Below are 57,671 nucleotides of genomic sequence, written 5' to 3'. Positions count from 1 at the left end.
AGTAGGAATTAATGTGCTGGAAGGTAATGGAGAGGCGATTTGTGATATGGTGCTGACGGTAAGCTGTGCATCTGAAGAAGACCTGAACGTGTATGCCGAGCATCCGGATCATCAGAAAGTGGTTTCTTTCATCAAAAAAGTGGTGAGTGAGCGACGTGTAGTGGATTATATTCAGTAAGCAGTAAGCAGTAAGCAGTAAGCAGTAAGCAGAAAAATTATGTCTGAACCGGAACCGATTGAAATTCCTATTGATGGTGTGTTGGATCTTCACTTATTCAATCCTAAAGAATTGGGAGATCTGATCCCTGATTATATTGAAGCTTGCCTGGAGAAAGAGATCTATTCCATACGCATCATTCACGGAAAGGGGAAGGGCGTATTGCGGAGAACGGTGCATAGTTTGTTGGATCGTAACCGGCATGTGGAATCGTATTCTCTGGCCAGCGATCGGAGCGGCTGGGGAGCTACGGTGGTAGAGTTGGTTAAACAATAAATGAAATTGCTTTTTGACTGTCCTCCCTGATAGATTAGTGAACTGACCTATCGGTCCCTCCGGAGGGACACAGGTTCTTGCTACTAAACACCATCGTTCTCTAAGCTAGAATTCTAAATATCGGCAGGAACCTATCTCTCTTTGGAGAGAGACCGATTTCAGCTTCGCTGGAAATCAGAGAGAGGACAGTGTTGATTTAATAAATTTATGGAGTCACTTTAGCAACGCTTCCATCCTTCAATTCATATTTTTCTTTCGACTCTGGACAAACCGCAACTCCATCCTTATCAAACTCCAGGCGGTGACCATATTCACTCACCCAGCCAATTTGCTTAGCGGGATTACCAACCATTAATGCATACGGTTTCACCGGTTTGGTGATGACAGCTCCGGCTCCGATCAGGCAGTATTTTCCCAATTCATTTCCACAAATAATGGTGGCATTCGCTCCGATCGAAGCTCCTTTTCGCACAAACGTATCCACATATTCATCGCGACGAACAATGGCACTTCTTGGGTTGATGATATTCGTGAACACCATGGAAGGGCCAAGGAACACATCATCCTCACAAATCACCCCGGTGTAGATGGAGACGTTGTTCTGCACTTTCACATTTCGGCCTAATTTCACTTTGGGAGAAATAACTACATTCTGACCTAAATTACAGTATTCTCCAATCTCAGAATCCGGCATCACATGTGTAAAGTGCCAGATCTTTGTACCCTTTCCAATTTTTGCCCCTTCGTCAATAACCGCCGTTTCGTGTGCGAAATAGTCCATAAAGTCGTTAGATTTGATTTGCAGGATATTACTGAAAGACAGGAAGACAGTAAACAGGAATATCAGTGTACAGTTATCAGTGATCAGTAAACAGAAGAGTTGACAGTGTTAGTTGAATTTAGGAACCACTGCTAACTGCTAACTGCTAACTGCTAACTGTCAACTGTCAACTGTCAACTGTCAACTGAATAATGAAATGCCTATTCTTGAAGTCTGAAATTTTCAACAGCATTATTCATGAATTTATCAAAGCAGATTTTAAAGAAACAGTTTAAGGATCAGACAGAACGTTTAGGAGAGATGATCCAAAAGATGGGAAAGGTGAGTACCCAATTTTCATACATTCGCGGGGGATATTTTGTGGTTTCCATTCTGGTTCTTTACCTCATTGCGCAAACCGGCAGCGACGGTATTTTCTTTACGTCTCTGTTGGCTTTGACTGGAGGATTCATTTACCTGATTGCCCGCCATAAACGAATTACCGATCACAAAGACCGATTGTCTTTTTTGAAAGAGATCAAAGAGCAACACATCGCTCGGATGGAGCTGGATTGGGAGAAACTTCCTGATTACCAGTTTTCGGATGACCTGAAATCTCATCCTTTTGCCGATGATCTCCATATTGTAGGAGATTATTCGCTGCATCATCTCATGGACACTTCCATTTATCCTAAAAGTTCGGAGCGATTATCGTCCTGGTTGTTGAATGAAGCACCGGATCAAAAAGAGATCGAAAACCGCCAAAAACTGATCGCTGATCTGATCCCGTTATCGGGATTTAGGGATCGTATTCAAGTGCAGGCGTTCATGACACAGAAGGAAATCTCTGATAAAGACTGGAGCATGGATAAGCTTTTACGATGGATGAAAAATCCCAAAGAAGTAAACTTTCTGATCCCGCTTCTGATCCTTTCAACGCTTTCGATTGCTAACATTGTCTTGCTGATCACGGCGATCGGAGGATTAACGGGGCCGTGGGTGTTGATCACATTCCTGACGTATCTGGGCTACTACAACTTCAACAGTGACAAGATCGCAGAGTTGTTTGAAGCCGGGTATCAGATCGACAAACAGATGAGTAGGTTTGGTAAGATTCTGGTATATATCGAACAGTTTTCATTTCCGGCGAATTCTTCGTTGAAGGATTTCTTTACTTCTTTGAAAGATCAGCAAGTGTCACCATCTGCGTATTTGAAAAGGGCTTCACGATTGGCGGGAGCAGCATCACTTCAGGCCAATCAGGTGCTGTGGCCGCTGGTGAATATGGTGATTCCCTGGGACTTGTTTTTCTCAATGAAGATGGAGAAGCTGAAAAAAGAGCTGGCTCCCAAACTGGAGGAATGGCTGGATGATTTCTACGAACTGGAAGCTCTGAACTCCATCGCCAACTTTGCCTATCTGAATCCCGATAGCACATTTCCGGAGATCACCAATAACGATGAGATCTTATTTAAAGCTGAAAAACTTGGTCATCCGCTGATCAAAGATGAGGAGCGGGTTTCTAACGATTTTATCATCAAAGAAGACAAAGATCTGTTCCTTATCACCGGTTCTAACATGGCGGGAAAAAGTACTTTTTTAAGAACGGTTGGGATCAATTTAGCGATGGCGTTTTCTGGAGCTCCGGTTCAAGCCAAGTCCTTGAATACTAATTTGTTTCGGTTATTCACCAGTATTAACGTGAAGGATTCGCTTGAGGGCGGTTTGTCACATTTTTATGCGGAAGTGCGAAGATTGCGGCGCCTGTTGAATGAATTGGATTCGAATCACAAGATCCCGCTTTTCTTTTTTGTGGATGAGATCTTCAAGGGCACCAACAACCGAGAGCGATTTCAGGGCAGTACTGCTTTTCTAAAACACGTGGCCGGAAAGAATGGAATCGGGATGGTTTCCACACATGATCTGGAACTTGCTTCATTAGAAAAAGAGATCCCTCAACTAAGCAACTGGCATTTTTCGGAGACCATTGAAGGCGGAAAAATGAGCTTTTCCTATAAGATCAAATCCGGGCCTTGTCCTACCACAAATGCACTTAAGATCATGGAGCTGGAAGGTTTGCCGGTGGAGTGATTTTGATTTGATGGTGAATCCTTGAAATCCATTCGTCAGTTCGATAAAAGGAAAAGTGTTTTCTACGATAAGTGGTCATTTCGCGGCAAATGCCCGAAATCTTATTGCTTTATAGGAATCAATAGCTGGATTGTATGGATATATTTAGATTCCCGTCTGCACGGGAATGACTCTTCAGGTAGAGCTGAGCTTTAAATCAAACTCAATTGCAGCGTTCGGGCCACGAAGGCAGAAAGTCAAAAAGGTTCACCAAGAATTTGTAAATGCAAAATAGCCTTCGTGTTCCTTTATTGCATTTTGACTGTTGATCGTAATCTCTATTCAAAAAATTCTGTAACCTTTTCTGTCATCATCAGTGTATAAGGTTGAAAAACACAACCGCGGGAAATTTTTACGGTGAATTCAACCTCAGATAAAGCATTGATGATGAAAGTGAAGAATGGAGATCTGGATAAACTGGGTCTTTTGTTCGAGCGCTATAATCGTCCGTTGTACCGATTCTTTTATCGAATGTGCAAGGATGGTCAGGTTAGCGAAGATCTGGTTCAATCCGTTTTTGAGCGTCTTCTGAAATATCGTGAATCCTATTCCGGAAATGGTCAATTTAGTACCTGGCTTTTCAGTGTGGCACGCAACGCGCACATTGATCATTATCGAAAAGAGCAGCGGAATGGAGATTCCATCGAGATAGATGAAGAGCGATTGGAAGTGGATTCCGATGATCCGGTAGCGGTTCATAATAAAGAGGCAAAACAACATTTGTTGGAACTGGCGCTCGACCGTTTGGATGAAGATAAAAGAGAGATTGTGATTTTGAGTCGGTTTGAAGGACTGAAATACAAAGAAATTGCAGAGATCTTGGACACAACGGAAGGAGCGATCAAAGTAAAAATGTTTAGGGCAATGAAAGAGTTAAGAGATTTGGTGAACCATTTAAAAGACGAATGCAGCTATGAATGAAAAACACGAACAACTGATTGCAGATTATCTGTCCGGCGAGCTGGATGATGTCGGAAAAACCCGCTTAGAGGAACTTATTGCCAGTGGGGAAATTGACTTTATGGAATTCCTTGAGGTAGAGAAATTATACGAGGAACTGGGTGCTATACCGACACAAAAGCCTTCAGAAAAACTCAGTAACCGTTTTTATTTGATGCTGGAAGAGGAGAAGAAAAGTATCAAACCGGGTTGGTGGAAAGTCTTCATAGATAAGGTATTGCTTGAGGTTTCAAATTTGACGGCTCCTAAATTGGCGTACGCTTTAGTTCTTTTGGTGATAGGCGGATTCATCGGTTCACAAATAAATAATGATCAATCTGAGATTGAGCAGCTCAGTCAGGAAATGCAGTCTATGAAAGAAATGATGCTGGTGAATATGCTGGAAGGGAGTTCGGCTGCTGACCGTTTGAAGGCAGTGAATATTAGTTCTGAATTTTCTACTGTTGACCTCGATGCCATTCATGCTTTGCTTTTTACTTTGAATAACGATCCAAGTGTGAATGTACGAATCCAGGCTGTGGAGGCTCTTAAGCGCTGGGGAGATGACGAACGTGTTCGGCGTGGTTTGGTGCGATCTATTTCTACGCAAGAATCACCTATTGTGATAACGGAACTGGCGGATACAATGATTGAGCTGGAGTTGAAAGCCTCTGCACCTGAATTTCAAAAACTGTTGGAGGAACGTGAACTGGATTATTCGGTTCAGCAAAAGTTGGAAAGCAGCATCGCGGTGTTGATGTGAAAATAATGTAGAACCTGCGAATGTCTAACGAAGTTAATTTAGATGTCATAAAGGTAACAACCTCGTAGCGTCCTAAAGACCTACGAGCGTTGTGGCCCGAACGCTGCGAGGTCTTTTGACGCTCGCAGGTTCTCCAAATCAATGAAAATAGGATCATGAAAATATCGAAAATAAATACGCTTAAAATTGGTTTGGCAGGGTTGTTTGCTGTGATAGCGTCCACTCAGGTTTTGGCCCAAAAGCCCGTTTACACTCAGCGAATGAATGAGGAAGTTGAGATGGTCATTCCTGCCTCTGAATTTAATGCAGGTACGATCTTTCATATGGAAAACATTAATGGCGATCTAAATGTGGAAGGTTATGATGGAGATGAGATCATCATCACCGGAAATAAAATTGTGAAAGGAGCAGTTGGGAGTTCAGATGACTTTCACCCTGAAGAAATTTACCTGGATCGGCTGAGCGGAACCAATAGTATATTCGTTTTTATTCGGCACCCCCACGCTGAAGTTGAAATAGAGGGAGATGAATTAAACTATAATTTCAACAGTAAGAATCGGGATCGTAAGGGGAGATGGTACGATGAAAACCAAATGGAATTCGAGTTTAACCTGCAGATCAAAATTCCACATCGGTTAGAGGCTGAAATATCCACTATAAACGGCGGAGAGGTGGTTGTTTCAGGAATGAGCAATCGGCTTCAAGCCTCTAACATCAATGGAAGTGTAATTGTGGTAGACAACGCGGGTCCTGTGAACGCAAATACAGTAAATGGGAATATCAAAGTGGAATTAACTACTGTTCCGTCTGAAGATCTTGATTTCAACACCGTAAACGGGAATATAGAACTGATTGCACCTGAAAATTTGAATGTAGTTGTAACTTTCAAAAGTTTGCACGGTGAACTATATACCAACTTCGACCAAGTTAAACATGTGCGAGACCGGGTTCATAAAAGTAAGGATGGGATGTCCCGGTTTAGTATAGGATCCAGATCAAGAGTTCAGTTTGGTGAAGGCGGTCCCGAGATCCGGTTCCAATTGTTAAATGGAGACGGATACATCAAAAAGAAAACATCCTAAATAAAGAAATATCATGAAGAAAACGATTATTTATACTATCAACCTGTTTGTACTTTCGCTGCTAACGCTGCCGTTACTGGCTCAAAGTAATATTGAGGTACCCTTGACGAATCCGGGTCAACCGGGGAAGTTGATCATCAACGCCAATTTTTCGGATGAAGTAGAAGTACGGGTTCACGATCAGCAAAATGTAGTGGTGAATCACGATGGCCGCGATCGGGATGATAATGACAATCAAGCGATGAAAAACGGAATGCGACGAATTTCTACCGGTGGCAGTGGCGTTGAAGTGACTGAAGATGATAACGAAGTGGTCATTAAATCCGGGCCCATGCCAAATGATGACCTTGACTTAGTAGTCTACGTGCCCCGTAATTTTTCTTTGAAGCTAAATACCATACAAGGAGATGTAGTCGTATCCGGGCTTTCCGGTGAGATCGAGATCAGTGCGGTAAATGGGGATATCGAAATGTCTGATATTAGTGGAACCGTGTTGGTAAATAGTGTGAATGGGGATATGGAAATAGACTTCACAGAAGTCAATCCCGATGCCCCAATGTCGTTCACCGGGGTGAATGGAGATATCGAGCTGGCTTTTCCTGCAAACGCCAAATTCACTGCAAAAATGAAAACCGAGTGGGGCGATGTGTATACCAATTTTGACATGGATGTGGAACAAAGTAATAATCGTTCGGAGTCAGAGGATGAGGATGGAACATATCGCGTTTCCATAAGCAAATGGATTGTGGGGACCGTAAATGGAGGTGGCCCGGAGTATCTCATAAAAACGCTCCATGGAGATATTTCAATTCGTAAAAAGTAAACTTTTTTGAAACCATATTGTAGCTCGTTCGTCTAACGATTAAATTAATAATGGAGCTGTAAACAATTGTATAGCATTTGTTTACGGGGAATAGGACTCCGCCTAATCTAACCAAAAAGCTATGAGATTACTAACTACTATGATGGCATTGCTATGCCTTTCTGCAGGTGCCAAAGCACAGAATTCAATTCAAAAAAGAAGTTCCATTTTAGAAATTGTTGGGGATGATATCAGATCCGGAAGGGTAGCAAATCCTACGCTGGAAGCTGTAAAGGTGAATGGAAACTCTTTGCCTACTCTGGATGGGATTCTGGATGAAAAGATTTGGCAAACCGTGCCGGTTGCGGCCCATTTTACCCAAAGGGAACCTAAAGATGGGGTTCCGGCCACACAAAAAACACGAGCAAAAATACTTTATACCGATTCCCATGTTTATGTCGGAATCATTGCGTTTGACACAGCCCCAGATTCTATTGTAGCTCCTCTTTTTAGAAGGGATGGCGATGAATCGAGCGACTGGGTTCATGTCGCCTTCGATAGTTACAACGACAAACGAACCGCTTTTGTATTTGGAGTGAATCCCAGAGGAGTTCAAAGAGATCTCATGATCTACAATAATAACAATGAAGATAATAGTTGGGATGCTGTATGGGAAACGAAAGCACGAATCACGGATTTCGGTTGGACTGCCGAATTAAAGATCCCATTATCACAATTGCGATTTGATTCTAATAACTCAGAGCAACAATGGAGAGTTAATTTCAATCGATCTGTGGCAAGAACCGGCGAGGAATCTTTTTGGAGACCAACCCCACAAACCTCAACCGGAATGGTTTCTAATTTTGGAGAACTGACCGGTATTCATGATCTGGATGAACCTCGTAGATTGGAAGTGATGCCGTATGTTTCAGCAGATCTTACAAGAGTTCCACCACAAAATTCAGCCAATCCGTATTACAGCAGAAACGATCTTAGCGGACAGATTGGAGCCGATCTAAAGTATGGTATAACTTCAGATCTAACGCTTTCTGCAACGTTGAATCCTGACTTTGGTCAGGTAGAAGCAGACCCGGCTGTCATCAATTTGACTGCCAATGAAAATTTCTTTGAAGAACGCCGCCCATTCTTTTTGGAAGGACGGGACATTTTTCAGTTTGGCCGGTCGAAAACTTTTATTAGATACAATGCTCCTACTCAATTTTATAGCCGTCGTATCGGGCGTTCCCCTCAGGGGAGTGCAAGCCGGGCCGGGATAGATGCTGAGTATGTTGACATGCCGGATTACACCACCATAGCCGGCGCTGCAAAAGTGAGCGGTAAGACAAAGAATGGTTGGTCTGTGGGTTTCCTTGATGCTTACACTACTAAAGAAACGGCTCAATTTACGTCAACAACTGGACAAGAAGATCAATTTATGGTTGAGCCGGCGACCAACTATCTGGTCAGCAGATTAAAGAAAGATTTTAATCAGGGGCAATCTTATGTAGGAGGTTTTGCCAGTGCGGTAAACCGCTCCATTGATGGCACTTATTTTTCTGACTACTTACGCTCATCAGCGTACGTTGGGGGAGTAGATTATGAGCATCAGTTTGGAAACGAGCAGTGGATAGCAAGTGGTGCAGCTTCTTATAGCAGTATTCATGGTAGTAAGGATGCCATTCGCTTAGCTCAATTTTCATCGGTACGACATTATGACCGCGTTGATTCTGATTATCTATCTGTTGATGAGAATGCAACTTCTCTTCAGGGGTTTTCCACTGAGTTGAGTGTGCAGAAAAGAGGGGGAGATAACTGGCTGGGTTCGGTTACCTACTCCGAGACCTCTCCGGGCTATGAAGTGAATGACATTGGGTTCCAAACGCGGTCAGATCTTCGTTGGGCAGGCGCAGTAGCTATTTATCGTGAGACATCTCCAAAATATGTTCAATATTATGAGACATTTATTGGTTATGATCGGGGTTGGAATTATGATGGCGACAGGATCAGAAACAGTGTTATGAATGGTGGGGCAGTAATGTTCAAAAACCAATGGATGTTCAGTTATAATCTCGGGTATAATTTTAAGCAGTACACGGACCGGATAAGTCGTGGTGGTCCTGTTATGGAACGACCGGAAGATTGGAATTTTATAGCCAATGTAAATACAGACAGAAGTAAGATGGTCAGTTTTAACTTGGGAGGGAATCTGCGAAGAGAAGTAGCCGGAGAATATGATAATGCTATCTGGGCTGGAGTGAATGTTCGCCCTGCCACTTTTATGCAAATTAGCTTCAATCCGGAATTTGTGCATCAGGTAGATGTGGATCAGTATATTACAGCAGTCAATGATGCAAATGCTACTCATACCTATGGTAGTCGTTACGTATTCTCTGACATTGAACAGGCGGTTGTAAGTGCAAGTTTACGTTTAAACTGGACCTTTACGCCAACGATGAGTATTCAAACCTATGTGCGACCATTTATAGCAACAGGTAGATTTTCAAACTTCAAGGAAGTCGCAAGGCCGTACAGTTATGAGTATGATGTTTATGGTAAGGATATAGGAACGGTGAGTCAAAATGGTGAAACCTACGTCATAGACCCGGATGGGAATGGAAATTCAGAAGCATTTAGTTTTCGTAACCCGGATTTCAATTTTAGATCGGTACAGGGCAATGCTGTTTTCAGGTGGGAGTACCTGCCCGGATCAACCCTGTTTTTAGTATGGCAGCAACAAAGAGATGCGCAACTGGGTTACGGTGATTTCAATTTTGGCCGTGATTTTAACGGACTTTTCAACGCTAAGCCAACTAATGTGTTTTTAGTAAAACTCAGCTATTGGTTTGGAACGTAAGTAGCTTAAGAAGAGCAATAACAAGGCACATGAATCGCTTCATGTGCCTTTTTTTATAAAATACTTGTCCGTTAATTTGCAGTCGTTTTGCAGGTGCTTAGCCCAAAAGGGGCATAAAGTGGACAAAAACTAACCATACTGGTAAGTACAAACACGCCGGCCAATACTAAAAGGACAACGCCCCAGGTTCCGGTTACGGTTCCGGTAAAGTAAAGTGCCACAAAAATGGCAGCTAAAATAAACCGGATGATCTTGTCGACAGATCCCATATTTTTTTTCATAATCGCCTCAATTTTTTGTTAAAAAATCCATTCAAATAAAAAAACCAAACCTGTAATAATCACTACACAGAGTAAACAAACCACTATCATTTTTAGTACTTTATCCATGCAATAAAACAGGTAAAATCATTGTTACACACCATTGATGTAACAGTTCAAAATGAAATTTAATTTATAATCATAAAGAATTAATGAATACGCAACAATTAACTGCTGAGCAGATAAAATCAATACAGATCAGTTTTATCAATAAAGTATATGGCTGGATGGCGCTTGCATTAGCCATTACTGGATTTATTGCTCTAAGAACAGCTAATTCCGGGCTAATAGATATCATTGCCGGAAATCAGATTCTTTTCTTTGGGATTCTTTTAGGTGAACTTGGACTCGTATTTTGGCTATCGAGCTCCATCAGTAGTATGAACGCAACTCGTGCAATCACACTTTTCTTACTTTATTCTGCTCTGAACGGCCTCACGTTCTCGGTGCTCTTTTTGGTATTTACAGCAGGCTCAATCGCCTCCACATTTTTTATTACTGCAGGTACCTTTGGCATCATGAGTGCCTACGGCTATTTCACCAAAACCGATTTAACCAGCATTGGTAATATCGCCTTTATGGGATTGATCGGAATTATTCTTGCCAGTATCGTTAATATTTTTTGGCACAATGAAACACTGTACTGGGGAATCACTATCATCGGGGTGTTGGTTTTTGTAGGATTGACGGCCTATGATACTCAAAAGATCAAGAAAATGAGTCTTGAAGTAGATATTGAATCAGAAGAAGGAAGCAAAGGAGCTATTATGGGGGCATTGGCTCTGTACCTCGATTTCATTAATATGTTTATCTTTCTATTGAGGATTTTTGGTCAGCGTAAGTAATGTTGCCACTCAATCTCAAAAAAACTAAAATTTATTTTAAAGCCTGTGATTTAGATCACAGGCTTTTTTATTCAAATTGAATCAGGGTTTTAGTGCTTTAGTTAAAAAAATGATGGATTGATATAACTGCGGTTTTTGTATTCATCCTAAAAAAGAAATTATGGCAAATTTCGATCACCTATCAAAAGCAGATAAAAGCCGAATTATTGAAATGGCTTGGGAAGACCGGACTCCTTTTGGAGCTATCGAATATCAGTTTGGGCTAAGTGAAAAGGAAACCATTGAACTAATGCGCTCCGAGCTGAAAAGATCCAGCTTTAAGATGTGGCGAAAACGAGTATCCGGGCGCAAGACCAAGCATCGCCAGAAAAGAAGAGCTTTTGTAACACGTTTTGTAAGCCCAAACCAGAAGTGATATTTGCATTCAACTTTCCAGCAATTCAGCTACTTTAAGCGCACAGCCCCAACTCAGGGTGACTCCAGCTCCACCGTGGCCATAATTGTGAATGAATTTCTTTCCAAACTTCTCTTCGGCTTCAAGTCGTAGCCCATTATCTTTTTTTCGGATAAAACGATATCCCATTTTTGCTTTTCGTTTCAGGTAATTCCGGGTTTTAATTCCAAAACTATGTTCTATGATACCTTCGTTTAGGGATAAAATTTTTGCCGGAATTAGTACATCCCCAACCTTTATTTTATCACTCATTGCTTGATCCCCTTGCCAAACATCATTTCGAATGTTCCCCATTTGCCGGCTTCCTCCAAAAACCCATCCGTCTTGTCTGGAGTAGCAGTAAACATCCTGAGGAATATCATTTTGGGTTGAATAATGCTGTTTACCGGGCGAAAAATTGAACGAGACTAACTCGCCAGTGGGGGAGGTAAGTTTTGGGGCATCTTGTATTGAAAGTAAATGGCCCCGATATAATAATGCTGCATGATCATCAAAAAGTTGAGCGCCTGACAAGCCGCCACAGTTTATAACGACATCATATGAAAGCAAAGGAAGGTCATCTTTATTTAAATGCTGAAGGTTAAGTTCAGCTCCCATTTCCATCACTTTTTGGAATAATGCGGGAAGATAGATTCCCCAGTCTGCAAAATAACAGTTGAACCGCCAACCCGAGGAAACCGGAATACTTGGATGCCTTGGGTAGAAGTGTTTCTTAAAGTCATCAAAAGCCACAAAATTTCTCATCAGATTTTTATACCAGGGGAGCTCTTTGATGTCGTTGAAAAGCTCATAATGTTGAAATACGGAAAGTCCGGGAAATTCCTGGTCATATAATTCCTCAAAAAAGGATTGGCTCATTTTAAACAATTCGGGAATATTTTCTCCAAATACGGAGTGTGGAATTATGGAGGCTGCAGGATATAGACTGGCAAATTTTGGGTCGGGACCAGAATGTAAAGGGTGATGCTGACTTACCAGCGTAACATTGAAGTCCCTTTCAAGTAATACATATGCGACACTTAATCCACTAATGCCACATCCAATAATCCCGATATTCTTGTTTTTTTCCATTAAAAGAATTGGAAGATATTAATGCTATTGAAGGTTAGTTTAGTTTCAATGTAAAGCCATTTTTCTTTAATTTAATATATCATCTAAATGGCTTTTTGACGTGCATAAAATAATTCTTTTTAGCTTTTTTGGGGCTTTGAGTATAGCGGGTATCGCATGTAACCTGCTTACAGCGGAAAACCCTTCTTTAGATTACCCTACAGCTTATCCTGTACTTGAACTTTCTGAGGTTCAACAGATGAATGAAGAATATCAGTCAGCCAATAATAATCATATCTGTTCAACACTCGACAAGTATGGATTCACCGGGTTCAGCGAATTATTTTTTGAAGATGGACAAAGTCCTTGTGCAAACCGGGTTATTACACGGACTGAAATGAACAATTCCGATACCCTCATTTCTACTGCCAAAGCTTCGTTATCTCGTAATGCGGAATACACCGGCGTTCAGGATAGTGCAAAATTAGAAGTTAAGGAGTTAGTTCCTTTATATGGATGTACCATTTGTGAGGGCCCCGATGTAAATAATGTTCCTATTGAGTGGAAAGTAACATTTGAGAACCAAAAAGTTGATACCATTGAAATAAAGGGAACAGAAATCGCCGTGTTTATAGATGCGAAAGGTGTGAACAGAATTTGGGGTAATTGGTACCCGGATATAACTATTCCGGACATTATTACCTACGGCTATTTAGATGTGCAGGAAGGAATGGCCGGCTGGCAAATTGATATGCGTCCTTATACCGGAGAAGAAGAAATCTATACCGTAAAAGCTGGAGATATATCTGGAATACCCAGGAAGGTATTGTACGCAACAGAAAATGAAGATCAGCAGCAACTTGAAATACGTTATTGTTGGGAACTCCGGATTGAATATGAAGGTCAAAATTTTGACGGATGGCGGGCATACGTCGATATTGAGGAAGGTTTATTAATTGATCTCGTAAGTCAATAGCTTTTAACCTAAATTAAATACATTAAAAAGAATAGTTTTGTAACATTGAGGAGCATTACAACTCCTGTTTTTGCAAAAACCTATAATAAAGTTTTATAACATTTTGACAGAATCACCCAAAAAAATTCTCATCGTTGAAGATGATATGATAATCTCATTAGTGGTAGAGAATATGATCAAAAAGCTTGGCCACAGTTTAGTAGGAAAATCAGCTTCCGGAGAGGAAGCCATTAACCTGGCACTTGAACATAATCCTGATATCATCCTGATGGATATTCGCCTAAAAGGTGAAATGGACGGAATTGAGGCTGTTACTAAAATTAAAGAACAAATCGAAACCGATGTAATTTATCTTACGGGTAACTCTGACAAAGTTAATTACGACCGGGCCCATGCAACAAAATGTGTCGATTTGATCTCAAAACCTTTTACCATTGGCGAATTGACCCGTTCTCTTGAGAAGGTCGGGTGAATCTTTTTGGGTGCAACAACGTACTTTATCGTCGAATTTAAAAAGCTGACATTATGAGTACGAAATTCAAAAACCTGAAAAATGATCTGAAGGATCTGGAACAAGAAGGTCACCTCGGATCAAGTTCACAACTCTCCTCTTCATCTGGAAAATCAGGATCATCTTTAGCGAACTATGTATTACTTTTTGCCTTTCTGGCAACTTTGATATTCTATACCGGTTCCAAAATTAATTTTTCGGAAATACAGGTTAATCCAATCGAAAACTTTGTGCAGGAGTTAAATCAACCTGATGAAGATCTACTGAACCGAATGGGAGCTTGGATGACAGAAATGGGTTATGGTGAATTAACACACGAAGAATTGATCGCACTCAGGGAAGAAGGGGTTACGGCAACTTATACTTCTCAAATTCGGGAGGTGGGTTATACCGATGTCACCTTAGATGAACTTGTTGCACTCCAAAATGCCGATGTAAGTGCTACATTTGCCCGTATGATGAAAGAACTTGGCTATGAGCTCTCCATACAAGATCTTATCGACCTTCGTGAAAATGATGTAACCGCCTATTTTACCAGTAATATGATGGATCTGGGGTACACGATAGAGGATCTTACAAAAGAAAATTTGATGAGAATGAGAAGTATAGGGGTTACTCATCAACTGGCAGAAGAGCTGTTAAATGAAAATGGCGTCAGGGCTACTGTTGATGAACTGATTCGGCATAGAATAAGCAATCAGTAAGTCATTCTTAGAAAAAGGAACAATTATATCTGCTATTTGTTACAAGTAGTGAATCATAACAAAACTACTTGTAATGAAAAGACTTATACTTTTTTGTACAATATTTTTATTTGCGGGTTTTTTAACCTCAGCTGTAGCCCAAAACTTTATGATCGAAAATTCAGCCGGCTTGGGAGCCAAGGTTGGATACTATAAAGCTCCTGATGCTGATGATGGAACATTGTTCTTAGGAGGGCAGTTGCGCACCAAAGGAAAATATCTGGGTGGAGAGTTTTCAGTAGAATATCGTGGAGAGCAAACGTATACCACAACAGGTGGAGAATTGACAGTAAGTCAGATACCTGTAACAGGTTCATTGATGGTCTTTGCTCCACTAACCCAAAACTTTGCACCTTATGGATTGGCGGGTCTGGGAGGTTACTACACGGTCTATGATTATGATGGAGGCTTTGTGAATCCCGGTGATGATACAGAAGTAAAAGTAGGTTACCATCTGGGATTCGGTGCCGATCTGGCCATCAACAAAAATGCTGCTTTTAATGTTGATTACAGATACTTGTTTCTTGATGGAAACGATGATATCACGGAAAAACAATTCAGCGGTAATGTACTATCAGTAGGACTTACATTTTATTTCTAAGTAAAAAATATCCTATTTTAAAAGTCCCGCGCTTAACAAGTGCGGGATTTTTTTTGTTTAAATCAGTCATAAACATCACTCACTCTTACGCAAATCCAGAAATATGTCGGAAATAGTACTACCTGAAGTTGAACTCAATATCTATTCACCCAAAGAACCAACCGAGATCACAGTGGTTGAAAATTATGTTTGCACGAAAGAAAGCAGCCCAAATTTTGTACGGCATGTTACTTTTGATGTATCCGGAACCGAACTTGAAGGACGAGTGCGGATTGGACAATCGATCGGCATTTTGCCTCCGGGAGAAGATGAGCGGGGACGTCCCCATAAACTTCGGTTATACTCTGTTTCTTCGCCCACGAATGGTGAAGGCGGAAAGTCTAACCTGGTCTCTACAACGGTAAAACGCACCATTGAAGAACTGGACGGCAAGCTTTACACCGGCGTTTGTTCTAACTATTTAGCAGATCTAAAGCCGGGCGACAAAGTGAAAGCAACCGGGCCAAGCGGAAAGAGATTTTTGTTGCCTGAGAATCCCAGAAATTTTAATTATGTCTTTTTTGCCACTGGAACCGGAATAGCTCCTTTTCGTGGAATGATCATGGAGTTGCTGGAGTCTGATTACGATGGACACATTGCGCTTGTTTTTGGAGCAGCCTACAGAACCGACCTGATCTATCCTGATTATTTTATGGAAACAGAAAAGGAAAATGAGAATTTCCATTACATCGCGAAGATATCCCGTGAAGATCGCCGGCCTGACGGATCCAAACATTACGTACAAACGGCAATTGATGATAATAAAGAACAGTTGCATCCTATTCTGGAGCAGGAAAATACGCTTATCTATATTTGTGGGTTGAAAGGAATGGAAAAAGGGATCTATCAAAATCTTGCAAAGAACGGATTCCCCGAATACCTGGTATTAAAAGGCGATTTTGAGAATATTGATCCTGCAGAATGGGATTGGGATGAAATGACCCGGAATGTGAAGCCCGGTGATCGCACCTTTGAGGAAGTCTACTAAGGCGGCACGATCGGTTTTTATAGCTTAGGTTATCGTTGTTTTGTCATTTATACTTTTGGATGGATCTTGGTAACCCCTCCTGAAACTACAAATCGCATAAAATCGGTGGCATCGGTTTTGATGGGCGTGACTTTATCGCGCGGAACGATGTAAAGGTTTCCGGATACATTATAGGAATGAGGGCAATACACGGCTACTTCATCCATCAAACCGAGGTGTTTTAGAGAATCTTCGGTGATAAAACCGAAGCGTTTCATGCCCATGGGTTCACTGAACTCGATATAAACCGGTTTATTGAATTTCTTTTTTTCTCCCACAAAAGCTTCCGTCAGGTCTTTCAGAGAATTGTATACAATATTGATGAGTGGTGTTTTACTGATCAATTTCTCAAAAAGGAAAACGACCGGCCGGGCAAAAGTCCGTGACATCAGGTAGCCAAAAATGCTGATGAGAATAAATCCGGTAATGATGCCAAGTCCCGGGATCTCAATATCAAACCAACTGAACAGTAAAAAATTAAACACATCATTCATCCATACCAGTGTAACGTAGGTTAGATAGGCTGTTGCTACTACCGGTAAGATGATGAGCATACCGCGAAAGAAATAATTCAATATCGTTTTCATGTTGTGAAGCTAAATTCAGGTTCATCCCAAATCTAAAATTAAATATGGACACTTATAAGAGAGGAAATTCAGCAGTGGATCATTTGTGCCCCTCAATCACAATAATCAATCGGTAACCGCCTAATGGATGCTTAAAGTTCAGGTTACCGGAGAATTGTACTCCAATGCCCATTTCCTTGACAGGGGTAAAGAAGAGCTGGGCGTCGCCCACAATACCGGCTGAATAAAAGTTTATTTTTTTCTGTTGTTTATGATCATTCTCTCTACCCCAAATAAAAGCGGGTCCGCCCGCAGCCGATACTCTAAACCATCGGTTAACAGACGAAATACCCCGGCCGGCATGTATGGCACTAAAATGAGTAGTACCTAAGATCTCACTATTGGCACTGTAACCTGCTTGCCAAAATTTATTTCTTCCCCAATTGATCGTTAAGGAACCTGCCAATCTTCCATTGATCTCTTTATTGGTGCTGAAATCTTGCCCCAGTCCAAAACTAAACCAGCCTCTGTCAAATTGAGGAGATGAGGGTTGGGCTGTTACAGTTCTACAGCAAGCTAAAATGATCAGAAAAGGAAAGAGGATATAGATATATAGCTTTTTCATTTAAAAGCCATTTATGGTAAATGAGATCCGGTTCAAAGAAGTGCCATTCAAAGGGTGAGATTGATCTTCTGTATGGTAGGAAGCCCAGGAGTATGTAACATCAAAATGGTTCCTGAAATAAGTAAAAATTGGATGCTTCAACGAGGAAAGAAAGACTTTTGAGATGGATTGTAGGCTTAGAGAAACTCCCCGGGTACTAATTGGTTCAGGAAACCCGGGACCATAGAACTTGCCAAAACTAACGGTTGCAGATTCCATGATATGTAAACGTAAACCATGTTTTACCAGTGTTTCATCGTTACTACGGGTAGTGAGGAGGTTATCGAGCACAGGTAAGATTTCCAATTGTGACGAATAACTCGTTGATGTTCCATTCCAGTCAATAAGAAGATTTTCAGCCTCAACGCTCCAGTCAACACTCGCAATTTTTAAATAATTATCTCTAAAAACAGTTTGATAACCCAGGGATATAGCATAACCGACTACGGATTTCTTGGGGAGAGGATCAGGCCTTAATTCAGGCGCATATTGTATGAAATCTCCGGAATTTAACAGAGAATACCCGATCGATAGCTCTCCGAATAGATTATTATAAGTAAAAGGATATCCGGCTTGCACCCCAAAATCATAGGCATCTGCTTCAGCCTGATACATACCCAGATCAGAATTAATATCTTTATATGAAAAACCTGCATTTATGCGAATTCCAAAATCGTATCGAACTCCTATGGAGTACATATCATATTCTTCTTTTCCGGTATAATTTTCCTGAGTGATGGTATTATATGATGTTCCAAGATCGAGTTGATGATTTGAAAAGGCCATCCCAAAGGATAGGGGGATTTTTCTAAAATTATAGCCTGCGGCTATCGAAGTGTTAAATAGGGTAAGGTCACTGCTTCCCAAGTTTGTTAACCAATTCGTTCTACCCGGGTCAGTTTGAAAAGACAAGTTGTTGTATTTGCCAAAGTTGCCAAGCTGTGCCGGATTGTATACAAATGCATTGATATCGTCACTTTCCAATGCAGTGAAGACTCCTCCGTTGGCTGTAGTATGCGCATCCGGACGCATTTCTAAGAAGGGAACAGCCGTTAGTGCAATCTGGGCAAAAGCACTTGTTGCCAACATAGAAAAGAATAATAATGCAAAGCAGATCTTAGACATAAGCGTTATAGTTTGTTGATATATTATTATAACGCATTTAAAAATTAAAAGCCCAATGTATTTGTTTTGTCAGTACTTGTTTAGAAATTCATCAGTGTTTCCCGATCATGGTTTTTATCGTCTCAGTAAAAGAATGGGGATCATCCGGGGTTACCACAATCAGGCCATCATTTTTTGTGGTGATCAAAACCGTTTTTTTGCGGTGCGTTGCATAGGCTTTATAGCTTCCCAATATTTGATTGGAAAAGTAACCGAGATAGCTAAATAAGCCACCAATTCCCCATTTTCGGAGGGAACCCACCATGGCATCAGGCTTAACTTCCACTTTGCTAATATCTGAAAGGTTGATGTCTTTGGACCAACCCAATCTCAATATTCTTAATTTTCCATCCTGAAGGCTGTAGCCGTAAACCCCAAATACGGCGGATCCTAAAATAATACTCCAGCTTATGACCATTGATATCCAGGAATCGGTGAACGAATCCAAACCGATCAGCAGTATTACAATCACCGTTGTAATTGTGATGAGCATGCCATCCCATGGAGCTCTAAATTGAGTTTTCATAAGTCTTTTTTATAGTTGAATTGATCGGACTTCAGCTTTATTTGTGAATAAGATGCCTATTAAAAAAACGTATCAATAATTGTATTCAAATAAAAAAGCCACAGACCATTAAGCCTGTGGCTGAAGTTATTTAGAAGGGTAAACTATCCCAAAAAGTCTACACCTTTCTCCGGTACCAGAACTTCGGTATCTGTGATGCCTTCCAGAATCTCCTTGAATTCCTCGGGGTCACTGTCAATGGGTGGCCATGTTCCATAATGAATCGGAACAGCAACCTCACAGCCTATCAGTTCTACCGCATAGGCCGCTTCCTCAGGCCCCATAGTAAAATGATCTCCGATCGGAGCAAAAACCACATGGGGCCGGTAAAGCTCACCGTATAATTCAAGATCTGCAAAAATATTGGTATCACCCATATGATAGATACAAATATCATCTTCAAAAGAAATAACAAGTCCTCCGGGATCGCCGGCGTATTTACCCTTGTATGAGGAACTGTGGTTGGCGGATACGAGGGTTACTGAAAAATCATCGAAATGAACAGTGCCGCCTTTATTGAAACCGATGGCCTGATCTTCAGGAAGGCCCTCTTCCTGCAAAATTCCTATCAATTCCAGGATACCTACCACTTTTGCACCGGTTTTTTTGGCTATTTCAACGGTGTCTCCCACATGATCGTCATGACCATGAGTTAACAGTATATAATCTGCTTTTTCCACTTCTTTGAACTCATCGGGAGTGGATGGATTGTCTTTAAGGAAAGGATCTACATATATAATTTTACCGCTCTGGCTTTCCAACTTAAATGCGGAATGTCCCAGCCAGTGGGCTTTCACTTGTGTATTCATCAATACTCCTTTTTTGGTTAAGTCGATTTTGTTATCTGTTTAAGTAAATGTATTTCAGGAAAAAATGATTCAATGGAATTTCGGTTCATTCAGTAACCTGTAATGGATTTATATTTATAAGAAATCTTCTATCCATTATATTTATTTATAACAAAATCCGGAAAAATGTTTGATGGGATTAAAAATATCTTCGGTTCTGACTCACAGGAGGACAAAGTAATGAACTGGAATTCTATTGACTGGAATCAGTTCAATGCCATACTGCTATCCTCCAACCGAAGGCTTCAGGTTATTTATAAACACAGTACCCGATGTGCTACCAGTTATTTTGCCCTGAAAAATATTCAGATGCTTTCTGAAGAAGACATCGGGAAGGCAGATTTTTATTTGGTAAATGTGATCGGAGATCGGGAATTGTCACAAAAGATCGCCCGGGAATTGGGAGTAAGGCACGAATCTCCACAGGTCATTATTTTGAAAGGAGGGGAGGTTCAATGGCATGGTTCACATCAGCAGGTGCAAGCAGAAATTATATCAAGCCACTTATGATTCTAATTGCAGATAATTAGTTATTAGTATATTTTAATGATTGTAAATTTATTAAATGCGCTTTTGAGGTTTTTTGAATATCTAAGCAGTTATAATCAAAAATTGGAGTAAGTATATGGGGGAATCCCGCAAAACGGAAGTACTTTCATATCAACCGCTAACGATGGATTACGCCTTAGCCAAGTTTGGTTTGGGTAGTATGAAATTTTTAGGGTTGTTGGCCCTTTGGATCGGAATTATTGGGTTAAGTATTTCTTCGGTATTTATTGTAGAACATTTGTTTGGTTTTTCAGACATCCTGAACCAAGAGCGGATAGGGCAGGTTTTTTTGATACAAGTGCCCATGCTTATTGGAATGCTACTTGTTTTCTGGATTGGTTTTGAATGGGGCTTTATTCCAGTATTCGTGTCTACCTTTGTGCTTGCTTTTACCGCTTCTATGACCTGGTATTGGTCTCTTCTATACTCAATGTCGTTTACCCTGGGTTTAGCGATTTATGCATTGTCATATTACTGCGTTTCGTTTGATGTGAGTTTAAGTTCGCTAAAGAGCTTTACCTACTACATTGTAGTGTCCTTGTTTGCGGCACTTGCTTGTTCTTTAGGGGCATTTGTTTGGAGCCGTTTTTATAATCTTCCGTTGTTTGAAACCCTTATAATCTGGAAAAGCTGGTGGGTGAGTCTTTTTCTACAGGCTTTCCTGGTAGGCGGGCCGCTGCTTTACTTTGGTACTCCCAAGATCTATGAATGGAGAAACAGGAAATTTGATATCCCTGCAAAGGATGAAGTTTCCTTGAAATGGATCTATTCAACTATTTCGGTGCTTGTAACCGTGCTTGGAATGTTTATTATCTCTGCAAAACTGTTAGGATCTCAGTCTATTGAAAAGGAAATAGCAGGTTCCGGAATGTCGGATCAGGTTTTTCTTAGTATGATGAGTGTAAATGAATCCTTTGAGATTGTTACCTGGATCTCTATATCGCTTGTATTTTTTATTGGGATCGGAAGTATATATTTGGTAGGAAGCTGGAATAAGAATTTGAAAGAGGAGGTCGACGATCAGACTCATGAATTGAGAGAAAAGGAATTGAAACTTAGTACAGCGCTGAATGAAAGAAATCAGTTATTGAATGAAATCCATGATCGGGTTCGTTCAAATCTCACCATGGTACTTGCTATTCTGGAGCTACAACTGAAAAGTGATATTGGTAAATCGAATGAGCAGATCTTAAAAGAATCTCATTCTCTGATCCGATCCTTGACTATCGTTCATGAATCTATGGCACAAACCGGGCGGGCCAATCAGGTGGATCTGAAAAACTATGCCATCAAGTTGAGCAATCGCATTGAACAAGCTTTAAGGAAAGAGCATAAAAAAATACAGATCAGGGTTCATGCAGAAGAACATGTTGAGTTGGATATGGATCGCGCCATTCCTTTTGCTCTCATTATTAATGAGTTGGTTATGAATGCCTGCACCCATGGTTTCAGGTCAGAAGAAGAGGGATTAGTGGTAATTGAGATCTTCGAAGGCATGGGGAAACTTTCTGTTAAAGTGACAGATAACGGGTCCGGTCTTCCTGCAGATTTCGAAGCAATTTCAAAGCGGGGAATTGGGATGCGTATTGTAAAAGCTTTTAGCAAACAGTTGAATGCAGAGCTTCAGGTCGCATCTTCAGATACAACATCTTTTAAAGTCGAAGTTCCGTTGGAGGCTGCATGAGATCATTTTTAATCTGGTTACTAAGCGTGCTTTTGGGTGGCCTGGCCGGATATGGCACAAGTTACCTGGTAAACTTTAATCTATATCTTTTGATAGCATTTGGGGTGATCATTGGCAGTTCGATAGGTATTACTCTGAATATCCACAGGGAGCGGGAAGAGGAAATAGAGCTATTGGATCTTGAGGCAGAAAAGGAAAATGATAACACTCGCCCCTCCGGAGATCCGATCAGTCAAAAAGAGCTTTGATATTCTTTTTGAAATCAGGCTCTATAAGTCCGTTCTCCGTTATAAATCCCGTTATATACTCATGAGGAGTAACATCAAAAGCTGGGTTGTAGGCGTCTGTTTTTTTCGGGGTGATCTGAGTCTTTGCCAGAAAGGTTACTTCTTCAGGATCCCGCTCTTCAATTTCTATGTCATCTCCCTTTTCGGTGGATAAATCGAACGTAGAAACAGGTAAAGCTACATAAAAGGGGATCTCATTCTCTTTAGCTAAAACTGCCAGTGGATAAGTACCGATCTTATTTGCTGTATCTCCGTTTGCGGTTACACGATCAGCTCCCACAATTATTAAATCGACTTTGCCCGATTGCATCAAAGAGCCTGCAGCAGAATCCGGTATTAGGTGAAAGGGGATCTCAGCATTTTGAAGTTCCCATGTTGTCAGTCTGGCGCCTTGTAATAAAGGACGTGTTTCATCAACCCAAACATGGATGTCTTTGCCGGAGTCATTTGCGTGCCAGATTACTGAAAAGGCTGTTCCGAAAGCGCCGGTTGCTAAACCTCCGGTATTACAGTGGGTAAGAATATGCGAGCCCTTTTTTACTAATTCAGCTCCATTATGACCAATTTTTTTACACACCCTTTTGTCTTCATCATGGATGGTTTTTGCCGTTTCCAGTATGATCTCTTTAATCTCATCCAGCTCCTTATCCTTATTGGCATATACCGTTTGGCTGATCCGATCCAATGCCCAGCTTAAATTCACAGCCGTGGGCCGGGAAGTTTTCAGATATTCGATCCACCGATTCAGCTCTACATTGAAACTGGTAAAGTTTTTTGAATCAAGCTCTCTCACTCCCAAATACAATCCATAAGCACCTGCAATTCCAATGGCCGGGGCACCCCGGACCTTCAATTTTTTGATGGCATCCCAGACCTGTCCTATGGTATGAACTTCAGAATAGATCTCACGCAATGGAAGCTGTGTTTGATCTAAAATTACGAGGTGATCATCTTGCCAGGAAATAGATTCGTAGGATTGTTCCATGGTTTATTTTGATTCTATAAATAGAGTATGAGTTGTCACTCTGAGCGCTTTAAATATTAATATACGTTTCTCCTGTTGATCGCGAAGAGTCTCAAATTTTAAATATGGCAAAAATTAAACTTTGAGATCCTTCGCGTTTAACCTAATGGACAATTGAAGATACTGTGACGCTCAGGATGACAACTAAAGATACCCTTGTTAATGTTTCGCTTAAAACATTCTGAATAACGGGAACTTGACTTAAAATTGCGAATCCGAATGCAGAGAATGGTTTTTTTACTGAATCAATATCCGGCGGCAAAGCCATCGCCCCGGGGATCTACGCCACCGGTAAGCAGTCCGTCCGGTTCAACGAAAATATTATGTGCCCGGCCTATTGCAGGATATGGGAATAAACGATGCCCTTTAGCCTCCAGAAGCTCTTGCGTATCCGGACTCAATCCAAAATCATCAAAAAGTAAAACATCCGGGAGCCATTGATGATGAAATCTCGGAGCAGAGGTAGCCTGTTGAGCTCTCATATCAAAAACCGCACGGTTCAAAAAGCTTTGCAAGGTAGAGGTGATGATCCGAGGACCTCCGGCTGCACCAAGCACCATATTTATTTTTCCATTCTTGGTTACGATTGTGGGAGACATGCTGCTCAGCATTCTTTTGCCCGGTTCTATAGCATTTGCTTCTGCACCGATCAAACCATAGGCATTGGGCTCACCTGGCTGTGCCGAAAAATCATCCATTTCATTGTTCAGTAAAAAGCCAGCTCCCGACACAGACACATGGCTTCCGAACGAACCATTTAAAGTGGTTGTGACGGCCACAGCATTTCCATCTTTATCAACAATAGAGAAATGTGTGGTTTCAGTAGATTCTACATATCCGGCGATCTCTCCATGCGAAAGGGAAGTGGAAGCGGTTGCCGAATCCATCGAAAAACTTCCCATCCTCACATCATTATAATATTCACTTGTGAGTTCATCCATAGGAATATCCACAAAATCAGGATCACCCAAATAGTAAGACCGGTCAGCGAAAGCCCGCCTCATTGCCTCAGCAACGGTATGAACATAATTCGCTGAGTTGTGGCCCATTTCTTTCAAATTGTAATCATTTATCATTTTTAGGATCTGGGCGATAGCCACACTTCCACTGCTGGGTGGGGGCATGATGTGGAGCGTATAATCTTCATAATCAACTGCAACCGGATCACGCCACACACTTTCATAGTTGCGCAGATCTCGATGTGAGATAAGACCTCGATACCGTTTCATTTCGTTAACGATGGCATCCGCAGTTGGCCCGGCATAAAAACCCTCCCGACCAAATCGGGCAATGCGCTCCAGGGTTGTAGCCAGATCTTTTTGCACAAAAAGGTCGCCTTCCTCAAAACCTGTAGAGTCCTCCAATGTAAAATAATTTGCAGAAGCCTGATATTTAATAAAAGTGTCTTTATGATTATTCAGGTCTTCAGCATGAGAATAGGAAAGTTCATAGCCATCCCGGGCCAGACGAATGGCGGGCTGCATCACCATATCCAGGGGCAAGCGGCCATAGCGCTCCAGGGCTTTTATCATACCGTCTACGGTTCCCGGTACACCAACGGCCAGAATACCTTCCCAACTCAGATCTCCATCAAATTCCCCATTACGGACATACATATTTCGGGAAGCTTGCTCCGGAGCTTTTTCCCGGAAATCGAGTGCGGCCGTTTCCCCATTTTCAAGGCGAATAACCATGAACCCTCCGCCACCAATATTGCCGGCACGGGGCAGGGTAACGGCCAGCGCAAACTGAACAGCAACGGCAGCATCAACGGCATTGCCGCCTTTTTGAAGGATCTCTTTTCCAACTTCAGATGCGTACCGGTCGGCGGTGACCACAAGCCCGTTTTTGTAGGATTTTGAATTTAAAACCTGGGCAGAAAGGGAATTTGCTGTAAATACAAAGGTGAGCAATAAGAGAATAAAACGCATTATATCGGGTTTCGGTTTTTAAATTCTTAGCTAAAATAATGGTTTATAAATTGAATGCTGAACGAAAGATGTAAATAAAAATTCTTCAGGCCCTGGGGTGAAATTCTTTATGCACCTGATGTAAGAAAGAGCGGTCGATGTGGGTATATATTTCAGTGGTAAGAATGGAAGAATGTCCCAGCATTTCCTGTACAGCTCGGAGGTCGGCACCACCTTCCAGCAAATGGGTAGCAAAGGAATGTCGGAAAATATGAGGATACACGTTTTTGTCGATTTCCGCTTTTTCAGCTGCTTTCTGCACGATATTCCAGATGCTCATGCGGGACAATGCACTTCCGCGCATGCTCAAAAAGACTTTGTTCTTGGCTTTGTGTGCTTTTTCAGGATTAAAAAACCGAGGGCGTACGGCTTCAGTGTAATGTGAGATAGCATCCTGTGCAATTTCACCCACAGGAACCAGCCGCTCCTTGTTTCCCTTTCCGATCACGCGGATAAATCCGATCTCGAAAATAAGGCGGTCTTGTTCGAGCCCCGTAAGCTCGCTGACTCGCATTCCGGTTCCATATAAAGTTTCCAGAATGGCTTTGTCGCGGATGCCGGTGTCGGTGGTTAAGTCGGGGGTGGAGAGGATGGCTTCAATTTCCTCACGGTCCAATACTTCGGGCAGTTTGGATGCTTTCTTGGGTAGTTCCACCAATTCAGCCGGATTTGCTTTGGTGATACCTTCCACTACCGCAAATTCATGAAATCCACGAATACTGCTAATATTACGGGCTAAAGAACTGGCTGACAGCAATTCCTCATCCACCAAATAATTCAGAAAATCTTCGATATGATTGAGCGTAACTCCTGCCAGGTCCTTGATCTTTTTCTCGGTAGTAAGAAAGAGGAAATAACGCTCCAGATCATTTTTATAGGATACCACCGAATTTTCGGTCAATCCTTTTTCGAGCTTTATAAACTGAAGGTAAAGATCCAGTTCCTGTTTAAAAGCCACGGCTAATTGTTTTTCTCTTCTTGTTGAACCGTTTCACTGCCGTTTTCTGAAAGGGTTTCTTCTGAGATATCCTCTGTGTGTTCCTTTTCTTTTTTTGCCGATCCTTTCGCTTTTTCTTCGGCTTCGCGCTCCTTATCCTCAGGATATTCAACACGGCTGTGATACACACCTACCAAAATGTTCAGGAAGGTTTCTTTAATAACTTGCAGATGACGGAATGTAAGCGGACAATGGCTGAGTTGGCCTTCGGCTACCCGATCATCAACCATGCGATTCACGAGGTTCTCCAATTTACTGTAGGTTGGATTTTTCATGGCTCGTGAAGCCGCTTCAATACCATCAGCCAACAAGAGTATACCGGTTTCCTTGGTGGAAGGGAGAGGGCCTTCGTATCGGAACTGATCTTCCTGAAGCATACTTTTTAGGTTTTCATCTTCCTTGGCTTTTTCAAAGAAATATCGGATTACCGAGGTTCCATGGTGTGTTTTGATGAAATCGATAATGATCTCGGGAAGGTCGGCTTTTTCTGCCATTTTTACGCCTTCGCTGACGTGTGCTTTTATGACCATAGCGCTCATTTGGGGTTTGAGCTTGTCATGTTCATTCCCGCCCTTGCTTTGATTCTCCACAAAATATTCCGGTTTTACCATCTTACCGATATCATGATATAAGGCACCGACACGACAAAGCAGAGCATTTGCGCCGATTGCAGAAGCAGCCGCTTCCGACAAGTTAGCCACCTGTAAACTGTGGTGAAATGTTCCGGGTGCTTTATTCATCAACTCTTTGAGCAGGGGCTGGTTGGTATCACCTAATTCGATCAGCGTGAAATCAGTCGTTACACCAAAAACCTTTTCAAAAAGCAAGATCATCGGGTAGGTAAACAGAATAAAAACACTGCTGATCAAAACGTACAAAATTTCCGAACCGAACTGTTCCCATCCCTTGAGCGCCGTGATGCTAAAAGAGCCTAATATCAGCATGTAGGTCAATAATACGATACCGGGTGTGGTAAAGAAAAATTGGGAGCGATCCCTGATATCCCTCACAGAAAACACACCAAGGCTGCATGCCGCAAAAGTTGCTATCACGAATTCAAAACTATTTCCGTTTACAAGTCCCAAAAGGCTGGCTAACATTATAGAGGAAACCAGTCCTACGCGGGAGTCAAAAATAATAGTAAGGATGATAGGAGCTATTGCAACGGGTATTATGTAGGGATTTGCTATATCAAAATAGTTAATTAAGCCTGCTGCTAACGAAACCAATCCTAAGGTCAAAAATACCAGGAAGAACAGGGCATTGTCGGATGTAATATTTCGCCGGTAAAGGTAGATGTACATGAAGAAAACAAAAGTCACCGCAATGATAATGATCAACTGCCCCCCAAAGCGAATCCAGCGCTCAATCTGAGTGGCATTTTGTGAACGAGCTTCAGCAAGACTTTCAAGGATATTGGCTTTTTCCGAAGTCACCATATCGCCACGGCGAATGATCACCTGACCTTGAGCGATAGCACCGGTAGTTTCTGAGATTCGGGACAGTTCTTCCTGTAACCTGCTTTGGGTGTCTTCTTCGTTATACTTGTAATTCGGACTAATGACTTTATTATATAACTCCAAAGCCAAGCGAACCCGTTGCTCATCAAGTCCTTGGTTCAGCCTGAATTGCATAAATTCATTGGCTTCTCGAAGATCTCTCACCCTTGATAAATCAATGGATTGCTCTGTACTCTCACTTGTGTTTCGCAAAGTGATCTTGTCGATATTCAACGTACTTTTATTGCGATTGATAATACCTTGATTCATCAGTTGGTCAATAAGCGATTCCAGCTGTTGCTTTACCTGAATTCCTTCAAACTGATTTGGTGAAAGATTCTGTTGTTGTACCTGATGATAGCTTTCTAATAAAATTTCCCAGGACGCATCTGTAAGATCGATGTTTGATTCTTCCAAAGAACGGTAAAACTGTAAGCTGTCATCAGGAGCCAATCCCCGATCGTTCTTTGAAGACTGCCATACATGATAATTTTCGAGTACCGGCTGAATTTCACGATACAAAGAATCCAATCTAGTCTGAATGGTGATGGGTACGTTATTGTCTACCCTGAAAATAGGAGGCGTGGTTTCACGAATTTCGCGGCGTTCCTCTTCCAGCTCAGTCGCCGTTTTTTTGATAGCAAAATCAAAAGGGGCGGTCAGATCCGAGTTTCTCCAGGGTTGACCGGTAGTATAATTCAAACCGGAATTGACCGGATTATGAGGTAAAGAAAAAGCACTGATACCGATGAAAAAGACAACAATAGCAAACCGAATGTAAGGATTGCGTTTAAGAGAGTATTTTTCCTGTTCTTTTTTCTTTTTTTCGCCAATGAGAGGAGAAAGCTCTTTCTTTTTTTGGCCTAAGCCTAATTTTTCGAGAAAACTCATTAAAGTGATTCTGTTGAAATTTTTTGAAAGGTTGTTAACCCACGTATAATTTACAAATCTTTTTGCAGTAGTCTGACTACGTTATCCGTAATCATACAAGCATAAATAATGCCTAAATAGATTTGATTGTTGAATATTAGCTGACGATGTTTGCTAACTGCTAACTGCTAACTGCTAACTGCTAACTGCTAACTGCTAACTGCTAACTGCTATATATGTCCTTCAAAACTAAAAAAAGTCTGGGCCAACATTTTCTAACCGATAAGATGGTCCTCTTTCAAATTTTAGATACCATCGATGCGGATGAAAATACCCGGGTCATTGAAATTGGTCCCGGTACCGGAGCATTAACGAAGTGGCTGGCTGAAAAGTTTACGGATTTGCATGCCATTGAATTGGATCAGCGTGCAGTAGAGGTGCTGAAGAAGGAACTACCTGATATTACGATTCATGAGGAAGATGTACTTAAAGTGAATTGGGAAGAACTGGTAGATCCAGATAAGAAGAATATTGTTGTTGGAAATCTGCCTTATTATATCACCTCGCCTATATTATTTGATCTGATGGAAAATCGGAAGTTATTTACGGAAGCCATTTTGATGATGCAGAAAGAAGTAGCAGAACGGCTGGTGGCAGAAGCATCATCCAAAGAATATGGTATTTTAAGTGTGCAGACACAGCTTTTCAGTACCCCGGAAATTCTTTTTGATGTCCATCCTCATTCCTTTAATCCGCCTCCCAAAGTGATGAGTTCAGTCATAAAACTTCATTTCGATAAACCTGATTTACCGGTTTCAGATGATATGATTAAAAAAGTAGTGCGTACAGCTTTTAACCAACGGCGAAAAAAACTAAGCAATTCTCTAAAGCCGGTGTTGGGTGATGATCTGCCCGAAGGATTTAATTTTGATGACAGAGCGGAACACTGGGCGCCCAATATTTATGCAAAGTTGGCAGAGCATTTGGAGCAGTCTGACAGCCTTTCCTGATTACGTCAGATTTCCTTTTAAAAATACACGCTAAATGCCTTTAAAAAGGGAATGATAAAATCCTGATTTGGTTTGGTACGGAAGTTGCATAATGCAGTGCGAAACACTAAAAGGGCATAAGCCCAAGAATTTAAAACCTAAACCAAAATAACAGGAGTCATACAAATGGCTAAGATTCAACCTTTAGGCGACCGCGTGTTGGTACAGGCTGAGCCTGCTGAAGAGAAAACCAGCTCCGGAATTATCATTCCAGATACGGCTAAAGAAAAACCGCAACAAGGTACAGTGGTAGCGGTTGGTGCCGGTAAAGTAGAAAACGGCAACAAGATTGAAATGAGCGTGAAAGAAGGAGACAAAGTGCTCTATGGAAAATATGCAGGTACAGAAGTAACTCTTGATGGAGAAGAATACCTGATCATGCGCGAATCTGATATTATGGGAATCATTTCCTGATCCCGTTTTTTCAAAGAAATTAAATCATAAATAAAAAACGATAAATAATTATGTCTGCTAAGTTAGTTCATTATGACGTTGAAGCGCGCGATGCCTTAAAAAAAGGTGTCGATAAGCTGGCTAATGCGGTAAAAGTTACCCTCGGCCCACGTGGACGCAATGTTGTTATTGAAAAATCATTTGGTGCACCGCTTGTAACAAAAGACGGTGTGACCGTTGCAAAAGAAATTGAATTATCTGACAAGCTCCAGAACATGGGTGCTCAGATGGTTAAAGAAGTGGCTTCTAAAACCAGCGATAATGCCGGTGACGGTACAACCACAGCTACCGTACTTGCTCAAGCCATTTTGAGCGAAGGCCTTAAGAATGTTACGGCCGGAGCTAATCCAATGGATCTTAAATCAGGAATCGAGAAAGCAGTAAATGCTATTATCGAAGACCTGAAGAAAATGAGCCGCGATATCGACGATCGCAAAGAAATTGCACAGATCGGAACCATTTCTGCCAACAACGACGAAACCATTGGTAATTTAATTGCCGATGCCATGGAAAAAGTGGGTAAAGATGGTGTAATCACTGTTGAAGAAGCCAAAGGAACCGAAACATACCTCGAAACCGTAGAAGGTATGCAGTTCGACCGCGGATACCTTTCTCCATATTTTGTGACCGATTCAGAGAAAATGGTTACCGAAATGGAAGATCCTTACATCCTGATCTTTGATAAGAAGATCTCAAGTATGAAGGATCTGCTCCCAATTCTTGAGAAAGTTGTTCAAAGTGGAAACCCACTGTTGATCATCGCTGAAGATATTGAAGGCGAAGCACTTGCTACATTGGTAGTTAACAAATTACGTGGTTCTCTGAAGATCGCTGCTGTTAAAGCTCCGGGCTTTGGTGACCGAAGAAAAGCCATGTTGGAAGACATTGCCATTCTAACCGGTGGTACAGTGATCTCAGAAGAGCGTGGTTACAAACTGGAAAATGCTACCCTCGATTTCCTTGGAAAAGCTTCCCGCGTAACTATCGACAAAGACAACACCACCATTGTAGATGGAGCCGGAGCTGATGATGATATTCAGGCTCGCGTGAACCAGATCAAGTCTCAGATCGAAAGTACGACTTCTGATTACGACCGTGAGAAACTGCAAGAACGTCTTGCCAAGTTGAGCGGTGGAGTTGCTGTTCTGTACATCGGTGCAGCTTCTGAAGTTGAAATGAAAGAGAAAAAAGCCCGCGTTGAAGATGCTCTTCACGCTACCCGCGCTGCCGTAGAAGAAGGCATTGTACCGGGTGGTGGTGTAGCATTATTACGTGCTGCATCTGCTCTCGACAAAGTAAAAGGCGCAAACGATGATGAAAATGTAGGTGTACAGATCATCCGAAGAGCTATTGAAGCTCCGCTTCGCACTATCGCAAACAACGCAGGTGTTGAAGGTGCTATCGTAGTTCAGAAAGTACTGGATGGCAAAGATGCCTTTGGTTATAACGCCCGCACTGAGGTTTATGAAGACCTTATTAAAGCCGGTGTAATCGATCCTACCAAAGTAACCAGAACAGCACTACAAAATGCTGCTTCTGTATCAGGATTGATGCTCACAACCGAAGCTGTTATTTCTGACAAGCCTTCTAAAGGCGGCGACGATGACGACAACGGCGGCGGCATGCCAGGTGGCATGGGCGGCGGAATGCCAGGAATGGGAGGCATGGGCGGAATGATGTAAATCATCCCTCATAAATCTCGAAAGAAAAATCCTGCTTGTGCCGATGGTTTCCGTTGGCACCTCTGTTACAACGCAGAGCGTTGTAACAAGGACTTAGATTTTAAATCCCGTTCAATTCATTTTGAACGGGATTTTTTTATGTCTTCCATTTTCCTATAATTCTGATAAGTAAATTGATTAAGGAAAAGCCATGAAACCAATATTCAGAAATATCCTCGCGCTCATCACCGGTATTGTAGTTGGCGGGTTTGTAAATATGGGCCTCATTATGATCAGTGGATCCATCATTCCCCCACCGGCAGGTACTGATACTACTACCATGGAAGGCTTACAAGAGGCTATGCATCTGTTTCAACCCAAACACTTTTTGATGCCGTTTCTGGCACATGCTTTAGGAACCTTGGTGGGAGCGATGGTTGCGGCTTTTATAGCGGCTAAAGATCCAATGAAATGGGCATTTCCGGTAGGCCTTTTCTTTTTGTTGGGAGGGGTTTCAAACGTGGTTATGTTGCCATCCCCGCTATGGTTTTCAATTGTGGATCTGGTTGGCGCCTATCTACCGATGGCTTATCTTGGAGTATTATTAGCGTCAAAATTTCAACAGGAAAAATAAATTACCATGAAGATTTCAGGAGAATTTGAGGTGAAAACAAAACCGATAGAAGGATATGCTGAGGGAAAAGATGGAGTAAGCATGAATCGGATGTCGATTGATAAAACATTTTACGGAGCACTAAGCGCAACAAGCCGAGGGGAGATGCTGGCTGCAATGTCTCCAATAAAAGGCTCTGCGGGCTATGTAGCGATTGAACAAGTATCCGGTGAATTATCCGGAAAGAAAGGCAGCTTTGTCTTACAGCATTTCGGAACTATGGATAAGGGCACAGAAAGATTGATACTGGAAGTAGTGCCCGATTCAGGAACCGAAGAGCTGGAAGGATTAACCGGTTCCATGAATATCATCATAGAAGATGGAAAGCATTTTTACGAGTTTGACTATCAGCTTCCCAATTGATCTATAAATTGGCCGGGTGAAAGAACAGGGATCGAGGATTCTGCAAAACCGGAGGAATCTCGGGTTACGATGGCATCACAATTTGATTGCTTGGCGATAACGTAGTGAATGGCATCCTCAAAATCCGCCATTTTAATAGCAGAGCCCGATCGATGGTTTCTTTAGTCACGGATCCAACAACAGATGAAGATCTAAGTTCAATAATCAATTCGTAGGTTTTTTCCATAGAAAATCCCGCTTCAAAATGTAAAAGATAGTGTCGAAAGTGTGCGCTGCAATCGTTAAAGTAACCGATCTTTCTTCTGCTTCCTCAAAAACCTTCAATGCTTTGGATGCAAACGGTTTGCGGAATAAAGCAGCATCAAGACAAACATTGGTATCTAAGAGGACATTTTTAAATCCCATATTTATCTTTTAGAGCATCCATCTTCAGTTTTTTGTAATCATAATGATCTAATTTTTCAGATTCAGGGATTATATTATAAATGCGCTCCGCAACACTTCCGGGTTTAGGAGTATAATCTTCAATAGGCTCCGCAACCTGCTGTACGGCCTCTTCAAATAATTTGGAAACACTGATGCCTCTCTCTTTGGCAATCCTTTTAGCCCGCTCTTTGGTGTGTTTTTCTACGTAGGGTTTGCTTACTCAAAACACTTGAAACTGATTAATGCGCATAGATAATATAACGAATACGCACAATATTGCCTATTTCCGCGGCTTTCTACTTCTGATACTTATCATTCAATCCCACGCCTTTTTGGATCAGAGGAATGATCTTTTCAAGACGGCGCTGTTTAGTGGCTTCTTGTTTGGCTTCAGAAATATATTCGGCATATTCTCTTTGTCGACCGGGAGTGAGAGACTTAAATTGCGACTTCAGTTCTTTGTCTTCAGAAAAAGCTTCCTTCAGTAAAGGCGGGATTTTGGCTTCCCGTTTAAGGTCTATTTTTACTTCTTTTCCGGTCTTTTGGTTGTCTATGGCTTGTTGGACGAAGCCCAATACAACGGTATCATCAATTTCCTCTATAGAAGAAAATCGTAATTGCCGCATGGCTTTTGTTTTTCCTTCTTGAGCATTCTCTAATTTTCCTTCAGAATCGTGAAGCAAGGCACCCTGGAAGAACCAAATGCCAAAATGATGTTTGAAGCCACCCAAACCAACTACATTTTTTCCATCGATAGTATAGACCGGCATGTTCCATTTTATGGTTTCTTTCAGGTCGGTTTGAATGAGTAAATTTCGAAGGCGAGCAAGGCCTTCCTCCCATTTTGGATGTTTCGATAAGATCTGATCTACGGTTTTCTTTGCCATTGGTCTGAGTTAAAATTTGAGTGGATTATTTCACAAGAATCATCTTTTTAGTACTTACAAATGTGCCCGCCTCAAGTTTATAAAGATACACTCCGCTTGAAAGATTGGAGGCATCGAAGGAATAGGAATGAAATCCTGCAGACAGAGATTCGTCAACAAGTATTTCAACCAATTGTCCCAGGGTATTATAAACCGAAAGTGTAATGAATGCTTTTTGAGGAAGGCCAAACTCGATAGCAGTTACGGGATTAAATGGATTCGGATAATTTTGCATCAGAGAAAATGTTTTCGGCAAGGCTGATTCTTCAACAGTAGCCGTGTTCTGTTTTAAGAACGTAAGGCTTAGATCATTACCAAATTCGATGGAAGCAGTTTTTGTAAGTAGTTTTTGTGAAGAGGATTCAAGAGGATGCACATCCAGTTCGATCTTTTGGTTCAGGCTGATAGGTTTAGACCATTTTTCACTGTTCAAGTAAATGGAAATATCATCCATATTGTAAGCATCAGTTATACTAAAAAGTACCGGATCTGCATTCGAGCTTCGGATAGAAACAGGTATAGTAATTGACTGACCGAAATCAGGAATTGCATTTATATCTAACGCCGTTTCATCTTCACTTTGGAATGATAAACTCAGATACTCAGCCGTAAAAGGGGGCATCTCTACAGCATCAAGATCATCTTTGGTCTTTTTGGCTTCTTCGTGAATCACTATATATGAACTGTTTCTCAGAGTCTGCTCTTTTGTCGAAATCTCAAAACGTCCATAAAGACTTTTATTCTTGTTCTTGCCATAGAATTCTCCTCCGGCAGTGGCATCATTCGATTCAAATACCAGAGAAGATTCACTCGAAATTGAACCGGAGGATTGTACAAAAAACCCTTGAAAAGGCCTTATTAAACCGTTGGCAAGATCTCCGACACCGGTAACACTGTTATAGGATTTCCATTGTGATGAAACCGGATCATAAGCATAAATTGATCCTGAAAGTTCGGTAGTCCCTGAATTTTGATAAATTTCATCCCAGTCAACAGTCGCGGGAAAAGGATTCCCAACCAAAGTAAAACTATTCTCATTTTGGTTGATATCAGGGGAAGCTACATCGGTGGGTGAACCATTAACGGTAAGTAGTTTCGGAAATCCACGACTGGTAGAATCACCGAAAATGTCTTCATTGAACACATATATGAGAAAAGCGTTACCGGCAGAGATTGTGGTATCGAGATCGGCAACCGGATTCCATCCGGAGTTTGAATTTCCGGCAAAAGCATTGTTCCAGATCCAAACATTGGGACTGCCGCCACTGTAATCAGCATTAAGTGCACCTTGCGTATGCAAAGACTCAAGGAAATTCATGAGGTTGACATCGGTTGGTGCGGTTAGCATTCTGAATCCTTCCTGACCGGTAAGTTCAACGGCAAATTCATCATTGGAATACAGGTTATAGGGATCGATATGAAGGTCGACCGGTATGGTCATTGAAGCATTGTTGGGATCGTTTGTTTCCACGTAAATAGTCCCGTCGTAAATTCCTTCCGTATAGCCGTTCCCATAAAAAGTAACAGAGATGGTATCAGTGGTTCCTGCCGGAATCGTCAGGCTGTTATCACTGATGGACAAGGCAGGACCGTAAAGGTCGTTGGCTGTAATTTGAAGATCATCAATATATATGTAGTCAGAACTGTTGCTGCTTTGAAGGGAGATCTCAAGCATTTCCGGAAAATTCAACCCGCTTGATCTGGTTCTTGTTGTTCCATTATCAAAAATGTAACCTGCTTCTCCGCCATTATCAGCTGTAAGAGTAATTGAAAAATCATGCCAGTTATTATTTGAGTAGGTTTCTCCGTAGGAATAATATAATCCATCGGAATTTTCATAATATCTTATCTGATTGTCATCCTGCAACCAAAACCCGGATGAAATATCTTCACTGGATGGAAACTTGACAATGGCGCTCGGTGATCCTTCCATGTATGCCTTAAAAGAAATGTAATAGTCACTGTATCTGGAGGAGGTGGCAAAATAGGGTGAAAGCAGGCTTGGATAATTTGAGTACATAGGAACTCGCAAAGACTGACTTCCGGAAAATGCCTGAGCAGTTGTAATCTCAAAGTTGAGGTCATCATTTGTGGTTTTCCAGTTGTTATATCCTGAATAGCTACCTGTTTCATATCCTTCGGATTCCTCAAAGCCGTACGAAATCTCTAAAGGTTGTTTTATGGTCTTTGATTTTCTGCTTTTCAGGCTTGTAGAGTAGTTCATTTCTCCATCAAGATAGATCTCTAAATCTGAATCACCTGTGTTGTCAATGATGATATCTCTGACAGAAACGCCGGAAGGATACACCGTATCCTCAATAGCAGTGGTAGATAGAGATAATGAGGGAGGATCGATCACCGTGGTTTGGTAATCAGCGATCCATTTTTTTGAAATGCTCATAGACAAAGTGTTATCAGACGGGCCTCCGGCACCTGAATAAGAACCGGTTAGTGAATCTTCATAAGTAACCCTGGGATTTGAAAAATAAGGTACTGTTTCGGCACTTCCTCCACTCGACAAGCCTTCATAGTGCATGACGGTTACATATTCATTTGAGCTGGAGCCAGAAAAAGAATGTCCCGTAGAAAATTGGAAAATACCGCCTTTTTCACCGGCTGCATTGTTGGCTTGGGTTCGTCCGTGAGCGTTCCCAAAATTATGCCCTAATTCGTGCATCACTGTATAAGTGAAGTAGAGTTGTTGCACTCGGTTTACAGAAAACCCATAATCCGGAGTACCCCCCACTTCATTTGGGCGGTATCCAATTCCTCCTGTACCGTCATTGAAATATTCATAAATGGTAACTAAATCGGCTCCATATTGATCCTGAAGTGCATGAATATCTACCGTATCCGGGGAGCCTGTATAGGTATTCAAAGCCATATCAGTTAAAATATCTGATGCTGAAGTTTCATTGTTATCAGCAATTTCCAGGTAATTAACAAAGCGAATCTTTAACGCCAACTCAGAGTTATCTATGATCGTATTTTTGAAGCTTTCATTTAAAGCGATCAATTCAAAAATGTCAGTCACATTAGAACTGTTAGCGGCCCATTCTTTAGCGGCTGTTGTGTACAGCACCAGCACATCCACGGTGGTGGTATCGCTATAGTCTTCCGGATCATAACTTGGAATGGCATTTTCTCCGCCGGTTTTTGTTATTGATTTTGAATGATTTCGAGGATAAATCGTAGCATCAAAAGCACAGGAATGAGCTTCTTCTGTAATCTCAAAGAAGCGGTATTCACCCTTTTCAAAAGAGAGGCGAAAAGGAGTGCCTTCAAAATGCAAAACACCTGACAGCTTCCTATCCTTAAGTAACAAATAACTATGGCTGTTCCCTTCAATGGGCATTCCTGAAATACCTCTGTAGCCAAATTTGAGGGGTTTCATTCTTTTAACTTGTTGGATATATCGTTTCCCATTCAACTCTAATTCCAGATTTTGACCTTCTTTTAACGAATTCAGTAAAACAGATTCATCGACCCGAACTTGGTAAAGTGTCTCGCCTGTGGACTTGGCGGTTTTTGAATTGAATTTTAAGTCCTGAGCCTTAATCCCAAAAGAGAAAAGAAGAAGAAAGGTGAGAGATGCTATAAATGTTTTTTGAAGGCTGTACATAAAATCAGTTTGATGAAATTATGGACATATCTTAAACAAAAACAGTAGATGAAACAAATTTAGGTGTATAAAAAAAGCCCATGCACAACAAGTTGTGCATGGGCTTTTGGCTACATTCTTTGCAAAGAAATGAACCGATTATCGGTTAAACGTTCATCGCATCTTCCACAAGTTTATTTTGCTCAGCCTCGTGGATCTTCTTCTGTCCAGCAGCAGGAGAAGCGGAAGCCTGTCGTCCGACATACCGGATCTTTTGTCCATCCTGAAGAAGCTCCATAAATCGGGGGGCTACGAAAGTCCAGGCCCCCATGTTCTTGGGTTCTTCCTGACACCAGACAATATCCTTCACGGAAGTGAAATCTTTGAGCTGCTCCTCGATCTCTTCATCCGCAAATGGATAGAATTGTTCGAGTCGGGCAATGGCTACATCTTCGATCTCATTCTCCTGACGGTATTTCAGCAGATCGTAATACACCTTTCCGGAACAAATGACCAACCGCTTAATGGATTTCGGATCCGTATAATCTTTATCTACGATGAACGGCTGAAATTTTCCATCGGCCAGTTCATCCCGACTTGAGGTTGCCATTGGATGCCTGAGCAAGCTTTTCGGAGTCATCAGGACAGCAGGACGTTTGGTTTCCTGAAGCGCCTGACGACGAAGCATGTGATAATATTGAGCCGGGGTAGTCAGGTTCATTACCTGCATGTTATCTTCGGCACAAAGCTGCAGGAATCGCTCGAGTCGGGCAGAGGAGTGCTCCGGTCCCTGTCCTTCGTATCCATGTGGCAAGTTCATGACCAGAGCTGTTTTCTGTCCCCATTTGGCTTCGCTCGAGCTAACAAACTGATCAATGATGATCTGCGCTCCGTTGGCAAAATCACCAAACTGAGCTTCCCAGATCACAAGGGCATCCAGTTTTTCAGCGCTGTATCCGAATTCAAATCCAAGAGCCGCAAATTCACTTAGCAAACTGTTATATACATGAAAGCGAGCTTGATCGTCGGAAAGATTGTTTAGGGGTACAAATTTTTGATTGGTTTCCGTACCGTGAAGTACCGAATGTCGGTGTGAGAAAGTTCCACGCTCTACATCCTGACCCGTCAATCTAATTGTAGTTCCTGTTTTCAGGAGTGAACCGAAAGCCAGTAATTCAGCAAAACCCCAATCGATCTTTTTCTCGTTTTTATCAACGATTTCTGCACGTTTTGCCAGTTGTTTGAGCAACTTGGGATTGGCATCAAAATCTTTTGGAACGGTGTTGAGTTTGACTGCAATTTCCTTGAGCTCCTCAGCAGGATAGGTCGTATCCGGATATGCTTTCCACTCATCCTGAGGCGTTTCGGTTCGATCGATGAGATTGTCGGTCACTTCGAGATTTGGTGCTTTTTTGGCATCCTCAAAAGCTTCTTGCAACAACTGATCAAATTCATCGAAGATCTGTTGTGTCTCTTCTTTTGTGAGCTCTCCAACCTTCACTAAATGATCGGTATATACATCGCGAACGGGAGCGTGATCGTTAATTTCTTTATACATGCCCGGTTGTGTAAATGCAGGCTCATCACCTTCATTATGGCCGTGCTTACGATAGCCAATAAGATCGATGATCACATCTTTACCGAATTTCTGACGGTAATCGAGCGCCATTTGGATGGCGTGAACGGCCGCTTCCGGAGTATCCCCATTTACATGGAAAATTGGGGCAAGAATCATCTTGGCCAAATCGGAAGCATATTCTGTAGAACGCCCGTCTTTTGGAAGGGTCGTAAATCCAATCTGATTATTGATGATGATATGCATGGTTCCACCGGTCTTATATCCATCTAACTGAGACATATTCAAGGTTTCAGCAACCACACCCTGACCTGCAAAAGCAGCATCACCGTGCATTAAAACAGGAACGACACGCTTTTGCGGATCTTCTTTTTCGTGATGATCCTGCATGGCGCGAACGGCCCCCTCAACCACCGGATTTACTGCCTCAAGGTGGGAAGGATTGGGCATTAGTTGCAGCTCGATCTCAGAGCCATTGGCGGTTTTGTGAATGCCTTTTGCTCCAAGGTGATATTTCACGTCCCCGGAACCTTGAATAGAATCTGGATCAATATTTCCTTCGAATTCTGCAAATACGCGGTGGTACGGCTTATTCATAATATTCACCAGCATATTTAGCCGGCCTCGGTGTGCCATACCCATGAAGAATTTCTCGATACCATGCTCCCCGGCGCGTTCCAGCATAAAGTGAATCATCGGGATGAGCGTGTCGGCTCCTTCCAGGGAAAAACGTTTGTGACCAATGTATTTTTTGTGCAGAAATTCCTCAAAAGCCATCGCTTGATTTAACTTGTGAAGGATCTCTCGTTTGTCATCTTTAGAAAGCTGAGCATTGTTGCCGGTGGATTCCATAGATTCCCGCAGCCATTTGCGTTCCTCAAGATCAAGCAGGTGCATGTATTCTACACCAATATTTCCGCAATAAGTATCCCGCAGCAAACTGATGATTTCGCGCAAGGTCGCTCTTTCTTTGCCTCCGAGTCCACCACAGTAGAATTCGCGGTCAAGATCCCAAAGAGAAAGTCCATAATATTCGAGATCCAGTTCCGGATTTTTGCCCGGTTCTTTACCAAGAGGATCAAGATCCGCGAGCACATGTCCGCGCATGCGATACATATTGATAAGTCGCCAAACACCAACCACGCGCTGATCGTGTTCAAGCGTATTGGCACCGCCGGAAAATGGTCCGGAGTACGTATCTTCTCCGTAGGGTAGCGGCTCATAAGGAATATCCAGATCGGCAAAGATCTGGTCGTAAAAATCTTCCTGTCCGCTCAGCAGGTCATCAATTTTCTTCAGGAACATACCGGATTCGGCCCCCTGAATAATGCGATGATCATAAGTTGAAGTAACCGTCATCACCTTGCTAACCCCAAGTTGATTGAGCACTTCTTTGGACATCGCACGGTATTCAGCCGGGTAGTCGATGGCTCCGGTAGCAATAATGGCTCCCTGTGTTTTCATCAATCGGGGAACCGAAGAAACAGTGCCAATGGTGCCGGGATTTGTAATGCTGATAGTGGTACCCTGGAAATCCTCGATTTGTAGATTTCCATTCCGGGCTTTATCGATCAGTTCAGCGTAGGCGTGTAAGAACTCTTTGAAGTTCATTTTGTCTACGCCTTTGATGTTTGGCACCACAAGGTTTCGGGAACCGTCTCTGCTTTCAAGGTCAACAGCAACACCGAGATTTACAGAATCAGGGATCACGCGGTAGTGATTCCCATCCTGGTATAAATAAGAGCTGTTTAAGTTTGGAAATTCTTTAAGTGCACGGATTATCGCCCAGGCAATGAAATGGGTGAATGAAGCCTTGGGTTCGTGGCGACGCAGTAAATGTCGGTTGATGATGGTTCGGTCTTCTACCATCATTTTAACAGGAAGCACACGCAATGAAGTTGCCGTTGGCACTTCCAGCGACTCATCCATATTCTCAACGATCTTAGTAGCTACCCCTTTGATCTTCTCAAGCGTTGCATTTTTGGGAGCTTCAGGTTCTTTCTTTGCTTCCGGCTTTTTCTTTTCCTCCTGTTCTTTGGCCTGAACCTTAGTGTCTCCATTCGAGGGGGCCTGAGTTGGTGTTTTAACAGGTTGGAGTTCTTCAGGTTCGGACGCATCAACCGGTTTCCCTTCGAGCTCATCAAAATAGCGTTTCCAATGGGCAGGAACCGAGGAGGGATCGGATTGATACTGATCGTATAGTTCTTCTACAAGGGCGGAGTTAGGACCGAAGACGGCTTCAAGTGATTTCAATGGTATGTTATCCTCGTGCGATGTTTTGGCAGCGATTTAATGTGCTAATGAAAAATCCTTTAAAATGGTTCAAAAAAACCGATTTAGAGTGATTTTTGAATGACCTCAAAATTAAGAATTAGATTCTTAAAAAACGATAATTTCTGCCGGTACTTTTGTCACAACATGTAACAGGAAAAAGCCTTTATTACCGCGCGTAGGTTTACATCCGTTTATTGAGTATATTTATTATAAGGAAGGATAAAACAGTCGGTCTCAATTTGAGAAATTGCTTTTCAGATGAAATCGAGATGGAGTTGGATTTGGTAGAGAATAAATTTAAAAGCTTGATCCCCGGGTGGATATCTAAGTCTCCAAATTTATATTTTGTTATTACGAATGCAAGGGGTGATGTCTTATTCAGTAATAAGCACTTCAAAAAAATCTTTCTTCCCAAAAAAGATGCCTCACCCATCAACCTTTCGGATCTTATTGAGGATACCGATCTTCAAACGCTGCATCGGAATCTTGAATCTTGCCATAACAAAAAAGATGATCAACCGGTGGAAACCATTTACCGGTTCAGGCTTAAAGACACTAATCGATATAAGAGCGTAAAATGGGAGTGTTCCATTCTTGAGGATGAGCAAACCGATGAACAATTTTACAGCCACACCGGGTATGACCTGGTAGCTGTAGAGAAACAATCTGTAGCGGAAAAGCATTTTGATAAATCGCTGAACAACATTTTCGATGATCTTCAAATCGGGGTGTTGGTACAAGATGCAGATTCAAGCATTTTACTTTCTAATGTAAAAGCAGAAGAATTGCTTGGACTTAAAAAAAGAGAGCTATCAGGCCTTAAAGCCGATGATAAAAATTGGGATATTGTTAAGCCCGATAAGACTCCTTTTCCCTTTGATGACCTGCCAACGACTATAGTGATCAGAGAGAAGAAATCGGTTCGAAATGTGGTGATGGGAGTTTACAATCCCACTAAAGATCAATATGTGTGGTTGGAAGTGGATGCGCAGCCACAAATGAATGAAAATGGAGAGCTTGATCGCATTATTACCACATTTGTGGACATTTCTCTGCGGAAAGAAATTGAGGAGAAAGCAGAGCAGCAGCGTTTACAACTCCGCACAATGATGGATAATGCACCCATGGTGATTTTTATGAAGGACACCGAAGGCCGGTATCTTTTTTTTAACAGGTCTTATAAGGATTTTATGGGCCTGAAGTTGGAACCGGGCATTACGGATTACGATCTGTTTGATAAAGATTTCTCGGACTGGTGCAAGGCCAAAGATCAAAAAGTGATTGAAGAGGGTAAGAGTATCAGTTTCGAACATCGGGTTGGCGAGCAAACTTTTTTTGAAACCAAATTCCCCATCAAGAATGCGGATGGAGAAATTTTCGCGATCGGGGGATTTTCGCAGGATATCACCAGGCAGAAGAAAGAGGAAGAGCAGCTTCGATTATTGGAATCCGTGATAACGCATGCAAAAGATGCGGTTTTGATTACTAAAGCCAAATCTGGTGACGACCAAAGTCAGGTTATTACGTATGCAAATGATTCTTTTTATCACCAAACAGGGTACTCAAAAGAAGATATAATAGGAAAACCTCCGAGTATCTTAGAAGGGCCCGATTCGGATCCTGTTGAGTTGGAAAAATTAGGTAAGGCTATTGAAAACGAGGAATTCTTTGAAACAGAGATCATCAACTACAGGAAAAACGGGGAAAAATATTGGGTACGTTTCAGTATCGTTCCTGTAAAGGGCGAGGAGGGAAAGGTCACTCACTGGATTTCTGTACAACAAAACGTGACAGAGCGTAAGCAGTATGAGAAAGAGCTAAAAGATGCTTTACGAGAGAAAACCTACTTGCTTTCGGAGGTTCATCACCGGGTAAAAAATAACCTGGCGATAGTATCCGGACTTTTAGAATTACAGAGTATGGATACCGATCAGGAGGTTAAGTTACCCCTGCAGCGCAGTATCAATCGCATCCATTCCATCGCGATGGTACATGAGCTGATGTATCAAACGGAAAAGCTGTCTTCCATTAACATCAAGACCTACCTGGATAAGCTGATTCCTGCTATCGAGCAGACCATGCAGATCGTGAATGGAGTTGTTATAAATTTGGATCTGGAAGATTTTCAACTCAATATCAACCAAGCTATTCCACTTGGGTTGTTAATGAATGAATTGCTTACTAATTCCTTTAAGTATGCTTTTCTTAAACGGTTTGATGGGCAGATAGACATTAGTATGAACGTGAATGAGCATTCACTGGAATTTTTATACCGGGACAATGGTCCGGGGTTCAAAAATGGAACCGGATTTCAAAGCTCTGGCACGCTGGGTCTGAGTCTTATTCGCGCCCAGCTTGAGCAACTTCATGCTGAGTATGAGGCTATCACAAAAGGACGGTTTGAACTGAAGTTTACATTTTGCATTTCTGAACGGGGACCTCATTCCAATATCTGAGAAATTTTTTTAGGGAGCCGAAACCATTTTTTTGGGAATCGTAACATACGCTTCCGTTATTTAACACTAACTACAAAATACATGAATAAGAAAATGTCGGCGCTGCTAATCTTAGCGCTGGTGATGGTTTTGCAACCGGGTGTAGCACAAACCAACCAAATACAAACAAATCACCCCATGCTCTCACAACAAAAGGGTAACATCTGGAGCAAGCTTAACAGGGCATATCTTCAACCTAAATTTCAAAAAGCCGGTCAATTATCTGTATTAAATGAGGCTGAGATCTACAGTTGGTCGGGAGAAGGATGGTTTACCAATGGAAAAGTAAATTATCAGTACCAGGATGGAAATTTAGTACAGGTAATTGGTTCTGTATTTGACGGTGAGGGCTATACCATAGGCGACCGGACCACATACAGTTATTTGGATGGTTACCTGGCCCAGGAGATCTATGAAGAGGCAGATATGGAAACCAATGAGCTTCAAAACGTTGAACGCATCGGCTACGGTTATACTGACTTCAACGGCACAAAGCATCTTACGGGCATGTTGTACTCCGACTGGATCAATGGCTGGATTGTATCAGGCAAAGATGATTTCACTTATACGGATGGAATTATTTCCGGAGGTATCTATTATACAACCGATAACTTTAATTTTATTGAAGAAGAAAAGTTTACGGTAACCAGTAGTAACGATACCACGGTGATTACCTATTTTGTGAAATCCGAGAACGAATGGCTGTCAACCGAGCGGGAGATCTATGCCGGTTTTTCACCTCAGCAGCTATTCAATTATTACATGAACCTGGACCATTCCCTGTACGATATGATCTTTTCATATCCTTTGATCGTCCTGGAACTTCCTGACGTTCTCATTCAGGAACATCTGGATAGCACATGGGAGAATACCGAACGTATCAGCTCAAACAAATTCTATGAATTAGGAAACGATATGCTCACAAAGCTGCACAAAAATTTTGAGTATTGGAACGAAGTAGAATGGGCAGCAGAAGAGCGGGTTGAATATTACTTTAATACAGACAGCAGAATTGACTCAGCTCTTGTTAAGTTCAATTTTGAACCGCCTGCACTTCAAACCTATATGAAAGAAAGTTTTCTTCACGATAGTTTTGGAAATTTAGTAACCATAGTGACTCAGGTAGATTCCGGAGAAGGATTGCAAGAGTACATGAAGACGGAATTACGATGGAGTAACTCCGAACCTACTTCAAATTATGAAGATCCATTGGCAGCAAAAGGATTTAAACTGGCTCCGGCCTATCCAAATCCATTTAACCCTGCCACCAACATTCAATACACTATTGAACAAGCCGGAGAGGTATCCATCAAGGTGTATGATCTGCTTGGAAGAGAGGTCGCCGAGCTCATTGATGGCCGGCAGGCTGCAGGTTCATATACCATAAAATTTAATGCAGAAGGACTTTCAAGTGGAATTTATTACGTAAGAATGTCTGCAGGAAACTTCACTGCAACCCGGAGTATTTCGCTGGTGAAATAGGAAACGAGTTAAGTACTTTAAAAAGCCTCTTTAGCGAGGCTTTTTTTGTCAGACAATGTTTCAAAAGAGTTACTTCTTGAAATCATTTGCAGAAGAAAAGGCATTTTTTCTACGGGGATATAAGTGTTACAATCAATTCGAGTGAACAGATCATTTTAGATGCAAAGATATCTTTAATTCGCTTTCGGCAACCCCTATATTCTTCATCTCAACAAACTCACTGTAACCATCTGCAGAACGAATAAAAATCAAGGAATGAGCGAAAAGGACAAGCACAAAAAAACCGGCGCTGAACATATCAATTGGGATCTCTCGGATCTCTATTCATCCAATAATGATCCCCAACTGGCCAAAGACAAAGAGATAGTTATTGAAGATGCAGATGCTTTTTCAGAGAAATACCGCGGACGCATTAACGAATTGGCAGCTTCAGAATTTAAAACTATGCTGGATGAATATGAGGAAATCCTGGACCGTTCAGGTAAAATAGGCTCTTTTGCTTATTTGCAGTGGTCCACGGATACCACCAATACCGATTATGGAAAATTGGTGGCGGAATCGAATGAGCTGTCCTCGGAAGTATCCCAAAAACTGGTTTTTTTGGATGTAGAATGGCTTAAGGTTTCTGATGAAGATGCCCAAAGATTGATCGAAAGTGAAGAGCTGAAGAAATACAAACATTATCTGGAGCACTCTCGCCGCTATAAAGATCATGTGCTGGAAGAGGGGCAGGAGAAGGTCATGTCAGCAAAGTCAGTAACCGGCCGGAGCGCTTGGGTTCGGTTTTTTGATGAAACGCTGGGCGCAGCAAAGTTTGAGTTGGATGGGGAAGAACTTAGCGAGCAGGAAGTGCTGAGCAAATTGCATGAAAGTGACCGTGACTTGCGGGAGAGAGCTCACGCTTCGCTGACAAAGAAATTCAATGAATTAAGCCGACCGCTGACGTTCATTTTCAACACCATTTTGAATGATAAATCTACCAACGACCGCCTTCGAAAATATGATAGTTGGATTGATTCCAGGAATCTTGCCAATCAAACAGATCGTGAGACCGTTGATGCTCTTATTGAGTCGGTAACCGGCAAATATGAATTAGTTCAGCGCTACTATAAGTTAAAGCGTGAATTGCTGGGTCTGGATGAAATGAAAGATTACGATCGCTATGCACCCATGCTGGAGAATGAAGCTACTATTGATTGGAGTTCTGCGCAGGAAATGGTGTTAGACTCGTACACGAAATTTCATCCCGAAATGGGCGAGATCACCCGGGAGTTTTTTGAGAAGAATTGGATAGATGCAGCCATCAAGCCGGGCAAGCGGGGAGGAGCATATTCTGCCAGTACGGTTCCTTCGGCTCACCCCTACGTATTCATGAATTTTGATGGAAAAATTCGTGATGTGCAAACACTGGCTCACGAATTAGGACATGGAGTACATCAATACCTATCTCGTCAACAAGGTGTGTTACAGTCATCCACACCATTGACAACAGCTGAAACGGCTTCTGTATTTGGAGAGATGTTGGTCTTCCAGAAACTGATGAAAGAACTGGATGATCCCAAAGAAAAACTGGCGCTGCTTATTGGCAAGATTGACGATACCATTGCAACAGTTTTTCGTCAAATTTCCATGAACCGATTTGAGCACGCTATGCATACGGCCCGCAGGGAAGAGGGTGAGTTGACTACACAACGATTCTCAGAACTTTGGATGGAACAACAGAAGGCATTGTATGGAGATTCTGTCACCCTTACTGATGAGTACGGTATCTGGTGGAGTTATATTCCGCATTTTCTGCATACACCGGGTTATGTGTACGCTTATGCTTTCGGCGAATTGCTGGTGCTTGCGTTGTATGAAGAATTCACGAACCACCCCGATGGTTTTTCTGACAAATACATGGAATTGTTAAGTGCCGGAGGATCTGAATGGCCACACGAGCTGGTAGCAAAAATGGGCCTCGACATCACCCAACGTGATTTCTGGAACAAGGGGTTAGCCTCATTTGAACGAATGATTGAAGATGCAGAACGTATGGCAGACCAAATCAAGTAATCAATTATCAATAATCAAATTCCAAAGCCCAAAATTTCTTATATAGCATTTTTTGGGATTTATTGATTGGAACTTGGAAATTAATTTAAAACATGTCTTTAGACCGACAAGAAAAAGCTCTTCGAGAATTCAAACAGATACTGCAGGACCTGGTACACCTTCTGCGAACTTCAACACGGGTGCAATTAACCTATATGTGCTGGGTGAACCGTTCACGCCAGCAGTTTGTGTGGGAAACCAACAGCACCGGTTTGCCCAATGTGATGTTTCAGGATCGCGTTGCTTTTGAAAATCATTTTTTGAATGAATTCAAGGATGCAGAAGAAGTCATTCAGCTCAAAGTAGGAGAGGATGTTCCTAAAGCAAAATTGATGCATTATTTCGATTTTGTTCAAGCTGAAAACATCCTCATTGTGCCTTTTATAAATAAAGGTGAAACGGTTGCGCTTACGGTCTTGGAAAGTGAATTTGAGATCGATCAGGAGGAACTCCAGGACCGGATTATGGCGTATAATAATGCGTTGGTTAATGTTTTGGATACCTACCTTGAAGTGGTAGATCTGCATGAACATCAGCAGGAATGGGAAGAGTATGAGTCTGCCATTAACAGGATCGATTTCCATCAGCACCGGGTAGAAATATTGGGTACGGTGATGGAAGAGATGCAAAAGAATTTGCCGAATGGAGGCGCGGTATTGTTAGCCCCGGGTATGGAATCCTGGAACGTGGTGTTAAGGTCAAGCAAAGCTGTCAAAGCTCCCGATCTAGGTTTGCAGCTTGAAGAAAAAAGTGTAGCATATGAAGCTCTGGAGAAAGGTGAACCGGTCTTTACTATGCATTTTAATAATAACCCAAGGCGGATCACTTCAGCCGAAAAACGCACGGAGGGGGCAACTTTTGCTGTGCCTGTTATGATTCATGACCGACGACAGGGCGTTATCGTATGTTACGACAGTGATCCACTTACCTTTAAAGAATCTACGAAACACAAGTTGACGAATTTGGTCAGGATTGGAGCGCTGAGTATACAATCTTCTATGAAGAAATCCGGTATGATGGACGAGATACTTACCCAAAATTTCGGAGCCTTCATGCCGGAATTATGGGAAGCGGCTCTTCATGTAGAATTATCAAAAATGAAAAATGGGATAGGTCAAAACACATGGTTTGGCTTAGTAACACCGGAAGATGTATCGGGAATGAGAACCAAGTACCGGTTGGAAGACCTTCAGCAAATACAACGTGATTTTGTGTCCATGTTAAACCCATCCCGACACGGAATTCCAGGTATAATGGGTTACCACTCCGATTACGTGTATGCTTTTATGATACAAAGTGACGATGAAGAAGCCGTTAATTTTTGGATGGAGAAGCTGAAAGGGAAATTGGGAGAGGGACTGAAACTCTCAATTGGTGGTTCTATTCCGGTTCAGTTTAAGGTGGGTTGTACTCGCATCACACCCGATTCTGTCAATGCCTATCAAATAGTTGAAAAGGCAAAGAAAGCTTTATCTAAAGTGATGAATGATAATGAAGCAGAATTGGTGGTAGCCTGATGGGAAATGTGTATGTAATTGTAGTAGATGGATTAGGCGTTGGTGCTCAGGAAGATGCGGCTGAGTACGGCGATGAAGATATGAATACACTGGGGCATGTTTCTGAAGAAACCGGTGTAAAATTGCCTAACCTTCAAAAGATGGGTATTGGCAATATCATTTCTCTGCCGTCGGTTACTGAGAATGAAGAACCGCTGGCAGCTTATGGAAAACTCAGGGAAGTTTCGGCCGGCAAAGACTCTACTACAGGCCATTGGGAAATTGCCGGGATTCAACTTGAGCGTCCATTCCCTACCTACCCAAATGGTTTTCCCAAGGAAGTAATCGACCAGTTTTGTGAAGGCACTGGAGTCGATAAAGCCCTTTGTAATAAGCCGTATTCGGGAACCGATGTGATTCGTGATTTTGGAGAAGAACATCTCGCAACCGGAAATCCTATTGTATATACTTCAGCCGATAGCGTGTTCCAGGTTGCCTGCCATGAAGATGTTGTTTCCGTAGAAAAACTTTATGAATGGTGTGAGTTTGCAAGGAAAGAAGTGTGTACGGGAGAGCACGAAGTAGGACGCGTTATAGCGAGACCTTTCACAGGAGAAACTGGTCATTTTGAGCGAATTTCTGATAAAAGGCATGATTATTCTTCTATCCCTCCAAAGAATAATCTGGTACAAAAGCTGTACGATTCAGGCGTAAAAACCTATTCCATTGGGAAAGTGGCAGATCTTTTTGCCGGACAGGGATTCACCCAATATCGCCATACCAAAAGTAATGCCGAGGGCATTTCGCAGCTGCTAAGTTTGATGTCTGCTCAACTCGATAATAGTTTTGTTTTTGTGAACCTGATTGATACCGATCAGCTATTCGGGCATCGGCTCGACCCGGAAGGATATGCGGGAAGTTTAGAAGAATTTGACCGGGCTATTCCGGCTATTGTATCAAAAATTCGCGAAGAGGACTTATTGATCATTACAGGAGACCATGGCAATGATCCTTGCTCATCTTCTACTGATCATTCCAGGGAATTTGTGCCGCTTTTGGTATTTCCGAAGGGAAATGCAATGAGTGAGAATCTGGGAACGGGAGATACGTTTTCGAATATTGCCAAAACCGTAGCAGAATTTTTTAAGATGGAGAATGATTTTCCCGGAAAATCCTTTCTTAATTAACAAATGGAAGAATTTTAATGGCCAACGAATTTAAATTAGCTTTTTAATTTCGTATATTTCTTAATTGTAAAATTCATAAGAGCGCAGGCGCAATATTTGAGTTTTTCGGACGTGAACAAAGAAAAGCTTGAGCAACGACATATCATCTGCGCAACAGCGTACGCAAACATTCATTAAACGGTAAAAACACAGTGGCAAAAAGTTCAGGAATCTCTACACGCGAGTCAGAGTCATTAGATCGCTATTTGCACGAAATTGGAAAAGAGAAACTTATTACCCCGGATGACGAAGTTCGTCTGGCTAAAGAAATTCAGAAAGGGAGTCAGAGAGCACTTGAAGATCTTACCAAAGCAAACCTTCGTTTCGTTGTTTCGGTTGCTAAGCAATATCAAAATCAAGGACTTTCCCTTGGTGATTTGATCAACGAAGGGAACCTGGGATTGATCAAAGCAGCAAAACGTTTTGACGAAACCCGTGGATTCAAATTCATTTCTTATGCCGTATGGTGGATTCGTCAGTCTATTCTTCAGGCACTGGCCGAGCAGTCTCGAATTGTTCGTCTTCCGCTAAACCGTGTGGGTGCGCTTAACAAGATTGGAAAAGAGCTTTCAAAACTTGAACAGGAATATGAACGCGTTCCTTCTGCCCACGAGCTAGCTGAAAGTCTGGAAATGAGTGTAGGTGAAGTGGCTGATACGCTGAAGATCTCCGGTCGTCACTTATCTATGGATGCACCATTTGCCCAGGGTGAAGACAACCGACTTCTCGACGTTCTCGAAAACGAAGAGATCCCAAATCCGGATTTCGATCTGATGGGTGAATCTTTGAAGGTAGAGATCGAGCGAGCGCTTTCTAAACTGACCACTCGTGAAGCCGAAGTGATTCGATTGTACTTTGGAATTGGACGAGAGCATTCACTTACACTGGAAGAAATTGGTGAACGCTTTGACCTAACCCGCGAGCGTGTAAGACAGATCAAAGAAAAAGCACTTCGCAAATTAAGACACCACAACCGAAGTGCCGCATTAAGAGCTTATCTCGGATAATTCGAGATACTTATCGTGAGATGAAAGCCCTGCATGTCTTTGACGTGCGGGGCTTTTTCGTTGATGTAAATAGCTTGTTCTCCAAGAGATTTTCTCTGTATAAGTTTATGCAAAAAATGTTAGGTGAAGAACGTAGATAGGGTAGCCTGCCCGTTGTGTTAGGACTGGAATAGCAGGTAAAATTTTCAGACAGATTGTCCGGGTTACTTGATAGCCAAAAATTAACACACCTGAAGTATTCCCTGAAAAAAAGACGGCTGTAAAAACCGTCCTTTAAAGTTCAAAATTCGATGCCTGCCTGTCGGCAAAGGCAGGTTCCTTGTTGGGTGTTCCTAAGGCACCTGAACGTTATTCATGATCTTTGTAACGATGTCTTCGGGAGTGATGTCTTCCGCTTCCGCTTCAAATGTTGGAATGATACGATGGCGAAGAACATCCATTGCGATGGTGCGAACATCTTCCGGGGTTACATAAGCACGGTGTTCCATAAAAGCCTGAGCTCTCGCCGCAAGGTTGAGGTTTATAGTAGCACGGGGAGATGCTCCAAAACTGATCAGGTCTTCAAGATCATCTAAGTTGTAATTCTTAGGCTTTCGGGTCGCAAAAACAAGATCCACAATATATTGCTCGACTTTTTCATCCATGTAGATTTCATTGATGGTAGCGCGAGCATCCAGAATTTTCTTTGGAGAAACTACTTTATTCAATTCCACTTTTTTTCCTGTTTTGGCCTGTGCCCGCATGATCTCCATTTCTTCCTTCTCGGTAGGATAATCGATCTTCAGCTTAAGCATGAAACGGTCAACCTGAGCTTCCGGCAGAGGATATGTTCCTTCTTGTTCCACCGGGTTTTGAGTGGCAAGTACCAAGAAAGGTTCATCCAGTTTGAAGGTTTGCTCACCAATGGTTACCTGTTTCTCCTGCATGGCTTCAAGCAGCGCACTTTGTACTTTTGCCGGCGAACGGTTGATCTCATCAGCTAAAATAATGTTCGCAAAAATGGGACCTTTTTTGACCAAAAATTCCGCTTCTTTCTGATTGTAAATAAGCGTCCCAATCAGATCGGCAGGGAGAAGATCTGGCGTAAACTGAATACGTTGAAAAGCAGTATCTAAAACCGTAGCAAGACTTGAAACAGTCAGGGTTTTGGCCAACCCCGGGACCCCCTCCAGTAGCACATGTCCATTGGTGAGCAACCCAACCAAAAGCCGGTCGATCATATATCGCTGGCCGATGATCACTTTATCTAACTCTTTTCGGATATCTTCAATAAAGGCACTGTCTTTTTCGATCTTTTGTGTCAGTGCTTCCATGTCAACTGCGTATTCACTCATTTGATAAAACTTTATTTAATATTAGCGGATGATATGATTATTTTCTCGGCTTCAAAAAGTCATCAAATATAACAAATGGACGTTTTACAATCTTTTTTATTAGGAATTATTCAGGGCCTCACTGAATTTCTTCCTATCAGCAGTTCGGGACATCTTGTATTAGGTAAACAAATTTTAGGGGTTGAAGTGGAATCGGGTATCACATTTGAGGTGGTTGTTCACTTTGGAACGCTTTGCAGTATCCTTATCTATTATCGAAAAATGTTGGGCGATCTGATTGTCTCTGGATTACAATTCTTGAAGGCTCCTGTTGAAAAGAAAAATGACCCCAATGTGAAGATGATCGGATTTATTTTGATCAGTATGATCCCGGCAATGGCTATCGGTTTCACGCTTGAAGAACAGATCGAGTCTATTTTTTCATCTCCACTTCTGGTATCGGTGATGCTGATCGTCACCGGATTAATTTTATTTTCTACTCGCTTTGTAGGAGAGACAATCAAGGATGTGAGTGTGGTACGAAGTTTCCTGATCGGTATTGCACAGTCTTTTGCGATGATTCCGGGAATCAGTCGTTCCGGTTCAACGATTTCCGCAGCACTTTGGCTTGGCGTAAAAAGGGAAGAGGCTGCAAATTTTTCCTTTCTGATGCTGATTCCGGTCATAGCCGGCGCCATGTTATTGAAAGTTTCAGAGTTGTTAGAAGCAGGTCTTTCTGAAGCTGCATTTATTAATTTAGTGGTTGGCTTTTTTGCAGCATTCATCTCAGGTTACTTTGCACTCAAATATTTGATCCTGATCTTAAAGAAAAAAGGATTTCACTATTTCTCTTACTATTGCTGGCTGGTAGGGGCGGTTGGATTAACGTATTACCTTTGGGTATAGCCGATGCAAATTTTCGAGATAAAAATTCAAAAAATTGAGCGCTTGTTTCTTGAAGGCGGAGCCAAATATGGCTACCTTTGACGCTCATAAAACACAAGACATATGACCGTATATTTTTTCATCATGTTAGCAGTCCTGGCTGTGGGTTCGGCCTTGGCTATGATCATCAATAAAAATGTGGTAAACAGTGCCTTATTCCTGGTGTTGAATATGGTATCACTGGCCGGAATATTTCTTTTATTGAATGCACAGTTTTTGGCCATTATTCAGATCTTAGTATATGCCGGGGCCATTATGGTACTGTTCCTGTTTGTGATCATGCTTCTGAATGTTCAGGATGAAGAAAAATTATTCGATAAATTCAGGTTTAAATACCTTTTAGCTTTTGTATTAGCTATTGGGGTAGCAGGACAGATCATTTACAGTCTTGCCGGTGTTACCGAGATGCTCCCGGCTATATCAGAAAATATGGCAACAGTTGGCACCGTAGAGGCTGTTGGTGATGTGCTTTTTACAGATTATCTGCTTCCTTTTGAATTGACAGCTATTTTACTCACTGCAGCGGTAGTAGGGGCTTTGATGATCGCTCAACACAAAATTAAAAGAACAGAAGAGATATAATTATGGTTGGAATTGATTGGTTCTTAGGCCTCAGTGCCATTTTATTTACGGTTGGTTTGGTTGGAGTTTTGATCCGCCGAAATGCAATAGTGATCTTTATGTGTGTTGAATTGATGCTGAATGCAGTGAATTTGTCACTTATTTCTTTTGCCAGTCACCATGGAAACATTGATGGGCAGATTTTGGTTTTCTTTGCATTGGCTGTAGCCGCAGCTGAAGCGGTGGTTGGCTTAGCGATTATTATTGCCATCTTCCGAAATAATCTTTCTGTAGATGTTACAAAGATCAATTTATTACGCTGGTAAAACGCTTTATTAAAAGTCCGAAATTTGAAGCCTCTCCGAAATAATATTTGGTGAGGCTTTTTTTGTGTTCTTGCGTTTTGGATGATTCTCGAAACCTGAGTTTGATTTAAAACCGATAACGAAGAACTCAATTGTTCCAATCGAATCTCCAAAGTCTATAGTATCAAGAAATAAGGAGGTTATTCCTTAATATAGAAGGATTAGATCTCGAACTTGTATTCTATACAGTACAGTAGTCCTCATTTGTGTTAAATACTCGCTACTCTGGAAAGACGAGCTACTTTGTATTCTGAGATCATACTCCGGATCTCAAAAAAGATAGGTTCCAGAATAATTATAAGATTGACGGAACCATCAAATCCTCGAACTCTGTTTGTACTAAAACAAATACCCTGCAGTGAAATAGATTCCGTACCCTTCCCCGGAAAAACCGACATCCCCCCGAAGAATGAAATTGTTATTAAAGAAAGAGCTGGTTCCCCCAAATCCAAAGGTATAGTTCAGGTCTCCGATCACATCGCCGAAGGCTGTTTTGTTGGCAAAAGTGCGTCCTATATCCATGAAAAGTGTTCCTCCGAGCCGTACATCATATTCCGGAAACTCCAGTAGCCAGGTTCGTAATTCGGTATTCAACAACAAGGTATTATCATCTCTGAACCGGTTTTCAGGATAGCCGCGCATGGTTTCCTCGCCGCCAAGTTCAGGAAGAAGCCAATAGGGGACGTTTCCTGAGGAATGCTGAAAGGATAAGCGGTTGGCAAAAGTGATCTTTTTAAGCAGAAAAAAATGAGTATAGGCTCGTACATCACTTTCAAAAAGGAAATAATCGGCAGAGCTGCCAAATATAGAGTTCCCGACTTTGATTCCGGCTTTGGCATAATTTCCTTTGGTTGGCTCAAATTCACTGTCTCTGTTTTCCCAGACCAATCCTCCGCCTAGTGAAATTGCCCGCATGCCATCGACTCCCAAAGGCTGCTGCTGTATGATATATTGCCCGTTATCATTTCCCCAGGGAGTGCGGTACTCGAAATTGGCTACTCCATAGATATCCAGTTTATTTTTTGTGGAGTGTTTTAAAACCTGCCTGCGAAGCAAAAGTTCAATTCCGGTAGAAAATGACCGGTAAAAATAGAAATCGGAGCTGTCTTGAAGCGCATCGGGCAGGGGAGCATAATTACCAATTCCATAGAATTGACTTTGCAGAAATCTCGAAACGTAGAACTCTGAGGTAAAACGTTGTTTTTTGCCCAGAAATCGTGGTTTATCAAACAGGAAAGAAGAGGATATAAGGCCTTTGGTAGAGATAATCGCATTGACGTGTAAGTAGGAGTAAAACGGTGCTATACCGTCCTCGAATTTATAGCGGCTCATGATTCCTCCTCCAATTAGGCCAAGATCACTGCTGTAAGCGAGGGCCGGCAAAAAGGCATAATCAACTTGTTGTGTTACAGTTGAATCTGCCGGAATTGGAGCGGAGGTTGTTTGGGCAGATGCCGGCCTGCTTACAAATAGAATGGCAAGGACAAAACAATAAAAACAGAGATGGTTGAGTAGGCGCAAGTGAATATAGATTGAAAGGTGTTGATCAGATTACAGTGTCCTAAACTTATCTATTATCCATGATAGTTTCCCAAAAACTCTAAATACTGGGATCCTATTTAGGAAAGCACGAATTAAAATAAGGTAGCAAGGCCAATAACCAGGAAACTAAATAAGACAAAAGCCAGTGCTGCACCAATACCGGCTGAAAACCCATCAGATTTGATCTCTCTGCCTTCCATAGTAAAAGAAGGGATCAAGAGTTTCATGGGATTTTTTGAAAGCTTTGCAAGCCTCTCTGCAAGCAAAAGTGTTCCTTTCTCAGCAATACCAAATGTATTGTTTGGGAAATCAACGAACACCTTGCGAACAATAGCAGCCGGCTTGCGATAAAACCAGTCGGTGTCTAAAGAAATGGTAGGTGAAGTGTTCAAACGATCTTTAAAGAACCAGAATCCTACGAACGCCAAGATCAGTATTTGTGTCATCTCTACTAAAGTATAGACTGAGAATGGCTGGAATTCGGTAGGATAGGGCAATTGGCTATATAATAAATCCGGGGCAACACCGAACAAGATGCAGAAGAAAGCTCCAATGCCCATGGCAACTTTCATGTTTACGGGAATTGCTGAAAGATTGAATTCGGTTTTCTTCTCTCCAAACCAAGTATAGTACGGTAGTTTTAAACCTGTGTGCAGGAACGTGCCGATGGTAGCAATCAGGAGTAGGAGAATAGGCCATTCTAAATGAGCTTCTCCAAGCGCTTCTGATATCATGGTTTTACTTACAAACCCGTTTAGCAATGGTGCTCCTGAAATGGACAGTGCTCCAACCATATAAAGCCCCACGAGTAAAGGCATTTTCTTGCCAAGACCTCCAAGCTTATGGAGTTTACTGGTACCTGTTGCATAGATTACTGCTCCAGCTGCCATGAACAGGAGTGATTTATAAACGATGTGATTGAATGCGTGAGCCGTTGCTCCATTGAGGGCTATTTCTGAACCTACACCAATCGCCGTTACCATGTATCCGATCTGACTGATAATACTGTAGGCAAGAATTTCTCTGATGTCGTTGGCAAGCAAGGCATAAATAGTCCCGTAAATGGC

Annotated in this window: 53 protein-coding genes (2 of these 53 only partly in view); 32 read left to right on the top strand and 21 right to left on the bottom strand. The window is 41.9% G+C overall.

The window, feature by feature from the left end:
* Together B151_RS0104680 and B151_RS0104675 are read left to right on the top strand one after the other, a co-directional pair.
* Positions 1-178 carry the 3' portion of a Dabb family protein gene (locus B151_RS0104680; RefSeq protein ID WP_020402448.1) on the top strand. 131 nt of this gene lie to the left of the window's left edge, so only the last 178 of its 309 coding nucleotides appear in the window; its start codon lies beyond the left edge, outside the window; the stop codon is at positions 176-178.
* A gap of 39 nt (positions 179-217) precedes the next feature.
* A complete protein-coding gene (locus B151_RS0104675) occupies positions 218-493 on the top strand; it encodes a Smr/MutS family protein (protein WP_020402447.1) in 276 nt (91 codons plus the stop codon).
* 205 nt (positions 494-698) lie between these two features.
* On the opposite strand, the gene B151_RS0104670 is transcribed toward B151_RS0104675, so the two are convergent.
* Positions 699-1,274, bottom strand: coding sequence for an acyltransferase (locus B151_RS0104670; protein ID WP_020402446.1), 576 nt, complete (start codon positions 1,272-1,274; stop codon positions 699-701).
* A 237-nt stretch (positions 1,275-1,511) separates the two neighbouring features.
* Between B151_RS0104670 and B151_RS0104665 the strand changes: the two genes are divergently transcribed.
* The 6 genes from B151_RS0104665 to B151_RS0104640 all read left to right on the top strand — a co-directional run bounded on the left by B151_RS0104665 (position 1,512) and on the right by B151_RS0104640 (position 9,823).
* The gene (locus tag B151_RS0104665; RefSeq protein WP_020402445.1) at positions 1,512-3,344 is read left to right on the top strand and encodes a MutS-related protein; all 1,833 of its coding nucleotides are present in this window, start codon (positions 1,512-1,514) and stop codon (positions 3,342-3,344) included.
* Between the two features lie 396 nt (positions 3,345-3,740).
* On the top strand, positions 3,741-4,304 hold the full coding sequence (locus B151_RS0104660) for an RNA polymerase sigma factor (protein ID WP_020402444.1): 564 nt from the start codon (positions 3,741-3,743) through the stop codon (positions 4,302-4,304).
* Complete coding sequence (locus B151_RS0104655) at positions 4,297-5,085, top strand: HEAT repeat domain-containing protein (RefSeq protein WP_020402443.1); 789 nt, start codon at positions 4,297-4,299, stop codon at positions 5,083-5,085. Before B151_RS0104660 ends, B151_RS0104655 begins: the two co-directional genes overlap by 8 nt.
* Before the next feature lie 155 nt (positions 5,086-5,240).
* Positions 5,241-6,167 (top strand): DUF4097 family beta strand repeat-containing protein, encoded by a 927-nt coding sequence (locus B151_RS0104650; RefSeq protein WP_020402442.1) that lies wholly within the window; start codon positions 5,241-5,243, stop codon positions 6,165-6,167.
* Between the two features lie 13 nt (positions 6,168-6,180).
* Positions 6,181-6,990 carry a DUF4097 family beta strand repeat-containing protein gene (locus B151_RS0104645; protein WP_020402441.1) on the top strand — a complete coding sequence of 270 codons (810 nt, stop codon included), beginning with the start codon at positions 6,181-6,183 and terminating at the stop codon, positions 6,988-6,990.
* Positions 6,991-7,111: 121 nt separating this feature from the next.
* Positions 7,112-9,823, top strand: coding sequence for a DUF5916 domain-containing protein (locus B151_RS0104640; protein WP_157470691.1), 2,712 nt, complete (start codon positions 7,112-7,114; stop codon positions 9,821-9,823).
* 71 nt (positions 9,824-9,894) lie between these two features.
* Here B151_RS0104640 and B151_RS0104635 read toward each other — a convergent pair whose 3' ends face one another.
* Positions 9,895-10,104, bottom strand: a complete 210-nt coding sequence (locus B151_RS0104635) for a YgaP family membrane protein (protein WP_020402439.1) — start codon at positions 10,102-10,104, stop codon at positions 9,895-9,897.
* Between the two features lie 191 nt (positions 10,105-10,295).
* Here B151_RS0104635 and B151_RS0104630 point away from each other — a divergent pair, with 191 nt between their 5' ends.
* Together B151_RS0104630 and B151_RS0104625 are read left to right on the top strand one after the other, a co-directional pair.
* Positions 10,296-10,988 carry a Bax inhibitor-1/YccA family protein gene (locus B151_RS0104630; RefSeq protein ID WP_020402438.1) on the top strand — a complete coding sequence of 231 codons (693 nt, stop codon included), beginning with the start codon at positions 10,296-10,298 and terminating at the stop codon, positions 10,986-10,988.
* 160 nt (positions 10,989-11,148) lie between these two features.
* Positions 11,149-11,403: a TIGR03643 family protein gene (locus B151_RS0104625; RefSeq protein ID WP_020402437.1), complete on the top strand. Its 255-nt coding sequence runs from the start codon at positions 11,149-11,151 to the stop codon at positions 11,401-11,403.
* A gap of 9 nt (positions 11,404-11,412) precedes the next feature.
* Here B151_RS0104625 and B151_RS0104620 read toward each other — a convergent pair whose 3' ends face one another.
* A complete protein-coding gene (locus B151_RS0104620; protein WP_020402436.1) occupies positions 11,413-12,513 on the bottom strand; it encodes an FAD-dependent oxidoreductase in 1,101 nt (366 codons plus the stop codon).
* Positions 12,514-12,613: 100 nt separating this feature from the next.
* Between B151_RS0104620 and B151_RS0104615 the strand changes: the two genes are divergently transcribed.
* The 5 genes from B151_RS0104615 to B151_RS0104595 all read left to right on the top strand — a co-directional run bounded on the left by B151_RS0104615 (position 12,614) and on the right by B151_RS0104595 (position 16,350).
* Entirely contained in the window at positions 12,614-13,468 is an 855-nt protein-coding gene (locus B151_RS0104615; protein ID WP_157470690.1) for a hypothetical protein, read from the top strand.
* Between the two features lie 70 nt (positions 13,469-13,538).
* Positions 13,539-13,940 (top strand): response regulator, encoded by a 402-nt coding sequence (locus B151_RS0104610; protein ID WP_342665924.1) that lies wholly within the window; start codon positions 13,539-13,541, stop codon positions 13,938-13,940.
* 53 nt (positions 13,941-13,993) lie between these two features.
* Positions 13,994-14,683 (top strand): hypothetical protein, encoded by a 690-nt coding sequence (locus B151_RS0104605; RefSeq protein WP_020402433.1) that lies wholly within the window; start codon positions 13,994-13,996, stop codon positions 14,681-14,683.
* Between the two features lie 73 nt (positions 14,684-14,756).
* On the top strand, positions 14,757-15,323 hold the full coding sequence (locus B151_RS0104600) for an outer membrane protein (RefSeq protein ID WP_020402432.1): 567 nt from the start codon (positions 14,757-14,759) through the stop codon (positions 15,321-15,323).
* Positions 15,324-15,426: 103 nt separating this feature from the next.
* Positions 15,427-16,350, top strand: coding sequence for a ferredoxin reductase domain-containing protein (locus tag B151_RS0104595; protein WP_020402431.1), 924 nt, complete (start codon positions 15,427-15,429; stop codon positions 16,348-16,350).
* A 47-nt stretch (positions 16,351-16,397) separates the two neighbouring features.
* On the opposite strand, the gene B151_RS0104590 is transcribed toward B151_RS0104595, so the two are convergent.
* The 5 genes from B151_RS0104590 to B151_RS0104570 form a co-directional block, all read right to left on the bottom strand.
* Positions 16,398-16,976: a DUF502 domain-containing protein gene (locus B151_RS0104590; protein WP_020402430.1), complete on the bottom strand. Its 579-nt coding sequence runs from the start codon at positions 16,974-16,976 to the stop codon at positions 16,398-16,400.
* Positions 16,977-17,055: 79 nt separating this feature from the next.
* A complete protein-coding gene (locus B151_RS0104585) occupies positions 17,056-17,580 on the bottom strand; it encodes a hypothetical protein (RefSeq protein ID WP_020402429.1) in 525 nt (174 codons plus the stop codon).
* Positions 17,581-18,744, bottom strand: a complete 1,164-nt coding sequence (locus tag B151_RS0104580; protein ID WP_020402428.1) for a PorV/PorQ family protein — start codon at positions 18,742-18,744, stop codon at positions 17,581-17,583.
* A 91-nt stretch (positions 18,745-18,835) separates the two neighbouring features.
* Positions 18,836-19,309 carry a PH domain-containing protein gene (locus B151_RS17980; RefSeq protein WP_020402427.1) on the bottom strand — a complete coding sequence of 158 codons (474 nt, stop codon included), beginning with the start codon at positions 19,307-19,309 and terminating at the stop codon, positions 18,836-18,838.
* A 143-nt stretch (positions 19,310-19,452) separates the two neighbouring features.
* Positions 19,453-20,157, bottom strand: a complete 705-nt coding sequence (locus B151_RS0104570; protein ID WP_020402426.1) for a metal-dependent hydrolase — start codon at positions 20,155-20,157, stop codon at positions 19,453-19,455.
* A gap of 165 nt (positions 20,158-20,322) precedes the next feature.
* Here B151_RS0104570 and ytxJ point away from each other — a divergent pair, with 165 nt between their 5' ends.
* The 3 genes from ytxJ (at position 20,323) to B151_RS0104555 (ending at position 22,677) form a co-directional block, all read left to right on the top strand.
* Positions 20,323-20,706, top strand: a complete 384-nt coding sequence (gene ytxJ / locus B151_RS0104565) for a bacillithiol system redox-active protein YtxJ (RefSeq protein WP_020402425.1) — start codon at positions 20,323-20,325, stop codon at positions 20,704-20,706.
* Positions 20,707-20,821: 115 nt separating this feature from the next.
* Positions 20,822-22,429 carry a sensor histidine kinase gene (locus tag B151_RS0104560; RefSeq protein WP_020402424.1) on the top strand — a complete coding sequence of 536 codons (1,608 nt, stop codon included), beginning with the start codon at positions 20,822-20,824 and terminating at the stop codon, positions 22,427-22,429.
* Positions 22,426-22,677: a hypothetical protein gene (locus tag B151_RS0104555; protein WP_020402423.1), complete on the top strand. Its 252-nt coding sequence runs from the start codon at positions 22,426-22,428 to the stop codon at positions 22,675-22,677. Before B151_RS0104560 ends, B151_RS0104555 begins: the two co-directional genes overlap by 4 nt.
* Here the strand turns inward: B151_RS0104555 and mtnA are convergent.
* The 4 genes from mtnA to B151_RS0104535 form a co-directional block, all read right to left on the bottom strand.
* The gene (gene mtnA, locus B151_RS0104550; protein WP_020402422.1) at positions 22,658-23,701 is read right to left on the bottom strand and encodes an S-methyl-5-thioribose-1-phosphate isomerase; all 1,044 of its coding nucleotides are present in this window, start codon (positions 23,699-23,701) and stop codon (positions 22,658-22,660) included. The genes B151_RS0104555 and mtnA overlap by 20 nt on opposite strands.
* 284 nt (positions 23,702-23,985) lie before the next feature.
* Positions 23,986-25,671 carry a gamma-glutamyltransferase gene (ggt, locus tag B151_RS0104545; protein WP_020402421.1) on the bottom strand — a complete coding sequence of 562 codons (1,686 nt, stop codon included), beginning with the start codon at positions 25,669-25,671 and terminating at the stop codon, positions 23,986-23,988.
* 85 nt (positions 25,672-25,756) lie between these two features.
* A complete protein-coding gene (gene xerD / locus B151_RS0104540; protein ID WP_020402420.1) occupies positions 25,757-26,668 on the bottom strand; it encodes a site-specific tyrosine recombinase XerD in 912 nt (303 codons plus the stop codon).
* Between the two features lie 2 nt (positions 26,669-26,670).
* Positions 26,671-29,097, bottom strand: a complete 2,427-nt coding sequence (locus B151_RS0104535) for an HD family phosphohydrolase (RefSeq protein ID WP_020402419.1) — start codon at positions 29,095-29,097, stop codon at positions 26,671-26,673.
* A gap of 215 nt (positions 29,098-29,312) precedes the next feature.
* Here B151_RS0104535 and rsmA point away from each other — a divergent pair, with 215 nt between their 5' ends.
* The 5 genes from rsmA (at position 29,313) to B151_RS0104510 (ending at position 33,275) form a co-directional block, all read left to right on the top strand.
* Positions 29,313-30,086 carry a 16S rRNA (adenine(1518)-N(6)/adenine(1519)-N(6))-dimethyltransferase RsmA gene (gene rsmA / locus B151_RS0104530; protein ID WP_040516580.1) on the top strand — a complete coding sequence of 258 codons (774 nt, stop codon included), beginning with the start codon at positions 29,313-29,315 and terminating at the stop codon, positions 30,084-30,086.
* A 165-nt stretch (positions 30,087-30,251) separates the two neighbouring features.
* Positions 30,252-30,539, top strand: coding sequence for a co-chaperone GroES (gene groES / locus B151_RS0104525; RefSeq protein ID WP_020402417.1), 288 nt, complete (start codon positions 30,252-30,254; stop codon positions 30,537-30,539).
* 50 nt (positions 30,540-30,589) lie between these two features.
* A complete protein-coding gene (gene groL / locus B151_RS0104520; RefSeq protein WP_020402416.1) occupies positions 30,590-32,260 on the top strand; it encodes a chaperonin GroEL in 1,671 nt (556 codons plus the stop codon).
* Between the two features lie 190 nt (positions 32,261-32,450).
* The gene (locus tag B151_RS0104515; protein ID WP_020402415.1) at positions 32,451-32,873 is read left to right on the top strand and encodes a hypothetical protein; all 423 of its coding nucleotides are present in this window, start codon (positions 32,451-32,453) and stop codon (positions 32,871-32,873) included.
* Positions 32,874-32,879: 6 nt separating this feature from the next.
* A complete protein-coding gene (locus B151_RS0104510) occupies positions 32,880-33,275 on the top strand; it encodes a DUF3224 domain-containing protein (protein ID WP_020402414.1) in 396 nt (131 codons plus the stop codon).
* Here B151_RS0104510 and B151_RS20080 read toward each other — a convergent pair.
* The 6 genes from B151_RS20080 to B151_RS0104485 form a co-directional block, all read right to left on the bottom strand.
* Positions 33,260-33,406 carry a PIN domain-containing protein gene (locus tag B151_RS20080; RefSeq protein WP_020402413.1) on the bottom strand — a complete coding sequence of 49 codons (147 nt, stop codon included), beginning with the start codon at positions 33,404-33,406 and terminating at the stop codon, positions 33,260-33,262. The two genes, B151_RS0104510 and B151_RS20080, sit on opposite strands and share 16 nt — an antisense overlap.
* Before the next feature lie 73 nt (positions 33,407-33,479).
* The gene (locus B151_RS0104500) at positions 33,480-33,680 is read right to left on the bottom strand and encodes a PIN domain-containing protein (protein WP_020402412.1); all 201 of its coding nucleotides are present in this window, start codon (positions 33,678-33,680) and stop codon (positions 33,480-33,482) included.
* A complete protein-coding gene (locus B151_RS20490; protein WP_425402404.1) occupies positions 33,670-33,855 on the bottom strand; it encodes a hypothetical protein in 186 nt (61 codons plus the stop codon). Before B151_RS20490 ends, B151_RS0104500 begins: the two co-directional genes overlap by 11 nt.
* A gap of 142 nt (positions 33,856-33,997) precedes the next feature.
* On the bottom strand, positions 33,998-34,588 hold the full coding sequence (locus tag B151_RS0104495) for a YdeI/OmpD-associated family protein (RefSeq protein ID WP_020402411.1): 591 nt from the start codon (positions 34,586-34,588) through the stop codon (positions 33,998-34,000).
* Positions 34,589-34,613: 25 nt separating this feature from the next.
* Entirely contained in the window at positions 34,614-38,249 is a 3,636-nt protein-coding gene (locus B151_RS19375; protein WP_020402410.1) for a zinc-dependent metalloprotease, read from the bottom strand.
* A gap of 145 nt (positions 38,250-38,394) precedes the next feature.
* Positions 38,395-42,057, bottom strand: coding sequence for a multifunctional oxoglutarate decarboxylase/oxoglutarate dehydrogenase thiamine pyrophosphate-binding subunit/dihydrolipoyllysine-residue succinyltransferase subunit (locus B151_RS0104485; protein WP_020402409.1), 3,663 nt, complete (start codon positions 42,055-42,057; stop codon positions 38,395-38,397).
* A 260-nt stretch (positions 42,058-42,317) separates the two neighbouring features.
* On the opposite strand from B151_RS0104485, the gene B151_RS0104480 reads away from it, so the two are divergent.
* From B151_RS0104480 to B151_RS0104455, 6 genes are all read left to right on the top strand, one after another.
* Positions 42,318-44,534, top strand: coding sequence for a PAS domain-containing sensor histidine kinase (locus B151_RS0104480; protein ID WP_020402408.1), 2,217 nt, complete (start codon positions 42,318-42,320; stop codon positions 44,532-44,534).
* Between the two features lie 81 nt (positions 44,535-44,615).
* Entirely contained in the window at positions 44,616-46,055 is a 1,440-nt protein-coding gene (locus tag B151_RS19370; RefSeq protein ID WP_051069713.1) for a T9SS type A sorting domain-containing protein, read from the top strand.
* Positions 46,056-46,310: 255 nt separating this feature from the next.
* The gene (locus B151_RS0104470) at positions 46,311-48,110 is read left to right on the top strand and encodes a M3 family oligoendopeptidase (RefSeq protein ID WP_020402406.1); all 1,800 of its coding nucleotides are present in this window, start codon (positions 46,311-46,313) and stop codon (positions 48,108-48,110) included.
* A 92-nt stretch (positions 48,111-48,202) separates the two neighbouring features.
* Entirely contained in the window at positions 48,203-49,666 is a 1,464-nt protein-coding gene (locus B151_RS0104465) for a GAF domain-containing protein (protein ID WP_020402405.1), read from the top strand.
* Positions 49,663-50,832, top strand: a complete 1,170-nt coding sequence (locus B151_RS0104460) for a phosphopentomutase (RefSeq protein WP_026166468.1) — start codon at positions 49,663-49,665, stop codon at positions 50,830-50,832. The genes B151_RS0104465 and B151_RS0104460 overlap by 4 nt, the downstream gene beginning before the upstream one ends.
* 191 nt (positions 50,833-51,023) lie before the next feature.
* Complete coding sequence (locus B151_RS0104455) at positions 51,024-51,878, top strand: sigma-70 family RNA polymerase sigma factor (RefSeq protein ID WP_020402403.1); 855 nt, start codon at positions 51,024-51,026, stop codon at positions 51,876-51,878.
* 332 nt (positions 51,879-52,210) lie between these two features.
* Here B151_RS0104455 and B151_RS0104450 read toward each other — a convergent pair whose 3' ends face one another.
* A complete protein-coding gene (locus B151_RS0104450) occupies positions 52,211-53,212 on the bottom strand; it encodes an AAA family ATPase (RefSeq protein ID WP_020402402.1) in 1,002 nt (333 codons plus the stop codon).
* A 75-nt stretch (positions 53,213-53,287) separates the two neighbouring features.
* Here B151_RS0104450 and B151_RS0104445 point away from each other — a divergent pair, with 75 nt between their 5' ends.
* From B151_RS0104445 to nuoK, 3 genes are all read left to right on the top strand, one after another.
* Positions 53,288-54,097: an undecaprenyl-diphosphate phosphatase gene (locus tag B151_RS0104445; RefSeq protein ID WP_020402401.1), complete on the top strand. Its 810-nt coding sequence runs from the start codon at positions 53,288-53,290 to the stop codon at positions 54,095-54,097.
* A 102-nt stretch (positions 54,098-54,199) separates the two neighbouring features.
* Entirely contained in the window at positions 54,200-54,718 is a 519-nt protein-coding gene (locus B151_RS0104440; protein ID WP_020402400.1) for an NADH-quinone oxidoreductase subunit J family protein, read from the top strand.
* 2 nt (positions 54,719-54,720) lie between these two features.
* A complete protein-coding gene (nuoK, locus tag B151_RS0104435; protein ID WP_020402399.1) occupies positions 54,721-55,023 on the top strand; it encodes an NADH-quinone oxidoreductase subunit NuoK in 303 nt (100 codons plus the stop codon).
* A gap of 378 nt (positions 55,024-55,401) precedes the next feature.
* Here nuoK and B151_RS0104430 read toward each other — a convergent pair whose 3' ends face one another.
* Complete coding sequence (locus B151_RS0104430; protein ID WP_040516578.1) at positions 55,402-56,583, bottom strand: BamA/TamA family outer membrane protein; 1,182 nt, start codon at positions 56,581-56,583, stop codon at positions 55,402-55,404.
* A 113-nt stretch (positions 56,584-56,696) separates the two neighbouring features.
* A protein-coding gene (locus B151_RS0104425; protein ID WP_020402397.1) for a Na(+)/H(+) antiporter subunit D crosses the window boundary here: on the bottom strand, positions 56,697-57,671 show its 3' portion. Its footprint extends 753 nt past the window's final position; 975 of the gene's 1,728 nt are visible here — the last part of the coding sequence; the start codon falls outside the window, past its right edge; its stop codon occupies positions 56,697-56,699.

Source organism: Gracilimonas tropica DSM 19535 (assembly GCF_000375425.1).
Taxonomy (GTDB): domain Bacteria; phylum Bacteroidota; class Rhodothermia; order Balneolales; family Balneolaceae; genus Gracilimonas; species Gracilimonas tropica.
The sequence above is the reverse complement of the archived record's forward strand: the minus strand, read 5'-3'. Positions and strand labels throughout refer to the sequence as shown.

Excerpts from the sequence above, each read along its gene's own strand:
- B151_RS0104620 (WP_020402436.1), bottom strand. The coding sequence starts at position 12,513 with ATGGAAAAAAACAAGAATATCGGGATTATTGGATGTGGCATTAGTGGA.
- B151_RS0104450 (WP_020402402.1), bottom strand. The coding sequence starts at position 53,212 with ATGAGTGAATACGCAGTTGACATGGAAGCACTGACACAAAAGATCGAA.
- B151_RS0104465 (WP_020402405.1), top strand. The coding sequence starts at position 48,203 with ATGTCTTTAGACCGACAAGAAAAAGCTCTTCGAGAATTCAAACAGATA.
- B151_RS0104580 (WP_020402428.1), bottom strand. The coding sequence starts at position 18,744 with ATGTCTAAGATCTGCTTTGCATTATTATTCTTTTCTATGTTGGCAACA.
- rsmA (WP_040516580.1), top strand. The coding sequence starts at position 29,313 with ATGTCCTTCAAAACTAAAAAAAGTCTGGGCCAACATTTTCTAACCGAT.
- ytxJ (WP_020402425.1), top strand. The coding sequence starts at position 20,323 with ATGTTTGATGGGATTAAAAATATCTTCGGTTCTGACTCACAGGAGGAC.
- groL (WP_020402416.1), top strand. The coding sequence starts at position 30,590 with ATGTCTGCTAAGTTAGTTCATTATGACGTTGAAGCGCGCGATGCCTTA.
- B151_RS0104495 (WP_020402411.1), bottom strand. The coding sequence starts at position 34,588 with ATGGCAAAGAAAACCGTAGATCAGATCTTATCGAAACATCCAAAATGG.
- B151_RS0104655 (WP_020402443.1), top strand. The coding sequence starts at position 4,297 with ATGAATGAAAAACACGAACAACTGATTGCAGATTATCTGTCCGGCGAG.
- B151_RS0104535 (WP_020402419.1), bottom strand. The coding sequence starts at position 29,097 with ATGAGTTTTCTCGAAAAATTAGGCTTAGGCCAAAAAAAGAAAGAGCTT.
- B151_RS20080 (WP_020402413.1), bottom strand. The coding sequence starts at position 33,406 with ATGGCGGATTTTGAGGATGCCATTCACTACGTTATCGCCAAGCAATCA.
- B151_RS0104640 (WP_157470691.1), top strand. The coding sequence starts at position 7,112 with ATGAGATTACTAACTACTATGATGGCATTGCTATGCCTTTCTGCAGGT.
- ggt (WP_020402421.1), bottom strand. The coding sequence starts at position 25,671 with ATGCGTTTTATTCTCTTATTGCTCACCTTTGTATTTACAGCAAATTCC.
- B151_RS0104585 (WP_020402429.1), bottom strand. The coding sequence starts at position 17,580 with ATGAAAAAGCTATATATCTATATCCTCTTTCCTTTTCTGATCATTTTA.
- B151_RS0104625 (WP_020402437.1), top strand. The coding sequence starts at position 11,149 with ATGGCAAATTTCGATCACCTATCAAAAGCAGATAAAAGCCGAATTATT.
- B151_RS0104470 (WP_020402406.1), top strand. The coding sequence starts at position 46,311 with ATGAGCGAAAAGGACAAGCACAAAAAAACCGGCGCTGAACATATCAAT.
- B151_RS0104555 (WP_020402423.1), top strand. The coding sequence starts at position 22,426 with ATGAGATCATTTTTAATCTGGTTACTAAGCGTGCTTTTGGGTGGCCTG.
- B151_RS0104675 (WP_020402447.1), top strand. The coding sequence starts at position 218 with ATGTCTGAACCGGAACCGATTGAAATTCCTATTGATGGTGTGTTGGAT.
- B151_RS0104645 (WP_020402441.1), top strand. The coding sequence starts at position 6,181 with ATGAAGAAAACGATTATTTATACTATCAACCTGTTTGTACTTTCGCTG.
- B151_RS0104595 (WP_020402431.1), top strand. The coding sequence starts at position 15,427 with ATGTCGGAAATAGTACTACCTGAAGTTGAACTCAATATCTATTCACCC.
- B151_RS19375 (WP_020402410.1), bottom strand. The coding sequence starts at position 38,249 with ATGTACAGCCTTCAAAAAACATTTATAGCATCTCTCACCTTTCTTCTT.
- B151_RS0104670 (WP_020402446.1), bottom strand. The coding sequence starts at position 1,274 with ATGGACTATTTCGCACACGAAACGGCGGTTATTGACGAAGGGGCAAAA.
- groES (WP_020402417.1), top strand. The coding sequence starts at position 30,252 with ATGGCTAAGATTCAACCTTTAGGCGACCGCGTGTTGGTACAGGCTGAG.
- B151_RS0104515 (WP_020402415.1), top strand. The coding sequence starts at position 32,451 with ATGAAACCAATATTCAGAAATATCCTCGCGCTCATCACCGGTATTGTA.
- B151_RS0104650 (WP_020402442.1), top strand. The coding sequence starts at position 5,241 with ATGAAAATATCGAAAATAAATACGCTTAAAATTGGTTTGGCAGGGTTG.
- B151_RS0104510 (WP_020402414.1), top strand. The coding sequence starts at position 32,880 with ATGAAGATTTCAGGAGAATTTGAGGTGAAAACAAAACCGATAGAAGGA.
- B151_RS0104500 (WP_020402412.1), bottom strand. The coding sequence starts at position 33,680 with ATGGGATTTAAAAATGTCCTCTTAGATACCAATGTTTGTCTTGATGCT.
- B151_RS0104570 (WP_020402426.1), bottom strand. The coding sequence starts at position 20,157 with ATGAATACACAAGTGAAAGCCCACTGGCTGGGACATTCCGCATTTAAG.
- B151_RS0104590 (WP_020402430.1), bottom strand. The coding sequence starts at position 16,976 with ATGAAAACGATATTGAATTATTTCTTTCGCGGTATGCTCATCATCTTA.
- B151_RS0104605 (WP_020402433.1), top strand. The coding sequence starts at position 13,994 with ATGAGTACGAAATTCAAAAACCTGAAAAATGATCTGAAGGATCTGGAA.
- nuoK (WP_020402399.1), top strand. The coding sequence starts at position 54,721 with ATGGTTGGAATTGATTGGTTCTTAGGCCTCAGTGCCATTTTATTTACG.
- B151_RS0104635 (WP_020402439.1), bottom strand. The coding sequence starts at position 10,104 with ATGAAAAAAAATATGGGATCTGTCGACAAGATCATCCGGTTTATTTTA.
- B151_RS0104440 (WP_020402400.1), top strand. The coding sequence starts at position 54,200 with ATGACCGTATATTTTTTCATCATGTTAGCAGTCCTGGCTGTGGGTTCG.
- B151_RS0104560 (WP_020402424.1), top strand. The coding sequence starts at position 20,822 with ATGGGGGAATCCCGCAAAACGGAAGTACTTTCATATCAACCGCTAACG.
- B151_RS0104630 (WP_020402438.1), top strand. The coding sequence starts at position 10,296 with ATGAATACGCAACAATTAACTGCTGAGCAGATAAAATCAATACAGATC.
- B151_RS17980 (WP_020402427.1), bottom strand. The coding sequence starts at position 19,309 with ATGAAAACTCAATTTAGAGCTCCATGGGATGGCATGCTCATCACAATT.
- mtnA (WP_020402422.1), bottom strand. The coding sequence starts at position 23,701 with ATGGAACAATCCTACGAATCTATTTCCTGGCAAGATGATCACCTCGTA.
- B151_RS19370 (WP_051069713.1), top strand. The coding sequence starts at position 44,616 with ATGAATAAGAAAATGTCGGCGCTGCTAATCTTAGCGCTGGTGATGGTT.
- B151_RS0104445 (WP_020402401.1), top strand. The coding sequence starts at position 53,288 with ATGGACGTTTTACAATCTTTTTTATTAGGAATTATTCAGGGCCTCACT.
- B151_RS0104600 (WP_020402432.1), top strand. The coding sequence starts at position 14,757 with ATGAAAAGACTTATACTTTTTTGTACAATATTTTTATTTGCGGGTTTT.
- B151_RS0104665 (WP_020402445.1), top strand. The coding sequence starts at position 1,512 with ATGAATTTATCAAAGCAGATTTTAAAGAAACAGTTTAAGGATCAGACA.